The following is a 57671-nucleotide window of genomic DNA, read 5'->3' on the forward strand; positions in this document are numbered from 1 at the left end:
TAGCACAGAGTCGCGGCGCCATACTCTTTCCTTGAGAGAAAGCCAATGGCCAGCGCCAGCCAAAAGTTGTTTCGATATGTCTTGGGATGCGTCCGCTTGTTTGTCGCAACGTCAAGCAGTTCATTGATCAAGCCGCTTGCCTGCTCGATTTCGATGAACAATTGTTGATCCAGCGACCGTTCGATTTCCAGGCCGGCGTTTTCGATTGCCTTCCATGTCAGCCCTTCGGAAACCAGGTTGTCATGGAAATTAAATGGCTGGCGGGTTTCAGCCATGCCATGCCGGAAGAAATGATGCAGTTGGTTTGACGGAACGTCCGGATATTTTGCACTGTAGAAGGTCGAATCAAACCCGATAAGTTCGGCGAACGTAAATGTTCTATTATTGTTGGTGACGGATGACTCGCGCTCGTCAGCCAAAGACCAAGGGAAGCGTCCCTCGTGCATCCCTAGTTCAAGAAAATGGTCCAGCGCATTGACACCGGCCTCGGCGACGTCTGGATATTTATCAAGGTATTCCTTTTCGTCGAAAGAAAGGATCTTCGTGATTGAAGCCTTTTCGCTCTCGGAGTAGCTTGCGGCAGAGAAGAGATTTTTAAGCATGTTTGTACATTTCTTATGTTATTTTTTCAAATGCGCGTTGCGCCAAGCTAATACAGAGTCTGCTGTTTCCCAGCGGTAGCCAAGCAGGCCGGCAAGGAACGGGTCATCTTTGTGCTTTCCATTCAGCATGCGCGATATGTTGATTTGTTGCTGAATAATAGGAAGCGTGTACAAGTTATTGATGGCTCGCCGGACCGACTGTGAGCAATTTACGCCAGCACGATGGTAAGTGAGTGCGTTGAAAACAACTACATCGCCAGGATCTGCAATAATCTGAATTTCGTTCTTTCGGATGTATTCGTTCGACGGGAACGGCTCATGCAAATGCGAACCAGGCAAGAAGAAAGTGCCGCCAGTCGTGGCGTTGAACGGGTCAACACAAATTAATGTCTGCAGCGCAATTGGACGGGAGCTGGTGAAGTGCTGATACTGCAATTCCCGATGCCATGCCGTTTGATAAAGGATGTCGTTCGGAGGGCTCATGATCCCTACCTGGGATGATAAGCTGATGTTGGTTCCCAATACCTTCTTGATAATAGGGAGTACTTTTGAATTAAGGGCGATATGATCAAGGAAGAAATCATCATATGCCAGCATAGAACGGACGATGTATTTATCTTTGATCGCTGCAAGGTTTTCCTCGCCAAACTCTTTCAATTGGAAATCGTAAAGATAGTCCAGCCCTTCCCGAGTTTGGTTCAACTGTTCGCTATTTAAAGCGCCACGAACGACAGTAAACCCGTCACGTTGCAATTCTTCGATATGAGGGTCCATCCAGTCTTTATTGACAGTCCGCTCATAAACACCATGAACTTTGATGTCATCCGGTATATTAGTTTGACTCATATCAGTGCTTCCTTAGTGACGAGTGTAGGGAGGTGAAGGTTACTGAAGTTAAAGGGTAGCTAGCAGTTTCTTTTGGGCATTTACGCAATCGGACAGCATGCATCTTGAAATCGCTTTGGTTTCTCTTGGTCTTGGCCCGGATGACAAATGTTCGACAATAGCGTCGCTAAAGCCGAGGTGGTCAAAAAAATCGATTTCCTGGACATCCAGTTCGTCCGAAAATTCTTGCACTGGAGGTGTGGCTGAAGCAATAACGGGCATTCCCGCGATAGCGGCTTCGAGAAATGACCATGAAAGTACGAAAGGTACTGTCCAATACGTATGCACGCGGCTGATGCTTAACACGTCCAGATAGGTGCCATACGAGGTATTTCCGAGGAAATGTACGCGCCGCATATCCAATTGGCTGCCAACTTCTGCGATCATATGCTCTTGCCAGCTTTTTCCGCTCGGTGCGCATGCGCCATAACTGATATTGCTGCCGCCGATAATGACGGCATGGGCATTGGGGCGCTGGCGAAGGACGTGCGGCAGCGAACGCATGAATACCTGGAAGCCGCGGACTGGCTCGAGATTGCGTGCAACATAACTCAATACTTCATCGCCAGGCCGGAAACGTATCACTCCCGTGCCAGCTTTTTGAACTTGCAGGTTGGCTTCGGAATTGAATTTCAACCGGTCCTGATCAATTCCGTCATGGATAACAGTGATCTTGGACTGTGCCCAGGACGGATAAGTGCTTTTCTGCCAGCGTGTGGGTGAAATGGCGACGTCTGCAATTTCCAGGCTTAACAGATTTGTCGTATTTTTCAACCGCAGCTTACAACGCTGTGCAAATGTCAGCTTAGGCTGCGCTGGATCAAAGTGAACGTCCTGACCGTATTCCGCATAGTAATATTCGCAATAAATTACCAGCTTCGAGTTCGGGAAAACTTCTTTTAGGAATAAGGCCTCTCCCCAGCCGGGATGGGCAATAATAATGTCAGGCGTAAAGCCGTCATGTTTGAGTTGTAGTGCTGCGGCAGCACACGCTTCAGCACGCAATATATGGCTTTCTTGCTCTTGCAACAAGAAATGCGTTTCCTGTGCCGGTGCCCGCAGTAGCGTGTAGGGGCGCAAGATCACGCCCGCAGGCGCAGGATTGATACAGCTTGTCAGCGCAACGACCTTGTTGCGCGGATCGGATGCAAGATCAGCTGCCAGATGGAGAAATTGTCCGGGAAAATTTTGATGGATGAACAGGATGTTCATTGCATCACTCCGGACAAATGTTGAAACACCTCTTCGCTGGTTTCCGGCATCAAGGCGACAGCCCAGAGGTCCCAGTTGGAGCCGGTATGCACCCGCACTTCCGGAAAGCCGGATTCACATAGGGCTTGGCCCAGGGAGTCGGCGGTGAAGCCTGTCCGGTGGCCCATGAAGTCATTGCCGTGCTGCAGTGATAATTGGTGACCATACACAATGTCGATGGCCGTGATGGGGCCGGCCGCCGAGTGGTAAAGCGGCTTGTCCAGTTGACCTGTCACAATATGCCTGGCGACTGCGCGCAAGTCCGGGACGCTGATGAGTGCAAATCCATTGGGCTTCAGCACGCGCCGGAATTCGGCAAGCGCCAGCGGCACCTCGAATGAGTTCAAATGTTCCAGATTGTGTGATGACCAGATTGCATCCATCGTCGCATCTCCGATCAAGCTGAGATCAGTGATACTGCCAATAATGTCTGGTTCAACGGCAGAATCAATATCAAACCGGATTTCGTTCCATGCCGGCGTACGGAAGCAGGCAGGCAGGCGTTCGGGCCTTTTTTGCCCGCAGCCGACATGCAGCAGGTCCAGTAATGGGCCCTTGGTAGACTTCGCTGGTTGCACTATTTCACCTAATGAAGCTTAAAGTACGCTGTCCTGAACCTGTACCGGGAAACCAGCCTGGCGAGGCGCGCGATCACGCGGCGGCAGTGCCAGGCCACCAAATGCGTGGCTGTATGCATCCAGGTTCAGGCTCGGATGGTAGGCGGGATCATGCTGAAGCAAATAGCCCCAGCTGGTGCGTAACTGGTCGATTTCACGCTGGGCGCGCAAACTCTTTTGGGGGCTGTCATCCGTTCCCCTGCTGGCTGACTCTGCATGCAACATGGTGGCGTAAGGCGTCCAGATAATGGACTTGCCCGCGGTACGCAGTTTCAGGCAGAGGTCAACATCATTAAATGCCACGGGGAACGCGACGCCATTCATGCCGCCAACGGCCAGGTAATCGCTTTTGCGCAGGAACAGGCACGCAGCGGTAACACCGCTTACTTGCTGCAACAACTGGTTGCGGCCATGGTCGCCCCAGTCGCGCTCGGCAAGGCGGTTGCCGAAGTGTCCTGCCACGTTGCCGACACCCATCAGTACGCCTCCATGCTGCACCATGCCGTTTGGCCACAACAGCTTGGCACCGACGGCGCCGACACCCGGTTGCAGCAGGTGGCTGACGATTTCCTCGAGCCAGCCGTCGTGCATCGCTTCGATGTCATTGTTGATCAGGCCGACGATCTCCCCGGTGGCCGCGTCCACTGCGGCATTGTTCAGCGTTGCAAAGTTGAACGGACCTGGCGCAGGCAGGATCCGCACCCCTTGTTTGCTGATCTTGCGGAAATACGCCTTGGTTTTCGGCAGGGCGGAGTCATTATCGATGACGATAATTTCCAGGTTTTCCCACTTGGTATGTTGCTGGATGGTGCTGATACAGCGTTCCAGCAACTCCACATGGTCCCGCGTAGGAATGATCAGGCTGACGCTGCGCTGCCTGTCCCGCTTGCCCAGTGCCCGCACTATCCGGCGGGGAATAAAGCCGGCGTCACCCGGGCCAGCCAGTGGTTGCAACGCGGCTTTCGTGTCAACCTGGCCCAGCACGGTAGTGGCCGCTTCGTAACGCTGCTGCTGTTCTTGCGCGGACAGCGGCGTATCGCTCTGCAGCAGCACGCGCGGAACATGCACAACAGTTTGCTGTGCGGCTTCCCATTGTGCTGCGAGCAGGGACCAGACCAGCAGTGCCGCGTTGGCACGGGTCTCAACCGGTAGCGCAGCCACTGCCGGGGCGCGCGCAAATACCAGGTCCAGCGGATAGTCGCTGGCCAGTGCGTATTCCGGGTTCCACGCAGGTTTGAACCACGGGCGGCCAGCACGCTCACTGTCGGTGTACACCAGTTGCGTTGCCGCATCGGCAAAACCGTGCAGGGCGGCCGTCACCGCATGTGGCGCCAGCGTGTCGCCGTTGCGCACACAGGCGATGATATCGCAGCGTGCAATCAGCGCTGCCTGTAGCATCGCGTGCAGCGCCCGCTGCTGATCAGGCACACCTGGTTCCAATGCGAATACGTGCGTCAGTGGATGTGATTGCTGTTGCAAGCTGGCCAGTGTACGTGCGGCAGCGGCTTGGTCGCCTTGCTGGCCGCCATGGACCAGGATTCCGACTTTCAGGGCTGCCAGGGCGTCAGGCAGCGGCGGTACGCTGCCCGGAGTTTCAAACTGCGCATGCCATTCGCGGTAATGGTGCATCGCCAGGCTGCGCGGCAGCACACGTTCGTAGCCGTCAATTGCCGAGCCCAGCACACCTGTATCGTCTGGCAATAGCGCTTTGACACCCTGCGCGTAGCAGCACACGGTCAATGGGCTGCCATTCAACTGATTGCCCCGGTCGTCGACTACGCGCACCGTGTGGCTGAGGCCATCGCCAAGCTTGATCGGCAGGTTCAGGATAAAGCCGTGGTCATTGACTTCGTATGCGCGCGTAGCAGGATGGGTGATGTCGGCAAGGGTTTCAGCAAGTAATTGTTCGCCTTCATACGCACGTACCGTTACTTTGCGGCGCTCATCACGGTTATCGATGGCCCAGCCGTGCAGACGCAACGCACCGTCGCTGAACACGGCACTGCGCGCGGCAACAGGTGGTTTAGTGGAGGAGGCCAGTTCAACATGGCCAGGAAGGAGCGCATCAGTGTTGGCGATGCGCATCGTGACCACGCCTTGATGCCCCGGTTTGATAATGCCAAGGTCGGCGATGAAGCCGTGGCAAACATCGGTGACAGTCCCGGCTGGTAAAACACTCGCAAAGGTATCCGCCAGGTCGCCACGTGCAATATCGGCTGTAACCGTGCCGATGGCATCGCCATCGCGCAATACTTCCAGGACTACCCGTTGCTCAGGTTGTTTGATATCGAGCACCCAGCCATAAACCAGGCCGCGGTGCATACCTTCGAGTGCGCCGGTCCAGCGCTTGTCGGAACCTGGTGCCGCCTTCACTGCCTTCGCGCGGGTTTTGCGCGGGGCAGGGAGTGTTTCCATTTTCATACTGCTACGGTCTCTTTCAGGTTGGGCTTGTTGGTGCGAGTGGTCGGCGCTTCATGTTGCGCCAACCAATTGTTCAACCATACATCGGGCATGAACTCATCGTCCAGTTCCACGCGCGGTACTTGTAAGGGGGTTATCAAATCGTGTTGAACCAACAACGCTGCGCACCCTGCCAGGCCGCTGATGGCGGCGTCAGTGAGGAGCGCGGTTTCGTCCCATAGTCCGGATGGCAGGACATCGGTCACGCCGGTATGCCACAGTGCTTCAGTGGCTTCGCCAATAATCAACAGGCGCACGTTGATGTCGGGGCGGCTGGCGATGAGCCGCGCCAGTGCGAGCACTTTGCTGGCATGTGGATGATGCTGGCGATGCTGCCACACACCGATGCGGACGCACGATGAGCGCAGCGCAGCCGGTACGGGCCGGGCAATTTCCTGTGCGCCTTCCTGCAATTTCACGGCAGCCGCCAGCCAGTCGCATTGTTGTTGTTCCAGTGCTGAACGGAGCGCGGTGCGGGCAGGCTCCAGCGGATCCTCCATCAGGTAGCTGGCATATAACGTATGGTAAGTTGGATAACGGGCAGCCAGCACCGCACGGTTTTCACGTACGCGCAGTGTCTTTTCGAAGCGGAATGACACGGTGCCCGTGTGGGCGACAAACACGCCTGTGGCCAGCAGGTGGCGGTAACCGGCGGTGGCGGCGCGCAGGCACCAGTCGACTTCTTCACCATAGCCGCGTACCAGGTGCACGCCGTCCAGCAAGCCTACCTGGTCCAGCACGGTGCGGCGAATCATCATGGCAAAGCCGCAGCACGTCGGCAATTCCATATCTTCGATTGCGCCGCTGTTGCGCAGCGCAGCCGCTGTCCGGTCCAGGCGCGCCAGCTGGTCCGGCAGCGGGCCGCGGGCAGCCATGGCAATGGTGGGGAAGCTGCTGATTTCGCCGTTGTTGGACCATGGCGTGGCAGTAGCGATGTCGGGCGCGCTGTACAGCGTTGCACGCAGGCGGTCCAGCCAGTCGCCATGTACCAGCGTGTCGGCATTGAGCAGCATGACGTCGTGTTCTGGCTGCAGGCGCATCGCGCGGTTACAGGTTTCAATAAACCCGAGGTTGCGTGAATTACGCAGCAGGACGATATGCCCAGCCGCTGCCTGGGCGTCGAGCCAGCGGGACAGCGCAGGTTCCGGACTGGCGTCATCCACCACGACGATACGGGCGGCGGCGCGGTTGTGCTGCATGCTGGCCATCACGCTGGCAATACAGGCGCGGGTGCGGGTTTCATCGCCGTATACGGGGATGATGACGTCGATCGCGCGCTCCGCGGTCACGGCGTTTGCCTGATGTCTTGGCGAAGCAGGTTGTTGTGCACGGTCGGTGAGCTGGGCGTCGAAGACCAGCGGCGAACCTTGCAGCAGTTGCGCTGTTGCACCAGTATCGAATGCCAGTGACCACACACCCGGATGCGGGTAATTGATGCGGAAGCGCTGGCCGTTCGCCGGCACGTCCAGTTGATATTGCCTGGTTTCGTCGGACAGCAGTACGCGCATCGTGGCCGGGCCGCCGGCGGGAGCGAACAGCATTCCCTCGATGGCATCGTCTGCTTTCCAGCATGCCCCAACGGTGGTGACACCAGCTTCACGCAGTATCGATAATAGTGGCGTATGCGAGGCGGTGCGGCACCGCGCCGGCAGGAAAGCTGGACCCAGCATGCGCACACTGTCTACTGCGCCTGTGGCAAGCCAGCAGCGCAGCATGGCGTCCTGCAGCATGGGCAGGTCGGGCGCACTCTTCCACGCCTGGTACCAGGCCTTGGCGCTCAATTCGGGACGGGAAGTTTCAAGAACTTTGGCACGCAGCATTGCCGGAACGTGCTGCTCGGGATAGAGGCGGCACAGGTATTCCACGGCAATCAGCGCATCGGCATGGTGGCCGGCTTTGAATGCCTCGACTGCGCGTGATAATAGTGCATCGGCGCGCAGTCGAGGGGAGCAAGACAAGAAAAAGGGGGGGATCCCCCCTTGTAGGTGCATCATAAAAGAGTTGCTTAGATGATGCCCGAGACGATCGTGACGTTGCCGACCAGGGTTGCTTCCAGTGCCGTTGCGCCAGGAGAGTGCGTACCTTGCATGTTCAGCGTGTGAATCTCGGCGAACGAACGGATGATGTCCGCACGGCTGATGCCGTGGTCGTGCATCGCTCCCAGCCAGTAAGTCATGCCACCGGAGTCGCCGTTACGGCCGAAGGTGTTCTGATACAGGCTGTTGATGAAGGCGGTGTCATCCAGCAGGGCACGTGGACCGAACTCGGCCGATTTCACCAGAGCGTTGGCGATCTGGCTCAGGGTTGCGCCATCTTTCGCCAGGTCGTAGTAGTAATCCAGGCCGGCTGCGTCAGCGGTGCGGCCGAGGGCTACTTCGAACAAGGTTGCGATCGATGCTTCGGTTGCGGTCTTCGCGAAGACCAGGGCGTCGCCGCCAGCAACTTCCACGTACTGGATCTTCTCGATCTTCGTGGTCACGCCGGTGATCTTGTCGGTTACTACGACATCGCTCGTGCCGGCTGCAACGGTGTAGTTCGATGCGGTGCCAGCCAGTTTAACCACGGAGTAATCGCTGTTGCCGCCGGTGATGGTGCTGTTACCCAAACCTGCGACCACGGTGTCAACACCGTGGCCGGTGACGACAGTGCTGTTGCCGGTGCCAAGGCTCAGCTTGGTGTTCTTGGCGTCAGCGATCGTGAACTTCGATTCGCCCGCACCTGCCACAACAACGCGCTGGGCGCCGATCACTGGCGCATCGGCGCCGGCAGCGGTAGCCGTAACGGCAGGACCGCCAGTAGTGGCGCCATCATTCAGGGTGACGTCGACTTTAGCCGTACCCTGGATGATTACCACCGGCACGTTCTTGGTTGCCGTAGGGCCAATGACAACCGCATCGCCAGAGGTCGCTGTTTCAGTCACGGTCAGCACTGTGATTTCGGTGCCAGCAGCTGGTGCCGGCGCGGAAGAGCCCTCGCTCAGGGTGGTTTGCTGGATGACGACGGTGGTGTCAGGAACACCACCGGTGACAGGCGAGGTCAGCGCAATAATTTCATTGACAGTGGTCTGATCCTGGAACGCCGGATTATTGCTGCTCTGCAAAGAGCCTACCACCGTAGTGGTTGATGTTTCGTACATTTACTTCTCCTTTCAAATTGGAACTACGTTGGTCGGCCGGCCACACTCCGATAGGCGGAGATTGGAACCGACCGCGTAAGTCCTACACACACAGGTGTTGCTGCTAAGGCTATTTGTTGCGTTTGGCTTTGAATACTTTGGTGCGTGGTGACTGGTCCCAAGGATTTGGTGGCTGTTGCTGGTTCAGTTGAGCAATATCTACGCTAAGCTTTATTGCCGTCAAGTGTTCAAGTCCACTGGGGCCGCTGGCAGGTAGGCCGGATGTGATCGGTACGCTAAAACCGCCGGAGAAGTGGGCGACGCCATTCAACTCAAACTTGTGCGCATTGGCACCCACCAGCGTGAACGTCACTTCCGTCACGCGGCGCGATTCGCCTTTACTGCCGCAAAACTGGCCAGTCGTCACAGTTTCGGTGGCGCCCAGGCCTTCCAGCGTCACACTGTAAGCCAGGTCAACTTCCTTTGGATGGGTTGGCCACATGGCCTGGAAGCCTTCCAGCCGCAACCCGCTGCCCGGATCGCCGAGGAATTGCCCTTCTGATGCCACTGCATCGCCTATGCGTTCAATGTGGCCAATCAGCGACAAGCCTTCGTTGCTGATACGGATAGGTTGATCTGCCGGAAGGGAGACAGGGGCCACAGGCGCCGCGGCCTGTGCAGGTGTAAACGAAGGGGCAGACGGGACTGGTGCTACCCGCTGTTCCGGTTCATCCAGGCCGATCTTGTCGATACGTAGCGTCGGCGCCGTTACGCCAGCCTGCGCCATGAAGGCGCTAACCAGCAATTCCGCCGGTGCATCCTGCACATGCATCACGATACAGTCGCTGCCGTCACGCAGCGTGGCGCCCATGGTGCCCTTGGTCCAGATCGCTTCAATACGGCCATTGTTTTCAGGATTGCCCGGGGCGCGGGAAACAGTCATCGGCGGCTGCCCGCCTTTGGGGTGCCGCAAAATGTAGATACCTGGTTGTAACAGTACGACTGAATTCGTTATTTCCATGAGCCTGTGTTTGCAGTGTTCGAATATGGACGGACGGTAAGTATTCTAAATATGCTAATTGATAAGTGGCAAATGTTCCTGTGATGAATATCACAACTTGTGATTTATTCACGTAAAAACCACGGCGAGGAACCCGTATGGCGCACAGCAGCGCTAAATGACATCGCCTCAGAGCATTTTTCGTTGCGACAGCGCAGAAAGCGCCTTGGATTTACGGGTTACACGTATGTTGCACTGTAGCATGTTTCACCATGTTTATGCAATTGCTAGATAGAATAAAGTAATGTCTTTTATGTAATTCTTGGTGCGTCCGAGGATAAATGTTAAAAGTGTGAATATTCACACTTTATATTTATGGGATGTCGTATCTGTTGTTCTAGGGAAATTCGAATTAACCGGGAATTCCACCGTTATTCCGCCGATGGGTATGTCGTTGTGCGCGCGATAATCGAGCCCATCGATAGCGAAGGTGCGGGACATGGCAGAAGAGAGCGAAAGCGAAAAGACAGAACCGGCGTCACAGAAGCGCCTCGAGCAGGCGCGTGAAGAAGGCGATGTTCCCAGGTCGCGCGAAGTCGCGACCTTTACTGTCTTGATGACTGCCGGCGCCGGCCTGTGGATCACGGGTGCCGGGCTGGTGCGGGACTTGAGTTCCGCCATGGTGTCCGGCCTGGCCCTGAGCCCGGAGCAAATCTACAATCCCGACGTGCTGCTGACCCGCGTCGGCATCGATATCGGCCGCGTGATGCTGGCTTGCATGCCGCTGGGCCTGGCTGTCATGTTCGTGGCGCTGGCGTCGCCCATGCTGGTGGGCGGCTGGCTGTTTTCCGGCAAGGCGATTACCCCGAATTTCATGAAGCTCAACCCGATCAACGGGCTGACCAACATGATTTCCACCAATGCCCTGGTGGAACTGGTGAAAGCCATCGCCAAGACCATCGTGGTGGGCTTTGTCGCGTACCTGGTCGTCATGCGCCAGCGCGAGGCGGTGATCCAGCTGGTGACGGAACCGCTGGGCGCCGGCATGGCGCATTTGCTGGAAATGCTGGCCATGAGTTTCCTGTTCATCGTCGGTGCGCTGGGTTTCATTGCCGCCATCGACGCTCCTTACCAGCTGTGGCATTACGCCAACAAGCTGAAAATGACGCGCCAGGAATTGATCCAGGAATCGAAGGAATCGGACGGTAATCCGCAAATCAAGGGCAAGATCCGCCAGATGCAGCGCGAGATGGCCAAGCGCCGCATGATGGCCGACGTGCCGACCGCCGACGTGGTGGTGACCAACCCGACCCACTATGCGGTCGCGCTGAAATACGCGGACGGTTCGCGCGGCGCGCCGAAAGTCGTGGCCAAGGGTACCGATGAGGTGGCGGCCAAGATCCGCGAGTTGGCGAAAGAGCACAAAGTGACGATCCTGGAAGCGCCGCCGCTGGCGCGGGCGTTGTTTAAACACAGCGATATCGGTGACGAGATCCCTGAGCGCCTGTATGCTGCCGTGGCTGAAGTGCTGGCCTACGTCTACCAGCTGCGCATGTTCAAGCCGGGCCTGCGCTATCCGGACCGCCCGACCAAGCTGGACGTGCCGGACGACATGGACCCGCACCACCCCGCGTCACAGAAGAAGACATAAGAAGATATAACGGAGTCGAGTAATGAAGAGCCTGAACGCCTATTTGCCACCCTGGTTGTCCAGCCGCGTCAGCGGCCTGAGCATGCCGGCCGGACAAAGCAAGAGCCTGGCGGCGCCGATCCTGATCATCATGCTGCTGGTGATGATGATCCTGCCGCTGCCGGCGTTCATCCTCGACCTGTTCTTCAGCTTTAACATTGCGCTGTCCATCATCGTGCTGCTGACCAGCCTGTATACGGTCAAGCCGCTCGACTTCATGGCATTCCCCGCCGTGCTGCTGGTGTCGACCATGCTGCGTTTGTCACTGAACGTGGCGTCGACCCGCGTGGTGCTGACCGAGGGCCATACCGGCGGCGCGGCGGCCGGCAAGGTGATCGAGGCGTTCGGCCACTTCCTGATTGGCGGTAATTACACGGTCGGTATCGTCGTGTTCATCATCCTGACCATCATTAACTTCACGGTGGTGACCAAGGGTGCGGGCCGTATCGCCGAGGTGGGCGCGCGTTTCGCCCTGGACGCGATGCCGGGCAAGCAGATGGCGATCGACGCCGACCTGAACGCCGGCCTGATCGGCGAAGCGGAAGCGCGCAAGCGCCGCAGCGAAGTGTCGATGGAAGCGGAATTCTATGGCGCGATGGACGGTGCGTCGAAGTACGTGCGCGGCGACGCCGTGGCCGGCATCATGGTGACCGTCATTAACATCATCGGCGGCTTGCTGGTCGGCGTCATCCAGCACGACCTGGCGTTTGGCGAAGCGGCCAAGCTGTACACGCTGCTGGCCATCGGTGACGGCCTGGTGGCGCAGATTCCATCGCTGGTGATTTCCATCGCGGCCGGTATCGTCGTGTCGCGCGTGGCCAGCGAGCAGGACGTGGGCACCCAGGTGGTGGGCCAGCTGTTTGCCAAGCCGCAGGTACTGTACATCACCGGCGCCATCATAGGCGGCATGGGCGTGATCCCCGGCATGCCGAACCTGGTGTTCCTGTTGCTGGCGTCGGCGCTGATCGGTGGCGGCTACCTGCTGGCCAAGCGCGCGAAGGAAGGTGCGCCACCATTGCCCGGTTCGCCGGAAGCGGCCGCTGCGGCCGACGCGGCGCAGGGCGGGGCAGGCGCCGCCGCGCCGGCGCCGGAATCGGAAGAAGCGACGTGGCAGGACGTGCTGCCGGTCGATACGCTGGGCCTGGAAGTGGGCTACCGCCTGATTCCGCTGGTGGACAAGGCGCAGGGCGGCGAACTGCTGAAGCGCATCAAGGGTATCCGCAAGAAATTTGCGCAGGAAGTGGGCTTCCTGGCGCCGCCGGTGCACATCCGCGACAACCTGGAACTGAAACCTTCCGCTTACCGTATTGCTTTGAAGGGGGTGGAAGTGGGGGCGGGCGAGGCGTTCAACGGCCAGTATCTGGCGATCAATCCCGGCATGGCCAGCGGTACCTTGCCTGGCCTGGTGACGCAGGACCCCGCGTTTGGCTTGCCGGCGATCTGGATCGACGCGGGCTTGCGCGACCAGGCGCAAACCATGGGCTATACGGTGGTCGACGCGGGTACCGTGGTGGCGACGCACCTGAATCACCTGATCACCACGCACGCGTCCGAATTGCTGGGCCGTGCGGAAGTGCAGTCGCTGCTGGATCACCTGGCGAAAGAGTCGCCCAAGCTGGTGGAAGACCTGGTGCCGAAGATGATGTCGCTGTCGGCGCTGCAGAAAGTGCTGCAAAACCTGCTGGCCGAAGGCGTGCATATCCGCGACATGCGCTCGATTATCGAAACCCTGGCCGAGCACACCGCCGTGACGCAGGATCCCAACGAGTTGACGGCGCTGGTGCGGATTTCGCTGGGCCGCGCCATCGTGCAGCAACTGTTCCCGACCGGCGGCGAATTGTCCGTCATCACGCTGGACAACCGCCTGGAGCGCCTGCTGATGCAAGCGATGGCGCAGGGCGGGGCGGATGGCGCCGGCATCGAGCCGGGCTTGGCGGATACGATTGCCCAATCGGCGGCGCAGGCTGCCGCGCAGCAGGAAGCGCTCGGGCTGACGCCGGTGTTGCTGGTGCCGGGGCCGCTGCGCGTGCTGCTGGCGCGCTTCCTGCGGCGCGCATTGCCGCAACTGAAAGTGCTGTCGCACGCGGAAATCCCCGAGTCGAAGACGATCCGCGTGACGGCGCTGGTGGGGACTCAGTAAGTTTGGAACTGCGCGGCATATATCGCGCAGTTTCCATCTTGTTTTGCAGCATGTTTATGGTAGTATCTTGATAACTCACCGCCGAGTTAACAGACAACTTGCGAGGCGGAATATAAATCTCGCTAAAGCGTCGCAAGCCGGTTTTGGTTGTTGCGACAATTTTTATTCAACCATTATCAGGAGCTTGCGATGTCCAACGATTATCTGTTTACCTCTGAATCCGTTTCGGAAGGCCACCCGGACAAGGTTGCCGACCAAATTTCCGATGCCATCCTGGACGCCATCCTGGCGCAGGACCCCAAAGCCCGCGTCGCCGCTGAAACCCTGTGCAATACCGGCCTGGTCGTGCTGGCGGGTGAAATCACCACCCACGCCAACGTCGATTACATCAACGTGGCGCGTGAAACCATCAAGCGCATCGGCTACGACAACACCGACTACGGTATCGATTACCGTGGCTGCGCCGTGCTGGTTGCCTATGACAAGCAATCGCCGGACATCGCCCAGGGCGTCGATGAAGGCAAGGGTATCGACCTGGACCAGGGCGCCGGCGACCAGGGCCTGATGTTCGGCTACGCTTGCGATGAAACCCCGGAACTGATGCCGGCCGCGATCTACTACTCGCACCGCCTGGTCGAGCGCCAGTCGCAGTTGCGCAAGGATGGCCGCCTGCCATGGCTGCGTCCGGATGCCAAGTCGCAAGTCACGCTGCGCTACGTGGATGGCAAGCCGGTGGCGGTTGACACCGTCGTGCTGTCGACTCAGCATGCACCAGATATTCGCCATGGCCAGATCGAAGAAGCCGTCATCGAAGAAATCATCAAGCCGGTGCTGCCATCGGCATGGCTGAACGGCACCAAATTCCTGGTCAACCCGACCGGCCGTTTCGTTATCGGCGGACCGCAGGGCGACTGTGGCCTGACCGGCCGCAAGATCATCGTCGACACCTACGGCGGCGCTGCGCCGCACGGCGGCGGCGCGTTCTCCGGCAAGGATCCGTCGAAAGTCGACCGTTCCGCAGCCTACGCGGCCCGCTACGTGGCGAAAAACATCGTGGCCGCCGGCCTGGCGCGCCAGTGCCAGGTGCAAGTGTCGTACGCGATTGGCGTGGCCCGTCCGATCAACATCACCGTGTACACCGAAGGCACGGGCGTGATCGCTGACGAGAAAATCGCCGCGCTGGTGCAGGAGCACTTCGACCTGCGCCCGAAAGGCATCGTGCAAATGCTGGACCTGCTGCGCCCGATCTATCAGAAGACTGCTGCTTATGGCCACTTCGGCCGCGAAGAGCCGGAATTCACGTGGGAACGTACGGACAAGGCTGCTATTCTGCGTGCTGCAGCCGGCTTGGGCTGAATGGTCACCTCGATTTAGTCCATGCACAATGGCGTCCAGTTGGACGCCATTATTTTTATTGGCAAGCTAGTCGTGCAAATAAGGGCATTTTCCCGCCTTGTTCCATCGATTGTTTCCCTGTTGCATCCCCAATAATGCAACTGTCGGAGTGAGCCCAGCGCATCGAGAACGCCGGGCCTGCCGAAAAACAGGGGAAAAGCCATGAACGTCAAAAAATTTACCGCACCAACGTCCCGTGAAGCGCTGCGCAAGGTGCGCGAAGCGCTGGGGCCGGATGCCGTGATCCTGTCGAACCGTCCAACCGATGGCGAAGTGGAAATCCTCGCCCTGGCCAATGACGATGCCGCTTCGCTGGCATCCCCCGCGGTGGATTCGCCGATGGGGCAGCCGGCCCCTTACCTGGATTTGCCGGAGGCGCCGATGGATGCCTTCGACGCCTTCGACAGCTACCAGGCGCGCGCCGCCGCCGCACCATTGGCCCCTGCCATGCCGGTGCGCCCAGCCGCCATGCGCCCGTCCGCGCCGGAAGCGATGCCGCGTCCGGCCGCCCGTCCGGTGGCGCCGGTGCAGCAGGCGCCGCGCCAGATGCCGGCGCAGCCGCAATACAGCGCGCCCGCCAAACCGGTCGCCCCGGCGCTGGACATGGAGCGCATCACGGCCATGGTGGCGGAAGCCGTCGCCGGCGCCAAAGCCAATGCGGCAGCGGAAATGAGCGTCATGATGAATGAACTGCGCGCCATGCGCGGCATGATGGAAACGCAACTGGCGGAAATCTCCTGGGGCTCGACCCAGCAGCGCGAACCGCAAAAAGCCGCTGTCCTGCGTGAAATGCTGGCGGCCGGCTTTTCCGCCAGCCTGGCGCGCTACCTGGTTGAAAAACTGCCGGCCGGCCGCGATGCCGCCGACAGCATGCGCTGGATTAAAACCGTCCTGACGCGCAACCTGTCCGCCATCACCAATGAAGACCAGTTGATCGAGCAGGGCGGCGTGTTCGCGCTGGTCGGCCCGACCGGCGTTGGCAAGACCACCAGCACCGCCAAGCTGGCGGCCCGTTGCGTGATGCGCCACGGCCCGGAAAAGCTGGCGCTGATCACCACCGATGCCTATCGTATCGGCGCGCACGAACAGTTGCGTATCTACGGCAAGATCCTCGGCGTGATGGTGCACTCCGTCAAGGATGAAGCGGACCTGCGTATCGCCCTGAAGGAATTGCGCAACAAGCACACCATCCTGATCGATACGGTCGGCATGAGCCAGCGCGACCACATGGTGGCGGAACAGATCGGCATGTTGCAAGGCTCCGACGTGCCCGTGAAACGCCTGCTGTGCCTGAACGCGACGTCGACCCAGGAAACCCTGAACGAAGTGGTGCGCGCCTACCAAGGCACTGGCCTGGCCGGTTGCATCATGACCAAGCTGGACGAAGCGGCGTCGATCGGCAATGTGCTCGACGTGGTGATCCGCCAGAAACTCAACATGTTTTATGTGTCGAATGGCCAGCGCGTGCCGGAAGACTTGCACCTGGCCGACCCGGCCCAGCTGGTCGAGCGCGCTTTCCGCCTGAAGCAGGGCGCCGCGGCCCAGTACCACGACAGCGATTTGCCGCTGCTGATGTCCGGCGCGCAGGATTTCCGCGAGGTGCACCTTGGCTAATGTGTGTGTTAACCGACTGAAATTGAAGTGCGAGGTGGCCCATGACCAGCTTTAATTTTGACCAGGCGGAGGGCCTGCGCCGCATGCTGGCGGGGCCGCGGCCCCGCATCGTGACGTTCCTGTCGGCCACGCCGCAGGATGACAAGGGTTCCATGCTGGTGAACCTGGGCGCGTCGCTGGCCCGCGCCGGCAATGACGTGTTGCTGGTCGATGCGTGCGCGTCGGCGCATGGCGTGGGTTCCCGCCTGGGCGTCGACAATGGCGCCAGCCTGCTGGATGTGGCCCGCCAGCAATGCGGCTTGAACCAGGTGATTTACCAGGTGCCGCAAGGCTTCGGTGTGGTATCGATGACACGCGGCGTGCGCAGCACGGGGCCGGATGAAACGCGCCGGTTGGCCAAGGCGTTCGACGTGCTGGCCAAACAGACCGGTATGGTGATTGTCGACGGAGAGTTCGACGGTACGGCCTTTCCCGTGCCTGTGATGGCCAGTTCCGAGATCGTGGTGCAGGTTTCCAACAGCGCGACGTCGATCACCAATGCCTACGCGATGATCAAGCGCCTGAACATGGAATTGGGCCGCCGGCCCTTCGGTATTCTGGTCACCGGCGCATCAGAGGCCGAAGCACGGGTGGTTTACGATAATATGGCGCAAGCGGCCAGTCGTTACCTGGCCGTAAATTTGGTTTCGATGGGATCAGTGCCTGCCGACGAGTATTTGCAGCGCGCCGCACGCCTGGGGCGCGCGGTGGTCGACGCATTTCCGCTGGCGGGCGCATCGGTTGCGTTCCGTGAGCTTGCCGGGCGCCTGGCGCTGGCTGGCTCGCATTCAGGCATGGCGGGGCGAATTAGCGCGTAGCGTCGCCCCGCAGCTGTAACCAGTGCTCGTTGCATGCAGAAAGAGAACAACTAAAAAGAGTTATGTACACGGTCAAAGGGAAAGCGGACAAAAATACGCTGCTGACGGAGCACATGCCGTTAGTCAAGCGTCTCGCCCATCATATGAAGGCGAAACTGCCGCCCAGCGTGGAAGTGGACGATCTCGTGCAGGCCGGTATGATCGGCTTGCTGGACGCGATCAACCGCTATGAAGAAACCCACGGCGCCCAGTTTGAGACCTATGCAGTGATGCGCATTCGCGGCGCCATGCTCGACGAGCTGCGCAACAGCGACTGGCTGCCGCGCTCGATGCGGCAGGACATGCGCAAGATTGAAAATGCCATGGCGGTGCTGCAACAGCGCCTGGGCCGTCCGCCGAGCGAATCGGAAGTGGCGAAGTCGCTGAAACTGTCGCTGGCGGATTACCAGGAAATGCTGTCCGAAGGCGGCGGCCACCAACTGGTGTATTACGAAGATTTCCACGACGACGACGGCAACGACAGCTTCCTCGACCGCTACCATTCGGACGAAGACGCCGATCCGTTGCGGGCGCTGCTCGACACCGACTTCCGCCAGGCCGTCATCGACGCCATCGACGCGCTGCCGCCGCGCGAAAAAATGCTGATGGGCCTGTATTACGAGGAAGAGTTGAATCTGAAGGAAATCGGCGCCGTCATGGGCGTTTCTGAATCACGCGTATCGCAATTGCATACGCAAGCGGTGGCACGCCTGCGTGCATCGCTCCGGGAGCAGGCATGGACTGGGCCAGCATAGCGGGCATTATTCTCGGGGTGGCCGGTGTCTTGATCGGCCAGGGCATGGAAGGGGGCAAGCTCAGTTCATTGTTGCAGCCGGCTGCCTTTGCCATTGTCGTGGTCGGCACATTGGGCGCCGTCCTGCTGCAAACCCGCCCCAAAACCTTTTCCCGTGGCATGCAGATGCTGCGCTGGGTTATCGCGCCGCCGGCCGACAGCCGCGCATCGCTGGCGCGCGATATCGCGGCCTGGAACAATTCCGCCAAGCGCGACGGCCATTTGTCGCTGGAGCGCTACATGCTGGCCTCCAAGGACAAGTTCAATGCGAAAGGCTTGCGCCTGATCGTCGACGGCATCAATCCCGACAAATTGCGCCAGTTGCTGGACACCGAAATCACGGCGTTTGAAACGGCGGAACGCCAGGCGGTGCGTATCTGGGAATCCGCCGCCGGCTATTCGCCGACCATCGGCATCCTGGGCGCCGTGCTGGGCCTGATCCAGGTGATGGAAAACCTGGCTGATCCGTCCCGCCTGGGCCCCGGCATCGCGATTGCGTTTGTCTCCACGATTTATGGCGTCGGATTGGCCAACCTGTTCTTTTATCCGATCGCCAACAAGCTGAAAAATATCGTCACGCAGCAAGTGCACCAGCAGGAAATCGCCGCCGCCGTGTTTTACGACATCGCCACCGGCGACCACAGCCGCGTGATCGACGAACGCATCGCCACCTTGCTGCGCGAGCACTGAGATGCAGCGCCGCGCCCGCCGCAAATTCGACGACGAACCGGAAAACCACGAACGGTGGCTGATTTCGTATTCGGATTTCATCACGTTGCTGTTCGCGTTCTTCGTTGTCATGTACGCAATTTCATCCGTCAACATCGGTAAATACAAAGTGTTTTCCGATGCGTTGGGCGATGCGTTCGGCGGCCAGGGTTCCGCCACGCCCATCAATACCGAAGTGCTGAACTTGCCGATTCCCAATCCCGCGCTGAAACGCCGCACGGAATTGCTGCGCAAGGAAAAAGAGCAGATGACCAAGCTGGCGCAGGATTTGTTGTCGACCATGGCGCCGCTGGTCAAGGAAGGCAAGGTGCGGGTGACGCAAAACAGCCGCGGCGTCAGTGTGGAAATCAATGCATCCGTGCTGTTCGAACCGGGGCAAGCCAGGCTGACGGCAGAGTCGCGCGAAGCGTTGACGGAAGTGGCGGGCATCCTGAAAAACGACCCTCACGCGGTGCAGGTGGAAGGGCATACCGATAACGTACCCATCAGTAACGCGAATTTCCCGTCCAACTGGGAATTATCGGCGGCCCGTGCGGGCGCCGTGGTGCGGCTGTTTATTGATGCAGGCGTGCCGCCGCCCCGCATGTCGGCGGTGGGCCATGCGGACAATATTCCGCTGGCGCCGAACAGCGAAGCGGAAGGGCGGGCGCGCAATCGGCGTGTGGCGGTGACCATACTTTCGGGGATGCCGGATCCCTCGACCGAAGTGCCGACGGGGCCAGTGCCGCCAGCGCAAACGCCGACACCGTAAAGAGCGCACTTCTTTGCGCCATATTTGCGGTTTAATCTGTTATCACAACAATGACTTCATTCCTTGAGGGACGTATTTTCTCTCGGCATCCGCGCCTTTTCATGTCATTCGCTGCCGGAGCAATTGGATCTCCAGCCTATCCCTGTTCGTTTGTTTTCCTGTTTCTACGTTGGCATAATTGCCATTTATTTCTGGAGTAGATATGACTCGCCCTGAACCGATGGCGGCACCAAGTTGTGAACATAGTTTTTTTCAAAAAATCATGCAATGGCCGGCCCTTGTTGCAGCGCATTTTGGAAAAAAAACCGTGCCTGTGGTGAAGGAAACCCAAATTCAACCGCCCGCCGGTTTGGAGTGTGTCTTCGTCAGTGGTGTCATGCGCAGCGGAACGACATTGCTGCAGCGGGTTGTAGCGCATTCGCTGGATTCACAATACATTCGCGAAGAGTCCACATTACGGATACCGATCGAATCCTTTCAGGTGCTGGAGCAATACCAGGCATTTGAACCGATTGGCCGAGCTGCCTATGTCGAGCAGTACCAAACCTTCCTTTCAGGCTTGCTCCATGCGATAAGGCGCGAAATCAACGGTGGGACACTGGTGCTGAAGGACCCGCTCGCGCTCAAATCAATACCGACATTCATCGAACTGATGCCCAGGACAAAATTCATCATTTCTATCCGTAATCCAATGTCGACGGCCGCCTCGATTTACAGGGTCAGGAACCGCCAGCGACAACAGGGAAAGCAATCTTTTATTACGCCGATGGATTTTGGTGACATTGTTGAATACATTGCCAGGCTATGTGAGGTCATCATTGCTGTGCATGAAAAAGACAATGTTTGTCTCGTGAAATATGAGGAACTGATTGGGCACAACCCTGCTGTGCTCAAACAATTAAGCAGTTTTATCGGCGCAAGAGTCAAACTGAATCCTCCGGATGACTCCTTTGCATATGATGCCGATCATGCATTCTGGACACCGGAATCGGGACAGGATATAAAAAATACCAGCCTCGATAAGTATCGAAGCGAATTGTCAGTGGAGGAGAAGGCTCTGGTAGCAGCCAAACTGGCGCGTTTCAACACGATGTTTGGATACACTGCTGAATAAGCTGCCGCGAAGTAGTCTGCGCTCAGGACGCCGGCACAGGGGCGCCCGCATCAGCCCGCCACAAACCCCCGTCGCGTCGCCGTGCTGGTGGTCTGCCCCGTCGGCCCATACATGTTTGGCGCAGGGCTTTGCGGGCGCAGCGCTTGCAGCGCGCCTTGCGTGTGATTGAGGTGTTTGTTGATCAGCGCACCGTTAATACGGTTCAATTCCTTGGCTTCGCGCGTCAGATCCAGCACTTGCTGCCAGAATTGCTGTGCGCCGGCATCGCCGCTGGCGGCCAGCCACGCTTCCATGCCGGCTTCTTCCGGTTTGAATCCTGCCGCACCCAGCGCGCTGTGGCGCTGGCTGGCCAGTATGGCCATGTCGTTGACCAAAGCGGATTTGGTCGGGGTGAGGGCGGTTAAGGCATCGATATCCGCTGAAATCAGGCATTGCTGTTCCTGTTTCAGTACTTCCAGCAGGGAAGTAATGACGCGCTGCTCTTCGCGCAGGCTGTCCATCGGCGATACCGTTTGCATTGTGTTACCTATCTTTTACGAGAGTGCAGCAAATCTTTCACTGTTTCCAGCAAGCCATCCGCCACTTTTTCAGAATTGACCTGGAACTTGCCACTGGCAATGGCTTCCTTGATCCGGTCGACCTTTTGCGTATCAAACACGCCGCTGCTGCCGCCGGCGCCGCTCGCCGCCATGGCCTGGCCCTGCGAGGACAGGCGGACACTGTCAGTGGCGACCGGGGTGGTCGCGGCTTTTTCCGCACTGCGCGCATTATTCGCCGACGCCGGGGACGACGACGGTAAACCTGGCGTGCCCTTAAGTGTGTCGTTAATTTTCACAGCATCATCCTCATCTGGTTGGAGTGTGACACTCCGGGGTATGAGTCTCTAACGGCACAACTTGATGAAACTTTAGCTTACCTTTGAGCAATTTTTTCTCATAACCCTTTGGCGCTTTTAAAACGCCACTTCCACCAGCCCTCCTGCCCGGGCAATGCCCGTCACTTGCGATCCGTTGGCCGTCCGGACGGCCACCATTTGTCCTTCCGACGCCGTTGCCACCGCCCGCGCCTCGGACGACACGCGGAAACTGGCATTGCCCGACACCAGTTTCACCAGTTGCCCCGACTGCACCACCGGCTTGCTGCGCAAGGTATCCAACCGCAACGGCGTACCCGCCGCCAGGGAAACATTACTGCTGCGGCCAATCACTTGGCCAACGTCCGTGGCGACGCCGGCCGGCAACGTGGTCAGGTCGCCCCGCACCATCGCCAGTTGCGTCGCTTCGATGGGCTGACCCTGCGCCAGCGGTACCGCGCTGGCCACGTAGTCGGCTTGCACCGAGACGTTCGCTTGAATATACACCGTCCATGCGGACGGGGACGCACACCGTACGCCCACCGTGGTCTTGCCCCACGCGCGCGCGCCCGGCATGAAGAAAGCTTGCGGCTGCGGGCACGATGCCAGCGACATGCGCTGGTCGATCGGACCGACCGCCACGCTGACCTGGCCTGCCATGCCGGCGACCTGGCTTTGCAGGAATTGCTCGACAGTTAATTTCAACTGGTTCAAGTCCTGGCGCGCGGGTTGCTGCGCGAGCGCGGTTGCACTGGCCAGGGCGAGGGCGGCGAATAACGTAGGGCGGTTTGGCGTCAGCCAAGCCGCCATGCCAGCGCTATCGGGTCGCATGCAATGGCGGCTTGCGCGTCGCGCAAACCGCCCTACGGGAATAGAAGGCAGTTTCATAAGGCACCTCTTTGAATGCTGCCATGATAGGCCCCGGCTGCGAATCCCAAGCGTTGAATAAGGCCCCAAAAGCCGGGCTTATCGTTCGATCGTGTTTCACAGTGGCTGGTTAAGATGGCTCCCATCACTGATGGAGAATTCGCGATGTTAGGGAAACTGGACGATTACCTGCGCTTTAATGAGACGGCACTGAGCCTGCGCTCGCAACGCCAGACCGTGCTGGCGTCAAACATCGCGAATGCGGATACGCCGAACTACAAGGCGCGCGATTTTGATTTCAGCGCCGCGCTGAAAGGGGCGATGGACCGCAACGGCGGTGCACAGCAAGCGCTGAAGACCACGGCTGCCAAACATTACCCGAATCCGGCGCAGGCCGGCATGCTGCTGCCGGACGGCACCGCCCTGCAATACCGTGGCACCGTGCAGGGCGCCGTCGACGGGAATACCGTGGATATGGACGTGGAGCGCAATCAGTTTGCCGACAATGGACTGCGCTACGAAGCGGGCATCACGCTGATCAACTCGCAAATCAAGGGCTTGATGACGGCAATCCAGGGAGGCCAGTAATCATGTCGCTGTTTAATATCTTCAATGTTTCCGGTTCGGCCATGAGCGCCCAGGCGCAGCGGCTGAACGTGGTGGCGAGTAACCTGGCCAACGCGGACAGCGCCACCAGCGCCAGCGGCGAAGCGTACCGCGCCAAGCAGGTGGTATTCGAAGCGCAGCCGTCGCAAAGCAATGGCGCCGCCACCAGCGTCAAGGTGCAGCGCGTGATCGAAGATCCGTCGCCGCTCAAGCAAATCTACGATCCCAAGCATCCGCTGGCCGACGACAAGGGCTATGTCACGATGCCCAACGTCAGCGTGGTCGATGAAATGGTCAACATGCTGTCGGCATCGCGTTCGTACCAGACCAACGTGGAAACCATGAATGCAGCCAAGACCATGCTGCTGAAGACTTTAACGATCGGGCAATAATCATGAGCATCACTAACACTGCCGCTGCCGCCGGCCCATCCGAAGCCCTGCTGAACAGCGTCAATCCGAAGAAAGCCACGGCGACCGACAGCGTGACCGCCGAGCAGGACAAGTTCATGACCTTGCTGGTCACGCAGCTGAAAAACCAGGACCCGATGAACCCGCTGGACAATGCCGCCGTCACCAGCCAGTTCGCGCAACTGTCCACGGTGACGGGCGTGAACAAATTGAACGACACGCTGGAATCGCTGAAAGCCAGCTATAAATCGTCGGAAAGCCTGCAAGCGACCAGCCTGATCAACCACGGCGTCCTGTCCGCCGGCAAGACCATCAATGTCAGCGAAGGCAAGGGCATTTACGGGATCGACCTGGCCACGGCGGCGGACAGCGTCGACGTGCAAATCTTCAGTCCGGCCGGCAAGCTGGTCAAAACCGTCAGCCTGGGCGCGTCCGAAGCCGGCACCGCGCCGTTGGCATGGGATGGCAAGATGGATGATGGCGCCACGGCGCCCGATGGCAAGTACAGCTTCTCCGTCACCGCCAAGCGCGGCGGCGAAGCGTTGAAGGACGCGACCGCGCTGTCCTTCAATGTGATTCAAAGCGTCTCGACCGGCTCGGCCGGCGTCAAGCTGAACCTGCCCACGGGCGCGCAGCTGACGATGGACGACATCAAACAAATTCTGTAATTCTGTAACCCACACCACCAGGGGATATCATGTTCCAGCAAGGACTCAGCGGCCTGAACGCCGCAGCAAAAACGCTCGACGTTATCGGCAACAACATCGCCAACTCGGCCACGGTGGGGTTCAAGCAATCGCAGGCGCAGTTTGCCGACTTGTATGCGAATTCGCTGAACGGCGTGTCGGGCAATAATGCCGGTATCGGTGTGTCCGTGTCGCGCCTGGCGCAGCAATTCACGCAGGGTAATATCGAAACCACCAATAACCCGCTGGACATCTCCATCAACGGCGGCGGCTTCTTCCGCCTGACCACGCCGACGGGCGCCGTGCAATACAGCCGTAACGGCCAGTTCCTGCTGGATAAAAACGGCTTCATTACGAATGCGCAGGGCAACTTCCTGTCCGGTTACCAGTCGAACAAGGATGGCGTGATCCTGCAAGGCGCGCCGGACCCGATCAAGATCGATTCGTCGGACCTGGTGCCGGTCGCCACGACGAAAGCCAACTTCGAGCTGAACCTGGACTCGCGCAGCCTGGTGCCGGCCAAGGTGCCGTTCGATGCGCTGGACCCGCTGACGTACAACAAGCAGACCGTGCTGGACGTGTTCGACAGCCTGGGTAATCCGCACGTGCTGTCCACCTATTATGTGAAGACGGCCGCGAATACGTGGGACGTCTATGTCGGCAGTGACGGCCGCGAACGTTCGGCCGCGCTGGTGGCGGCCTCCGTCAATAATGACGGCAATGTGGATGCGGCACGCACCGCGTACCAGGCCGCGCTGCAGACCGGCGATGCCGCGGCGATTGCCCAGGCCAACCTGGACTTTGCGCAGGCCGCCGGCGACGCCATGCTGAACGCCATGAATGATTTGCCGAATACTGTGGGCGTAACGGCTACCCAGGCGCAGATCGATACGCTGACGGCTGCCTATAACGGCGCCACTAACGTCGGTGCGATTGTCGGTACCAACCCCGATGAAATCATGCGCAAGCTGGGCGACGCCGTCAGCGCGCCGGGCCGGAAAGTGTCGACCCTGATCTTCGACGAGCAGGGCGCGCTGAATACCACGGCGATGACCAACCTGGATCCAACCAACACGCTGCCGTTCAGCATTACCTTGCCGATCTTCCCGGACACAGGTTCGGTCGAACCATTGACGATCCAGACCAATTTCGTCGGTACCACGCAATACGGCATCAGCACCAGTGAAAAAGCCTCCACGCAAGATGGTTACTCGTCCGGCCACCTGGAACGCTTTGCCGCGGGTTCGGATGGCGTGATCCTTGGCCAGTACAGCAACGGTAAATCCCGTCCGCTGGGCCAGATCGTGCTGGCCAACTTCACCAGTGTCGATGGCCTGACGCCGCTTGGCAACAATGCTTGGGTGGAAAGCTCGGCATCCGGTCCGGCGCAGATCGGCGCGCCGAACACGGGCACCATGGGCTCGCTGCGTTCGTCGTCGGTGGAATCGTCGAACGTGGACTTGACGGCCGAACTGGTCAACATGATCACGGCGCAGCGCGTCTACCAGGCCAATGCGCAAACCATCAAGACGCAGGACCAGGTGTTGCAGACCCTCGTGAACCTGCGTTAATAGCTGAAAGGGCAAGCCATGGATAAGCTGATCTATACCGCCATGACCGGCGCGCGTCACTTGCTGGAACAGCAGGCGACCGTGTCGAACAACCTGGCCAACGTCAGCACCACGGGCTTCCGCGCCCAGCTCGATTCGTTCCGCGCCGTGCCGGTGCAGTCGGATGGCCTGGCGACCCGTACCTTCGTGGTCGACAACACGGTTGGCGCGGATTTCCGCGCCGGCCCCATCATGACCACCGGCCGCGCGCTCGACGTGGCGGTGCGGGGCGACGGCTGGATTGCCGTGCAGGGCGCCGACGGCTCCGAAGCATACACGCGCAACGGCAGTTTCAAGGTCAGTGAAAACGGCTTGCTGCAAACCACCAGCGGCCAGACCATCCAGGGCGAGGGCGGTCCCATCGCGATCCCGCCCGATTCGGACATCGCGATTGCCGGCGACGGCACCGTCAGCGTCATCAGCACCGGGCAAACGCAGCCCGGCCCGGCCAATATCCTGGGCCGTATCAAGCTGGTGAATCCGCCCGCGCGGGAATTGACGCGCGGCGCCGATGGCCTGTTCCGCCAGGGTTCCGGCCAGCCGGCGGATTTCGATCCCCGGGTCAGCCTGGTCAGCGGCGCGCTGGAAGGCAGCAACGTCAGCGCCGTCGATTCCATGGTCAACATGATCCAGCTGGGGCGCGCGTTTGAAATGCAGATGAGCCTGATGAAGAATGCCGAGAATAACGCGGCGAAAGCCACCCAGATCCTCGCTTTGACTTGACGTTGTTCCCTCCATAATGGTGGTGTGGTAAAGCCTATGAGAGGGGAACATCATGATACGTTCGCTGTGGATCGCCAAAACCGGCATGGAAGCGCAGCAGACGCAAATGGACACGGTTGCCAACAACCTGGCCAACGTCAGCACCAACGGCTTCAAAAAATCCCGCGCCGTGTTCGAAGACTTGCTGTACCAAAACGTACGGCAACCGGGCGCGCAATCGTCGCAACAAACCAACCTGCCGTCCGGCATGCAGATCGGCACCGGCGTGCGTCCTGTCGCGATCGAACGTATCTTCACCCAGGGCAATCCGCAAGCCACGGGCAACGATAAAGACTTGATGGTCAACGGTAACGGCTTCTTCAACGTGCTGTTGCCGGACGGGACCACCGCTTATACGCGCGACGGTTCGTTCCAGCGCGATGCCAACGGCCAGATGGTGACGTCCAGCGGCTTCGTGCTGCAGCCGGCCATCACCATCCCCATCAATGCGCAAAGCATCACGGTCGGCCGCGACGGCACCGTGTCCGTGACGCTGCCGGGCCAGACCGCCGCGCAGCAGATCGGCAGCATCCAGCTGTCCACCTTCATCAATCCGACCGGCCTCGAATCGAAAGGTGAAAACCTGTACGTCGAGACGGGCGCGTCGGGCGCCGCGCAAGCCAATACGCCCGGCACCAATGGCACCGGCGTGATCCTGCAAGGCTACGTGGAAACGTCGAACGTCAACGTGGTCGAGGAAATGGTCAACATGATCCAGACCCAGCGCGCGTACGAGATCAACAGCAAGGCCATTACCACGTCCGACCAGATGCTGGCCAAGCTGGCGCAACTGTAAGGGGTAAGCCATGACCCGCATGCTCTTTCCTGTTGCCGCCATGCTGGCGCTGGCCGCCTGCGGCACCACGCCCACGTCCATCGTGCAGCAGCCGACCACGGCCCGGCCATTGACGATGGCGCAAATGCAGGCGCCCACCAATGGCGCCATCTTCCAGCAGCAATCGTACCGTCCGCATTTCGAAGACCGCCGCGCGCGCCACGTGGGCGACGTCCTCAATCTCGTCATCACGGAAAAGACCGCCGCCGTGAAAGCGGGCGCCACGTCCGGCAGCAAGTCCGGCAGCATGGCCTTTGCCGTGCCGGGGCCGCTGGTCGGCAACCTGGGCGCCAACGTGTCCACCAGCGGTTCCAGCAAGTTCGCCGATGCGGACAACCAGAGCGCCAGCAACACCTTTACCGGCAACATGGGCGTGACGGTGGTGGAAGTGCTGCCGAACGGGAACCTGATCGTGGCCGGTGAAAAGCAGATCGCCATGAACAAGGGGACCGAATTCATCCGCTTCTCCGGCATGGTGAACCCGGATTCCATCACGACCGGCAACAGCGTGCTGTCGACCGCCGTGGCCGACGCCCGCGTCGAATACCGCACCAACAGCAAGATCGACCGCGCGGAAATGAATTCCATGGTGTCGCGCTTCTTCCTCAGCCTGTTGCCATTCTGATCATGAAGAACATTATTCAAACCCTGTTCCTGGCCGTGCTGCTGGCATGCGCTCCCGCCAGTCATGCGGAACGCATCAAGGACCTGGCCAATATCGCCGGCGTGCGCAGCAACCAGTTGATGGGCTATGGCCTCGTGATCGGCCTGGACGGCACGGGCGACCAGACCACGCAAACGCCGTTCACCGTACAGACCATTGCATCGATGCTGCAACAGATGGGCATCACGTTGCCGTCGGCATCGAGCCTGCAATTGAAAAACGTGGCGGCCGTGATGGTGACGGCGTCGCTGCCACCGTTCGCCCAGCCGGGCCAGTTGCTGGACGTGACGGTATCGTCGATGGGCAACGCGAAAAGCCTGCGTGGCGGGACCTTGCTGATGACGCCGCTGAAAGGCGCCGATGGCCAGGTGTACGGCATGGCGCAGGGCAATATCCTGGTGGGTGGTGTCGGTGCGCAGTCGGGCGGCAGTTCCGTGGTGGTGAACCACCTGTCGGTGGGCCGCATTTCCGGCGGCGCCACGGTGGAACGCGCGGTCGCATCGAACGTGGGCGAAAACAACATGATTCGCCTGGAGTTGAAGGAAACGGATTTCGCCACCGCCAGCCGCGTGGTGGAAGCCATCAACGACAAGTATGGCGCCGGCATTGCCTACGCGCTGGATGGCCGTGTGATCCGCGTGCAGGCGCCGTCGTCGTCGGACTTGCGCGTGTCGTTTATCGGCGCGCTGGAAGCGATGGACGTGAACCCGGCCAAACAGGCGGCCAAGGTCATCATGAATGCCCGTACCGGCTCGGTGGTGATGAACCAGGCGGTGACCTTGGAAACCTGCGCGATTTCGCACGGCAACCTGTCCGTCTCCGTCAGCACGGACCCGCAAGTGAGCCAGCCCAATGCCTTGTCGGCCGGCCAGACCGTGGTGACGCAAAACAGCCAGATCGATATCAAAAAAGACAGCGGCAAGGTCATGATGGTCAACGGCGGCGCTTCGCTGGCCGATGTCGTCAAGGCACTGAACGCAATCGGCGCCACGCCGCAGGATTTGCTGGCCATCCTGCAAGCGATGAAGAGCGCGGGCGCATTGCGCGCCGAACTGGAAATCATCTGAGGCCGCCATGATCCGTCAAAGTCCCGTATCCACCGACCTGTCCGCCACGCTGGCGTCCGATGTCAAGGGCATGGGCGCGCTGCGCCAGCAAGCCAAGGAGGGCTCGCCGGAAGCCCTGAAAGGCGCAGCGAAGCAGTTTGAATCCATGTTCCTCAACATGGTGATGAAAAGCATGCGCGACGCCACGCCGCAAGACGGCATGATGGACAGCCAGCAAACCAAGACGTTCACGGCCATGCTGGATCAGCAAACCAGCCAGAACCTGGCCAACAAAGGCATGGGCCTGGCCGATGTGCTGGTGCGCCAGTTGTCGCAATCGCAAAACGCGCAGGCGCTGAAGCTGGGCGATGAAAGCGCGCTGACAGGACTGGACGGCACGTCCGCGCTGGCCGCGCAGCGCTTGCAAAAAGCATTGGAGGCGGTGGGCGGCCCTGCGGCGAAAACAGCGCTCACACCGGAACAGGAAGCCGCCCGCGCCAACCAGGCGCCCCACGTGCGCGCCTTCCAGGACAAGTTGGGCAGCCATGCCGATGAAGCATCGAAAACCACCGGCATCCCGGCCAAGTTCATGCTGGGCCAGGCCGCGCTGGAAAGCGGCTGGGGCCGCCGTGAAATCAGGGGCCGCGACGGCACCAACAGCCACAACCTGTTCGGCATCAAGGCCGGTTCCGAATGGAAAGGCAAGACCGTGCAGGCGGTCACGACGGAATACGTCAACGGCGTCGCGCAACGCAAAGTCGAACGTTTCCGCGCCTATGACACCTATGCGGACAGTTTCAAGGATTATGCGAAATTGCTGAGCAATAACCCGCGCTATGAAAAAGTGCTGGCCAGCGCCGGCGACGCCACCAAGTTTGCACAAGGCTTGCAGCGCGCCGGCTATGCGACCGACCCGAATTACGCTGCCAAGTTGACAAGTATTATCAAACGGTCACTGGTTTGACCTGTCGTCGCGCGCACCGTAACGACAGGCAATTTCAAGTTTTGGCGCAGCCTGCCGTAGACTACACAGATCAAGCAAAAAAGCACACTTCATCATGAGTATCCTCAGCGTAGGTAAAACGGGTTTAATGGCGGCGCAGATCGGTCTGTCCACGACCGGGCACAACATCGCCAATGCCAACGTGGAAGGTTACAGCCGGCAGACGGTGTTGCAGGGAAATGCGCAGCCGGAAGCGACCGGCGGCTTCTTCCTCGGCACGGGTACCACCGTGACGGCCATCGTGCGCCAGTATGATGATTTCCTCAACAAAACCCTAATGAATGCCCAGTCGACCCAGGCTGAGCAAAACGGTTATTTTCAGCAAATCAGCCAGATCGACAACTTGCTGGCCGATTCCACGTCCGGCCTGACGCCGGCGCTGCAGGATTTCTTCAAGGGCGTGCAGGATGCCGCGTCCAATCCCGCCACCGATGCGTCGCGCAGCGCGCTGCTGTCGACCGCCAATACGCTGGCGGGCCGCTTCCACAGCATGAGCGAGCGCCTGACGGAAATCGGCGAGGGCGTCAACGCGGAAGTGTCGACCACTGTTAGCCAGATCAATTCGTATGGCTCCAAGATTGCCCAGTTGAATAACGATATTGCCGGCATGTCCGCCGATGCGTCGCGCATGCCGAATGACTTGCTGGACCAGCGCGATCAGCTGATCCGCGAATTGAACAAGCTGGTCAAGGTCAATGTGGAAAAGGGCGCCAGCAATACGTTGACCGTGTCGATCGGCACCGGCCAGCCGCTGGTGATCGGCAACCGCAGTTACCAGCTGGCTACGCAGACGTCGCTGTCGGACGTGAACAAGCTGTCGATCGGCTATGTCGCCGGCGACAAAATTTCCACCTTGCCGGACACGGCCCTGACGGGCGGCGGCACCTTGGGCGCCTTGCTGAAATTCCGTAGCGAATCGTTGGACCAGGCCCAGGCGCAACTGGGACAGGTGGCCGCCGGCATCGCGGCTGCCTTCAATGCCCAGCACAAGCTGGGGCAGGACCGGAATGGCGACATTGGCGGTAATTTCTTTAAAGATATTGAAGTCGGTGTCGGCGTCGACAAGCGTAACTCGCCGCTGAGTACGGCAAAAGTCACGGGTATCGTCAAGGATGCCAGTGCGCTGACCACCAGCACCTATGACTTGAATTACGACGGCACCAACCTGTTCCTGAAGCGCCAGTCCGATGGCCAGTCGACCATTATTTCGCCATTCCCGCAAACGGAACCGCAAATGATCGACGGTGTCGAATACACGATCACCGGCATCCCGCAGACTGGCGACCACTTTGAAATCAAGCCGACGATGAATGCGGCATCCGACATCGGCGTGGCGCTGACGGACGTCGGTAAGATTGCGCTGGCCGCCCCGGTCACCACCAATGCGCCACTGACCAATACCGGCAATGGCAAGATCAGCGCCGGTTCCGTCGATGCGGCCTTCCTCGATCCCGCCAATACGCTGAATGGCACGGTGACCTTGACGTACGACCAGGCCGCCGGCGGCTTCACGGGTTTCCCGGCGGCGCAGGATGTGGTGGTAAAGGGCGTCAATGGCGCGTCGACCACTTATCCTGCCGGCACCACACCGATTCCCTATACCGATGGCGATACCTTCACCTTTGGCGGCATCAGTGTGGCGATCTCTGGAACGCCGGGCAACAACGATACGTTTGCCGTGACGGCCCCGAACGCGGGCGGTACCAAGGACAACCGCAATGGCGCGCTGCTGGCCGCCTTGCAAACCAAGACAGTGTTGAATAACGGGAAGACCACGTTCCAGAGCGGCTATGCCGCCATGGTCAACGCGGTCGGCAACAAGGCGCGCGAAGTGCAGATCGGCGGGCTGGCGGCGGATTCCGCCGCGGAGCAAGCCACCAATGCGTACCAGAGCGTGGTGGGCGTGAACCTGGATGAGGAAGCGGCGGAATTGCTGCGCTACCAGCAGGCTTACCAGGCGGCCGGCAAGGTGATGCAGATCGCCAGCCAGCTGTTCGACGTGCTGGTATCGCTGGGCCGCTAAGGAGTATTAGTCATGATCATGCGCATCAGCACCAAGACGATTTTCGACCACGGCAAGAGCCAGTTGTCGTCGCTGCAAACGAATATGTCGAAGATCCAGCAACAGCTGGCCACCGGCCGCAAGAACCTGGCGCCGTCGGACGACCCGATCGCCACGGCGCGCGCGCTGGAAATCACGCAATCGCAGTCGGTCAATACGCAACTGGTGACTAACCGCCAGAATGCCCGTTCCTCGCTGTCGCAGGAGGAAGTCGCGCTGGCGTCCACCACCTCGCTGCTGCAGGACATCAAGACGCTGGCGGTCAACGGCGGCAATGGCTCGATGACGAACCAGGACCGGGAAATGATCGCGGTGGAACTGGAAGCCCGCATGTCGGACCTGCTGGGCGTGGCCAACACGGCCGACGGCGCCGGCGGCTATTTGTTCTCCGGCTACAAGGACAGTGTGCCGTTCGCCAAGACGTCGACCGGTGCGATCTACCAGGGCGACCAGGGCGAACGTTCGCTGCAGGTGGGTTCGACCCGGACCCTGGCCATCAGCGATTCCGGCTCGTCGATCTTTGAAAACAATATTACTGGCAACGGGACCTTTAAAACCGGCGCCGATCCGGCCAACGCGACGCGCGGCGGCAGCGGTATTATTTCGCCCGGTTCCGTGACCAATGCCAATGCCATCACGGACCACCAGTACGAAATCAATTTCAGCGTGACGCCGGGTTCGCCCGGCATCCCGGCCGTGACCACGTACACGGTGACGGATCTGACCCTGGGCCAGCCGGTGCCGCCCAACCCGGTTCCGCCGGACCCGATTCCGTACAAGAGCGGTGAAACCATCGCGTTTGACGGGCTGCAATTCGAAATCCACGGCAATCCGGCGGACCTGGACAAGTTCACCGTCAACCCCAGCGATAAGAAATCCGTGTTCGAGACCGTGCAGGACGTGATCAATGCGCTGCGCTCCGACGCCACGGGCGAAGTGGGGCAGGCCAAGCTGAATAACCTGCTCAACTCCGCCAACGCCAACCTGGACAACGCGATCGACAACGTGCTGTCGGTGCGGGCCTCCGTGGGGGCGCGGCTGAAGGAAATGGATTACCTGGACAGCGCGGGTGAAGATTTGAATATCCAGTATGCGTCCACGTTGTCGGACTTGCAGGACATCGACACCATCACCGCCATCTCGAATTTCACGCAGCAGCAAATCAGCCTGGAGGCGGCGCAGAAGTCGTATAAGACACTGACCAGCCTGTCGCTGTTTAACTTCATCGGCTGATTACTGCCCGCCTGAAACGCAAACGCCCGGTGCACTGACAAAGTGCGCCGGGCGTTTTGCGTTGCTACCCACGGAAGGCTGATCCAGGAGGCGGGATGATTGCGTAGGGCGGTAAGCTGAAGGCTTGCCGCCATTGCGTGCGGACCAGTGCTGCATCGGTCAATGGCGGCGCATGCATGGCGGCTTCCGCCCAAGCGGAAACCGCCCTACGCAACCCGTTACCGTTATTTCGTCGCCAGGATCCCCGGCGGCGGTTCGCGCCGCTTTTGGTCATCCGTCAGGCCAGCTGCCGCGCTGTGGTCGGCGCCCGCGCTGCGGTCCGCATAGCTGCGCAATTCGCGCGCCAATTGGTCGACCCCGGCCGCCAAGGTGGCGAAGCTGGTCGGCGCCGTGTCGTTCCACGCCAGTCCACCCGCCACGCCGCCATTCTCAGCGTTAAAGCCGGACATGGCCTGCGTCAGCGCACCCACCTGTTCGCGCAGCGATCCCGCATCATCGTTGCGGCTGGTCGCATACCAGACGTCGGCCACGCCTTGCTGCAAGCCTTCCGTGGTGACAAAGCTGCCGCGCATGCCGATCCAGTTGCCCGCATCTTTTTCGCTGACGGCGGCGCCGCCCGCGTTGATGCTGGCCACGCCGGCATCGTGCAGCGAGCGCAATTCACCCGCCTGGCTGACACCATCGGCATTGCCATCGACCCACACGCGCAAGTCGCCATAGGCGGCATCCTTGCTGTCGATGACGCCATCGGCATTGCTGTCCAATTCCGCCAGTGCGGCAAAGCCGTCGCTGGCGCGTTTGCCGTCCGCCAGCACGGTGGACGTGCCGAACAGTTCGCCGCCATCGTTGATGACGCCGTCATGGTTGCGGTCCAGCGCCAGCAAGCCGTCGCCATGGCCGGCCCAGCCGGTCTGCACCGGTTGGCCGTTGGCAAACAGGTCGAAGCGTACGCCGGCGTCGAACGACAAGGTTTCGATACCGTCGCCGTCCAGGTCCAGCTGCAGCGGGCTGCCCAGCGGCGAGGCATCTTTCTGTTCCGTCGTCAGTACCGCCAGCTGCGCCGCGGTAAAGGATTTGACTTGCGTCGCCGAGAAGCCGGCGAATTCCGCCACCGTCATATTGGTCAGCTGGTCGGTGGTCAGCGCGGCAATCTGCGTGGCTTTCAGCGCACGGATTTGCATTGTGTTCATCAAGCCGATGCGGTCGGTCGAGATCGACGCAATCTGCGTCGACGTCAGCAGCGCGATCTGTGTCGACTTCAACGCCTGGAAGTCGTCCTGTTCCATCGCATTCAATTGCGTGCTGGACAAGGTGTTCAGTGCCCGCGCCGTCAGCGCATTCAGTTGCGCACTGGTCAGCATGGCGATTTGCGCCGTGCTGAACGCGGCCAGCACTTGCGTGCTGAGCGCGGCGGCCTGGTGCGTCTTCAACGAATCGATCTGGTCCGCATTCAGCGCCGTCGCCTGCAAGGTGCTGAGGGCGCCGATCTGCACAGCCGTCAGGCCGGCCAGCGTGGTGAACGCGCTCAGTTGGGCCGTCGACAGCGCCGCGATCTGGTACGTGCTCATGCCGGACACGGTACGCGTGGTCAGCGCGCCCAGCTGGTCGTTGCTCATGGCCGCGATATGCTGCGACTTGAACGCCGCCACTTGCGTGGATGTCAGCGCCGCCACGTCATCCAGTTCGATGGCGACGACTTGCGCGGTCGACAGGTTGCCCAGCGCGGACACCGACAGCGCCCGCACTTGCAAGGTGGACAGGGCGGCGATCTGGCTGCTGGTCAGCGCCGCCACCTGGCGCGACGACAGGCCGCCGATCTGCCACGAGCGCAGCGTGTCCATGTGCGTCTGGTCCAGCGACGTCAGCTGCAACGTGGTCAGCGCATTGAGCTGCGTGGTCGTCAGGCCGCTGAGCGAATCCAGCGCGGCCAGCTGGGCCGTGCCCAGTGCGCCGATTTGCGCGGTTTTCAACATCGCCAACTGCTGCGACGTCAACGCCGCCACCTGCGCATTGGTCAGGCTGCCGATCAGGTCGGTGCGCAGCGCCACCACTTGCGCGCTCGTCATGGCGGCCAGGTCTTCCGCATCGAGCGCCGCCATTTGCAGCGTGCTCAAGCCATTGAGCGCGCTTGCCGTCAGCGAGCGCACCTGGCCGGAACTGAGCGCGACGATTTGCGTCGACGTGAGCCACGACAGCTGGCGGCTCGACAGCGCGGCAAATTGCGCGGTGCGGATGGTGGCCAGCTGGGCGTCGCCGATGGTGCTTAATTGTTCGCTGGCCAGCGCCCCGAGTTGCGTCAAGCCGAAGCCTTGCAGGCTGGACAGCGCGGCAATCTGGCTGCTGGACAGGGCGCGCATTTGCGCCGTGGTCAGTACGGCCAGTTGCGCGGAATTCAGCAAGCCCATCTGGTCGGTCGACAGCGACTGGATCTGGTCCGTCGACAGCGTGGTGAACTGGCCGGTGGTCAGTGCTTGCAAGCCATCGGCAGTCAGCGCGCGCAATTGCGTGGTCGACAAGCCATCCAGCGCTTTCGACGACAGCGACTTCACTTGCAGCGTATTGAGCTGGCTGATTTGCGCCGTGGTCAGCCACGACACTTGCAGGCTGTTCAGCGCGGCCACTTGCGACGAGCGCAGGGTGCCCAGGTGCGCTTCGTCCAGCGACGTCAGCTGCGCGCTGGACAAGCCGGACAATTGCCGGGTCGTGAAGCCTTGCAGGCTCGACAGTGCAGCAAGATGCGCCGTGCCCAGCGCCGACATTTGCAGGCTGGTCAGTGCACCCAGCTGGGACGACGTCAGGCCACCCAGTTCATCGGTGGTCAGCGCGGCGATCTGGTCCGTGCGCAGCGCCATGACCTGGCTGGTCACCAGCGCCGCCAGGTCTTCCACATCGAGCCTGGAAACCTGGAACGTGGTCAGCGCCGCGACGGCGTCCGCATCGATGGCGCGCCATTGCGATGTCGACAGGGCCGACAACTGGGCCGTCGTCATGGCGGCCACCTGGCGTGACGTCATGGCGGCCAATTGCGCGCTGCGCAGCTGTTCCAGCTTGGTGCTGTCCAAGGTGGCAATGCGTTCGGTCGGCAGCGCCGCCACTTGCGCCGGCGTCAGGAACAGCAGCGAGTCCAGCAAGTTGAACTGCGACGACGACAGCGCCGCCATTTGCGCCGTGCTGAGCGCTGCCAGTTGGCCGGAATCCAGCGCGACCAGCTGTGCCTGGCTCAGTACCGCCAGTTGCGCCGTGGTCAGCGCGCGGATTTGCGACGTGCGCAGCACGCCCAGGTCGTCCGCTTCCATCGCGGAAATTTGCGCCGTGCTCAACGCGGAAATCGCGCGGGTCGACAGCGAACGGGCTTGCAATGTGGTCAGGCTGGCAATCTGTGCCGTGTTCAGGACGCTGATTTGCAGGGTATTCAATTGCGCCACGCCGGACGAATGCAGCGCCGCCATTTTGTCTGCCGACAAGGCGGACAACTGGGCCGTATTCAGCGCGGCCACCTGGTTGGAGCGCAACGCCGTCAGGTCGGCGTCTTCCATCGCGCCGAACTGGGCGCTGGTCAGGGCGGCAATGGCCTTGGTCGACAGCGACTGGAATTGCTTGGTGTCCAGCGCCGCCACTTGTGTCGTGTTCAGTGATTGCCACTGGCTGGTGGTCAGTGCGGCCAACTGGACCGACGTCAGCGTCGCCAGCCGGTCGCCGCTCATCGATGCCAGCTGCGTCGACGTCAGCGCCGCCACTTGCGTGCTGGCCAGTCCGGCCAGCGTGCTGAGCGAACTCAGTTGCGCGGTATTGAGGGCGCCGATCTGCACCGACGTCATGGCGCGCACGGCGGCGGTCGACAGGTTGGCCACCTGGTCCAGGGTCAGTGCGCCCAGTTGCACGCTGTCCAGTGCGCGGATTTGCAGCGACGTCAGCGCGGCCAGGTCTTCCAGTTCGATCTTGGCGATTTGGGTGGCGCTCAGGCCGGTCAGGGCGCGCGTATTGAGCGCGGCAAACTGCCTGCTGGTGAAGCCGGCAACCTGGGCCGTGGTCAGTGCGCCGGACTGCTCCGAATTGATCGCCGCGACTTGCTGCGTGTTCAGCAATTGCAAGTCTTCCACCGTCATCGCGGCAATGCGCGCGGTGGACATGGCCGCGATCATTTGCGTCGTGTAGTCCGAGATGCGGCCCAGCGACGCCATTTGCGTATCCGAGAACGCGGCCAGCTGCGCCGGCGTCAGCGCGGCAATGCTGGAGCTGGTCATCACGCGCAATTGCGCCGTGGTCATGGACGTGATTTGCAGCGTGTCGAAGGTGGTGATCTGGCGCGAGCTCAGCGCCGGGATATCCGCTTCTTCGATGGCGGCCACTTGCTCGGCCGTCATGGCTTCAATGGCTTTCACGCCCAACGCGCGGATCTGGGCGCTGGTCAGGGTGGCGACTTGCGCCGCAGTCAGGCCCGCCATTTGCATGCTGCCCATGCCGGCGATCTGGCGCGTTGCCAGCGAAACCAGGTCGGCATCCGCCAGCGTGGCGATCTGGTCGCTGTTCAGGGCGGCAATTTGCGACGACGTCAGCATCGTCAGGCCGCTCAGCGCGGCAATCTGGTCGGCTGTCAGCACCGTCAGCGCGGCCGTGTTCATCGACGCGATTTCGCGGCTGGTCAGTTCGCCCAATTGCGACTGCGTCAGCGACTGGGCGAACGTGCTGGACATGGCGGCCATCTGGCCCGTGGTCAGCGCCGCGATGTCTTCGTTTTCAATCGCGGCGATCTGGTCGGCCGTCAGCGCATTGAGCAGGTTTTTCGACAGCGACGCCACCTGACCGGTGGTCAGCGCGGCAATCTGGTCAGCCGTGAAGTAGCCGATCTGCTCGGTGGTGAAGGCGCCCAGCTGGTTGGTGCGCAGCGCGGCGATTTGCGGCAGCGTGATCGACTGGATTTGCGCCGACGTCATGCCGGCGATCTGCGTGGTGCTGATCGCGCCCAGCGACGACAGCGCGGCGATCTGGTCCGACGTCATGGCATTGAGCTGGCGCGAGTTCAGCGCGCCGATTTGCTGCGTGGTGAAGCTGCCCAACTGCGTCACCGTCAGCGCCATGATCTGGTCGGTGGTCAGCGACGCGATCTGGCGCGTCAGCATGATGGCAATGTCGTCGGCCTCGATGGCGGCCACTTGCGTGGCGCTCAGCGCGGCCAGCGTGGAGGTCGACAGGCTGCGGATTTGCGCCGTGTTGAAGGTGGCGATGTGTTCGGTGGTCAGCGCGCTTACTTGCAGGCTGGTCAGGCCGGCAATCTGGTTGCTCTTCAGCGTGGTGATCTTGTCCAGCGCCAGCACGCCGATCTGGTCGGTCGTCAGCGCGGCCAGCTGGCGGCTCGACAGCGGCGCCAGCGACGACAGCGCATCGAGTTTCGCTTGCGTCAGCGACGCGATTTGCAGGGTTGTCAGGCCGGCCAGTTCCTGCGTCGTCAGATTGGCGAACTGTTCCGTCGTCAGCGATTCGATCTGCTCGGTGTTCAGTGCGGCCAGTTGCGACGTGCGCAGCGCCGCCACGTCCGTCAGTTCGATGAATGGCAACTGGTCGGTGGTCAGCGCGGCGATTTGTTTGGTCGTCAGCGCGGCGAATTGCTGCGTGGTCAGCGCCACGATCTGGTTGCTGGTCAAGACCTGCAATTGCAGGCTGGTCAGCGCGGCAACCTGGTTGGTGCGCAAGGTCGCCAGGGTCGCGTCGGCCAGCGAGGCGATCTGGTCGGTGGTCAGCGCGGCAATGGCGGCCGTGGTGAACGATGAAATCGACTGCAGTGCCGCCAATTGATCCGTCGTCAGCGCGGATTTCTGTTCCGCCGTCATGCCCGCCAGCTGCGACGTGGTCAGGTTGGCGATTTGCAGCGTGGTCAGCGCGGCGATCTGGTTGGTCAGCAGCTTGTTCAACTGGTTCGAGCGCATGCCGACCAGGTCATCCACTTCGATCGCGCGCAACTGGTCGGAATTCAACGCTTGCAGGGCGACCGTGTTCATCGCGCGCATTTGCGCATCGGTCAGCGCAATGATCTGGTCGGTGGTCAGCGCCGCCGCCTGGTGCGATTGCAGCGCGGCGATTTGCGACGATTTCAAGCCTTGCAAATCGTTGGTTTCCAGGCCGGCAATGACGTCCGTACCCAGGACTGCCAGCTGGCGCGTGGTCAGCGCCGTCAGGCTCGACAGCGCGTTCAATTGTTCCGTGTTCAGCGCGCCAACCTGGTCGGTGGTCAGGCCCGCAATCAGCGACGTGCCCAGCGCGGGCAACTGGTCGGTGGTCAGTGCGGCAATCTTGTCGGTGGTCAGCGACGCCAACTGGCGCGACGACATGGCGGCCAGGTCGTTCGATTCAATCGCGGCCACCATGGCCGACGACAGGCCCGACAGTGCGGCAGTCGACAGCGCGCGCATTTGCGTGCCGGACAGCGCAATCAACTGGTCGGATGTGAAGGCCGACAGCTGGTCGCCGGTCATCGCGGCGATCTGGCTGGTTTTCAGCGTGGCCAGGCTGGCGGTGGTGAAAGCGGCAATCTGGTCGCTGGTCATGGCGCCCAGCTGGCGCGACGTCAGCGCCGCCAGCGATGGCAGCGCGGCCAGTTGCGCGGTCGACAGCGCACCGATCTGCAACGTGGTCAGCGCCGCTTCGGCGGCGGTCGACAGCGCGGCCACCTGGTCGGTGGTCAGCGCGCCGATTTGCTCGGCGGACAGTTTGACCAGCTGGGACGACAGCAGGGCGGCGATGTCCTGCGTTTCGATCTGCTGGATCTGATCGGTGGTCAGCGCCAGCAGGGCGGCGGAATTGAAGCCCTGGATTTGCTTGGTGGACAGCGCTGCCAGCTGGTCGCTGTTCAGCACCACCATTTGTTCGTCTTTCAGCGCATTGATCTGGCTGCTGGTCAAGGTGGCCAGGTTGCGGGTCGACAGGCCGACGATCTGGTCCGTCGTCAAGGCCGCGATCTGGCGGCTGGTCATGGCTGCCAGCGTGGTCAGCGCTTCCAGTTGTTCCGTCGTCAGTGCCGCCACCTGGCTGGTGGCGAAGGCGGAAATCGCCGTGCTGTTCAGCGCGCTGAACTGGTCGGTGGTCAGCGCGGCAATCTGGTCCGAACCGAGTTTCGCGACCTGGTTGGTGCGCAGGGCGGCAATGTCGTTGGTTTCGATCTGGCCGATTTGCGTGGTGCTCAGGCGCGACAGGAAGCCGGTCGGCATGGCTGCGAACTGGCTGGCGGTAAACGCGATGATCTGGTCGCTGGTCAGGCTGCCAACCTGGTCTTCCGTCAGTGCATTCAACTGGCTGCTGCTGAAGCCGGCGATATCCTGGGTTTCCAGTGCGGCGATCTGGTCGCTGGTCAAGCCCCGCAATTGCGCGGACGTCAGCAGCGCCACCGTCGACAGCGCCGTCAACTGGTCCGTGCTCAGTACGGATACCTGGTCGCTGGTCAGCGCCCGCAAGTCCGCGGTTTCAAACGCGGCCATCTGGTCGGTGGTCAGCGCGGCCAACTGTTCGTCGGTCAGGGCCATCACCTGGCGCGACGTCAGCGCGGCGATGTCGCGCGTTTCCAGCGCCTGGATCTGGGCCGTGGTGAGGCTGGCGATGACGGTCGAGCGCAGCGCCGCCACTTGCGCCGTCGTCAGCGCAATAATCTGGTCGGTATTGATGGCGGCCAGCTGGTCGCCGGACAGGCCGGACAACTGGGCCGTCGTCAGGCCGGGAATATCGTCTGTTTCAATCGCGGCGATTTGTTCCGTCGTCAACAGCGCCAGCGAGGCGGCCGACAGGCTATTGATTTGCTTGCTGGTCAGCGCGACGATCTGGTCGGTGGTCAGCGCCGGTACCTGCAGCGACGTCAGGGCGCCCAGCTGGCTGCTGCTGAGCGAGGTCAGCGCAGTGGTCGACAGCGTGCTGATTTGCAGGGTGTCGAGCGAAGCCAGCGTGGTGCGGCTGATGGCGGCGATTTGTACACTGGTCAGCACGCCCAGCTGGTCGCTGGTCAGCCCCATGATTTGCAGCGACGTAATGGCGCCTACCTGCGTTGCCGTCAGTGCGGTCAGGGCGTCGGTGCTGAGCGCACCCAGTTGCTGCGATTGCAGCGCCGTCAGCTGGTTGCTGCGCAGGGCCGCCACGTCCTGCGATTCCATTGCCGCCAGTTGCGCGGTGCCGAGCGCGCGCAGCTGGGACGTTTTCAATGCCATCACCTGCAGCGACGAGAGCACCGGGATCTGGTCGGTGGTCAGGGCTGCCACATCGTCCGTTTCCATGGCCGACACTTGCAGCGTGGTAAACGCCGGCAATTGGTCGGTCGTCAGCACCGCCACTTGTTCCGTGGTCAGATCGGCGATTTCCTCGGTCGTGAAGGAAATCAGCTGATCCGTCGTGAACGCGACGATCTGATCAGTTGAGAAAGTTGGGACGATGGAACTCATGAGTTTTTTCTCCTGGGCGGCTCAACCATGATACACCAGGACTTTCTCCATGGAAATCAATTGATTGCACGTACTGCTTAATTACTGGGCGACTGCCGGGGGCGTTTGATTAAGCGCCGGGGCTGCCGGCGGGGCGGTACGTGACGCCGGCTGTGGCTCTCGCGCAACCCAGATGCGCGGGAATTCCCTGACTTTCTCCACGCCTTGCAGGAACAGATTTTCCAGCGGCGTGCCCAAATACGGCAGCGTTGTCGCTACCACAATAAAACCAATCCCCAACGTAATCGGGAAACCAATACCGAACAAATTCAATTGCGGCGCGGCGCGCGTCAGCACGCCCAGCGCCACGTTGGTGATCAGCAGGGCGGCCACGATGGGCAGCGACAATTGCAAGCCTGCGCTGAAAATACGGGCGCCCCAGTCGGCGACGCGCTTGAAGCCGCCGCCATTGATGGGGATGCCGGAGACCGGCAAGGTCTGGAAGCTTTCCGCCAGCGCCGACAGCAAGACCAAGTGTGCGTTAATAGAAATGAATGCCATTGTAGCAACTAACGCAAGGAATTGGCTGATAGCCGATGATCTTCCCTGGGTATTCGGGTCAAAAAACGACGCGAAGCCCAGGCCCATGGTCAGGCTGCTGATTTCGCCGGCCATTTCAATGGAAGAAAACACGATACGCATCGTGAATCCCATGGCCACGCCGATCAGCATTTCCTGCACCAGGATCAGCAAACCGGCATACGACATGGGGTCGGTGGCCGGCAGCTTGGGGACAGTCGGCGCAATCACCAGGGCCAGCAGCACGCCCAGCGAGACTTTGACCGTAGTTGGAACACTGCGGTTGCCCAGCACGGGTGCGGCGGTGATCAGCCCCAGGATGCGCGCGAGCGGCCACAGCAGCGAAGCAATCCATATGTTGATATCGGCGCTGGACAGCGTGATCATGAGGCTGTCAGGAAACTTTTTTTGTCATGGACGAGCTCAGCCTACCAGGCCGGGGATACCCGTAAACACCTGGCGCATATAGTCCAGCATGACGGACAGCATCCATGGGCCCGCCACCACCAGCGCGACAAAGATGCCGACCAGTTTCGGGATGAATGACAGGGTGGCTTCATTGATTTGCGTGGCGGCCTGGAAAATCGAAATCACCAGGCCGATAACGAGCGCCACCAGCAGCAGCGGCGCCGCCACCATCAGGGTGACTTCCATGGCCTGGCGGCCCATCGTCAAGACGCTTTCCGGTGTCATATCCGCACCATCAGTAGAAACTCTGCGCCAGCGAGCCGAGCAGCAATTGCCAGCCATCGACCAGCACGAACAGCATCAGCTTGAACGGCAGTGAAATCACGGCGGGCGACATCATCATCATACCCATCGACATCAGCACGGACGCCACCACCATGTCGATGATGAGGAAGGGGATGAAGATGGCAAAACCGATCTGGAACGCGGTTTTCAGTTCGCTGGTAACGAAGGCCGGCACCAGCACCTTCAGCGGCACGTCTTCCGGCCCCTGCAGCGCGGGCGTGCGCGACAATTTGACGAACAGCGCCAGGTCGGCCTGGCGCGTCTGTTTCAGCATGAACGATTTCAGCGGGGCGCCGCCCCGTTCCAGCGCTTCCTGCATGGTGATCTTGTTTTCCTGCAGCGGCAGGTAAGCGTCCACGTAAATCTTGTCCAGCACGGGACTCATGACGAATAACGTGAGAAACAGCGCCAGCCCCACCATGACCTGGTTGGGCGGCGCCGATTGCGTGCCCATCGCCTGGCGCAGCAGCGACAGCACAATGATAATGCGCGTAAAACCCGTCATCATCAGCAACACGGCCGGGATGAAGGTCAGCGCCGTCATCACGATCAGCGTTTGCAGCGACAGCGAATAATTCGTGGCGCCGCCGCCGGCCGGCGTGCTGGTAAAGGCAGGGATCGATGGTTCCGCGGCCGCCAGCAATGGCAGGGCCGTCAGGGCGGCGGCCAGCAGGCGCTTCGCGGTGGTTGCCGTGAGGCCGTGCTTATTTGCCATTGCGTTTTTCGATCGTCTGTTTGAACCATTCCGCGAAATTCGCGCTGGGCAGCGCCTGCCCGGAACCGGCGCCGGGTGCGGGCGGCGCCAGTTCGGCTTCCTGGCGCGGCATGGTGGCCAGCGCATTCATGCGGCCGGGCGAAGCGCCCACGACGATCCATTGCTCGCCCACTTCCACCACGAGGATGCGCTCGCGCGTACCCACGCTCAGCGCGCCGACCAGTTTGACGTTGGCGCTGCCCGTCACGCTTTTCGGGCCATAGCGTTTCAACAGCCATGCCAGTCCCACCAGCACGGCCAGCACGACGATCAGCGACAGCGTGGTCTGCAGCAGGCTGCCGCCGGGCGAGGGCGGCGCTTGCATGGGCAGCGGCGTGGCGGGGCGGGCGCCGGCCAGGGCGGCTTGCTGTTCCGGCGTGGCGGCAGGGGTAACTGGCGGCGTGGCCTGCACGGCGGCCGGAGCCGCTTCGGCGCCGGCGGAGGCGGCAGGTTCCGCGGTTGCCGCGCTGGCGCCGGAAATCGCACCGGATGCGGTTTGGGCCGCCATGGCAGGCATCGAGGAAAAGGCCAGCACGCATGCCAGCATGGCCATCGCCCTTGCGGGCTTGTCGAACACTTGCGTCATTTATTCAATTTTCGGATGCGTTCGGATGGCGTAATGATATCGGTCAAACGGATACCGAATTTATCGTTCACCACCACCACCTCGCCCTGGGCGATCAGGCAGCCGTTGACCAGCACGTCCATCGGTTCGCCCGCCAGTCCGTCCAGTTCGACCACGGAACCCTGCGCCAGTTGCAGCAGGTTTTTAATGGCGATCTTGGTGCGGCCCAGTTCCACCGTCAGTTGCACGGGGATATCGAGGATGAAGTCGATATCGTTGTGGGTTTCGGTTTTCGACGGCTGCTTGGAAAAATCCTTGAACACGGCGGCTTGCGCAGCCTGCTGGCTGGCCAGCGCTTCCGCTTCCGCCTTGGCCTGTTCGGCGATCGCCGCGCCCCAATCGTCGTCGAGGCTTTGATCGTCTTGGTTATCCGACATGATCTTTCACTCCTTATTTTGCATTCATGCTGTCGGAATTCGCCAGCAACTTCTCTACTTTCAGCGCGTATTGTCCGTTCAGGACGCCATAAGTGCAATCGAGCACCGGGACGCCGTCGACGGTGGCTTCGATGGTTTCCGGGATGGTCAGCGGAATGATGTCGCCCACCCGCATGTTGAGGATTTCATCGAACGACACCTTGGCCGTGCCCAGGCGCGCCACCAGTTCCACTTCCGCGATCTGGATCTGTTGCGTCATCAGGCGGATCCAGCGCTTGTCGACTTCCAGCGCCTCGCCCTGCAGCGACGACGTCAGCGCATCGCGGATCGGCTCGATCATCGAATACGGCATGCAGAAGTGGATCTGGCCCGACACGGAACCCAGTTCCACCGTGAACGTCGACGCCACCACCACTTCGTTCGGCGTGGCGATGTTGGCGAACTGCGTATTCATTTCAGAACGGATGTATTCGAACTCGACGGGATACACCGGTTCCCACGACTTGGTGTACGCCTCGAACACGATATCGAGGATGCGCAGGATGATGCGCTGTTCCGTCTGCGTAAAATCGCGGCCTTCCACGCGGGTGTGGAAGCGGCCGTCGCCACCGAACAGGTTGTCGACCAGAAGGAAGACCAGGCCCGGGTCGAACACCATCAACGCGGTGCCGCGCAGCGGTTTCATGTGGACCAGGTTCAGGTTGGTGGGCACCACCAGGTTACGGATGAATTCGCTGTACTTCGATACCCGCACCGAGCCGACCGATACCTCCGCGCTGCGGCGCAGGAAGTTGAACAGGCCGACGCGCAACAAACGCGCAAAACGTTCATTGATGATTTCAAGCGTCGGCATCCGGCCACGGACGATACGCTCTTGCGTGGCAAGGTTATATGTCCGGACACCGGTGACTTCTTCGGGTGTGGCGATGTCGTCCTGATCGCCGTTGACACCCTTCAGAAGGGCGTCAACTTCTTCCTGGGAAAGAAAATTATCCGCCATGGCTAGTATTGATACTGAGAAAAGCTATTAATTATTGAATGATGAATGACGTGAACAGCACTTCCGTGACTTCCTGTTCCGATCCCCTGCGTTCGAACGGTTCCTTGATTTGTTCAAGGATTTCCTCGCTCAACTGCTGCTTGCCTTCCGGCGTATTGATTTCCGATGCCTTCTTGCTTGACAGTAACAGTAGCACGCGGCTGCGTACCTTGGCCATGTTGTTCTTGATGACATCGACGTCTTCCAGCCCGGCCACTTGCAGGGTAAAGGCCACTTGCAGGTATTGCTCGCCGTTTTCCGGTTGCAGATTGACGGTGAACGGTTCGATCGTCACGTAAATCGGCGGGCCGGCCTTGGCTTCTTTTTTCTTGCTGTGCTTGGCGGGCGCTTCATCGTGGTCGCCGCCGCCTTTCAGCATGACCCAGGCGCCGCCGCCACCGGCGGCCAGCACGGCCACCAGGCCGCCGATGATGATCAACTTCTTCTTGGAGTTGACCGGTGCAGCAGCCTCGACTTTCGGCTCCGCCTTTGCTTTGGGATTTGCTTTCAAAATAACCCTTGCCCGCTGAAATCAATCAATACATCAATGTCGGTATTATGGCACGCGTGGACATCAGGCGAAGGTATCGACTGCGCCCAATACCCGCCGGCGCGGCGCCGGTGTGGCGTCGTTGCCGCCATTTGCTCCGCCCTGGCCATCGCCGTTGCCACCCTGGCCACGGCCGCCGCGTCCGCCATTGCCTTGCTGGGCGGCGCGCGCTTGTTCAAAGGCCTGCTGCTGGCCGGACGTATCGGCCGACACGGTGGCGCTGCCCAGCTGGATACCGGCTTCGCTCATCATTTCACGCAAGCGCGGCATGGCCGCTTCCAGCGCCTGGCGGACTTCCGGCTGGGCGGCCGTGAAGCTGGCGCTGGCCTGGTCGTTCGACACGTTCAACACCACTTGCATCGGGCCCAGGTCTGGCGGATTCAACGTCAGCGACGCGCTCTGTTCGCCGCCGGCCACCATCCACACGACTTTCTGGCCCAGTTGCTGGTCCCATGCCGTGGTGCCGACGCGGGCCGGCAACTGGTTGGCGGCGACGGCTTCCGCAGCTTTGGCGGAGGCCAACTGCGCCTGCGCCACGGGAGCGGGGGCGCTGGCGGCGGTATTGGCTTCCACCGCGCGGATGGCCGGGGCGCGGCTGTCCTGGGCGCGCTCGGCGCCGGCAGGCTGGCGCACATCGGCCTGGACTTTGACGCCGGCGGCAGCGGTCGTGTCGGCGGCCGTATCGGGCGCCTTGCGGGCGGCCAGCGTGGCGGCGAAGTCTTGCGCGGTGTCCGTTTTGCCATCCTGCGGCAGGGCTTGCTGAGTGGCGCCCGTGGCGGCAGTGGCCGTGGTGTCGGATGGGGTGGCGTCCTGCACCGCGACGCCGGACTGCGGCAGCAGCGCATCGTCCGCCGTGGCGGATACGGGCGCTTGCGCCGGCGTGGCGGTCTTCGTGGTGGCGGTGGCCGCGGCTTCGCCGTCGGCCGGGCCGGTCATGGCCAGTGCGGCATTCAATGCCGCGTCGAACGTGGCGGCGCCGGCGGCGGCATCCGTGGCCGGCGCGGCGGCAGCGTTTTCCGCTGCGAGCGCCGCCGCATCAACTGCGGCGGCGGCCAGGTCGGCCGGCAAGTCCGCGCCGGCGGTTTGTGCGGTGACGGTGGCGGCCAATGACGCGTCGGCTGCTGCGGCGGTAGCGCTCGTTGCCGGAGCGGCTTGCTGCGGCTGGTTGTAACCGGCCAGCATGGCCAGCATGGCGGCCATGGCGTCGGCTGGTGCGGCGGCTTCGGCCATGGCGGCCGCTGCGGCGTTGTCCGCTGCCTGCGCCGCCTGGGCTGCGTCCGCCGCCGTGCTGTCGCTGGCCGGCGCCTGTGCTGCCGCCTGGCCGGCGTCGCCGGCGTTGCTGTCCTGGGCCGTGGCGTCAGCGGTGTGCGCGTCCGCGCTGTCGGCCGGCTGCGGTGCCTGGTTAGGTTGGGCTTGAGGCGCTTGCTGCGCCTGCTGGGCGTGTTGCGGCTGCGGTGCTTGTTGTGGCGCTGCCGGCGCCTTGGCGGGCGGCTGCGCTTGCGCGGGGCGCGGCGCGGCCGGGCTTTGCGCCTGGGGCGCACGCGCCGCTTGCGGACGCGCGCCCATTTGCGCGGGTTGCGCCATCTGGTTGCTGTAAGCCTGGCGCTGTTCGATCTGGCGCGTCAGCGATTGCGAGAACAAGCCATCCGCACCCGCGGTGGAAGTGCGGCTGGACGGCGCCGCAGTCCCCGTGGCGGTGGACGTGATGTTCGGGATGAGCGGAGTCTGCATGGTTGCGCCGTCAATTAACGTTTATGAAAGGCCTGGCGGGCCGCGTGTTCATCCATGGCTTTCTGGTCGCGCTTGTTTTCAGCCTGCAAGGCGGCGGCCATGGCGCGGTCGTTCAATGTCGAATACGACATGCGCTTGCGTTCCGCTTCCTGCCAGATGCCTTTTTCCTTTTCGCCGCGCGCCTGCGTATGCTTCAACACTTCTTCCTGGCCCCGGATCGCATCGTCCAGTTTGCCCATGAAGGCCTGGAAGTTGCGGTAAGCCATCGGTGTGATGCCCGCTTGCTGGGTGGCGGCAAAGCGCTTGCTGTATTCGTCGCGATAACCGATCAGCATGTTCAACTTGTCTTCCGCGTCCTGGACGGCTTTCAATGCCTGGCCCAGGCGCTTGGCCGCGTCATCGGTTTCGCGGCGCGCCAGTTCAATCAGGGTTTGGAGTTGGGATTGGGAAGCCATGATGATTCATTATAGGCGTGGCCTCATCGGGGCAATCAGTCGAACAGAACGGATAATTGCCCTAAACTCTCGCTCATGCTGACGCGTTCCGTGATTTGCTGTTGTAGAAACTTCTCTATCTTGTCATGCAACTTGATGGCCTGGTCCAGCACCGGGTCGCTGCCGGGACTGTAGGCGCCCACTGCGATCAGGTCGCGGCTGCGTTCATAACGGGAATACAACTGTTTCAGGTGGCGCGCCCGGTTCTGGTGGTCGCTTGAGGTAATCGAGTGCATCGCGCGGCTGATCGATTGTTCGATATCGATGGCGGGGTAGTGGCCCGCCTCGGCCAGGCGGCGGTTCAGCACGATGTGGCCGTCCAGGATCGCGCGCGCCGAATCGGCAATCGGATCTTGCTGGTCGTCACCCTCGGTCAGCACCGTGTAAAACGCGGTAATCGAGCCGCCGCCCATTTCGCCATTGCCGGCGCGCTCCACCAAAATGGGTAACTTGGCAAAGACGGACGGGGGATAACCCTTGGTGGCGGGCGGTTCGCCGATGGCCAGCGCGATTTCCCGCTGCGCCATCGCATAGCGGGTCAGCGAATCCATGATCAGCAGCACGTTTTTGCCCTGGTCGCGGAAATATTCGGCAATCGCGGTGGAGTAGGCGGCGCCCTGCATGCGCATCAACGGCGGGGTGTCGGCCGGCGCCGCCACCACGACGGAGCGCGCCAGGCCTTCCGCGCCGAGGATGTGCTCGATGAATTCCTTGACTTCACGGCCCCGTTCGCCAATCAGCCCGACCACGATGATGTCCGCTTCCGTATAGCGCGCCATCATGCCCAGCAACACGGATTTACCCACGCCGGAACCGGCGAACAAGCCCATGCGCTGGCCCCGGCCGACCGTCAGCATGGCGTTAATCGAGCGCACGCCCACGTCCAGGGTTTCCACGATGGGGGCGCGGTTCAGCGGGTTGGCCGGGCGCACGTTGATCGGTGCGCTGTCCGTCGTATGGACCGGGCCCATGCCGTCCAGCGGACGGCCCGCGCCATCGAGCACGCGGCCCAGCAATTCATAACCGACCGGCAAATGGCGGGCGCGGTCGCTGGGGCGGCGGCGCGGGTGCGCGACGCTGCCGGGTTTCGGGATCGATTGTTCGATGGGGAACACGCGGGTGCCGGGAACGATGCCTTCGACATCGCTTTGCGGCATCAGGAACAGTTTTTCGCCTTCAAACCCCACGACTTCCGCTTCGACCTTGCCGCCGGACGGCAGCGGCACGGTGCAGGCGGCGCCCACCGCCAGGCGCAAGCCCACGGCTTCCATCACCAGTCCGGCCACGCGCGTCACGCGGCCCGACACTTGCATGGGTTCGACGAAATCCACCAGGGTGGAGCAATCGTTGAGGTAGCTGCTCCAGCGTTTGGTATGAGCGGAAGGGTCGCGTGGCATCTTGATCAGTCAAGCCAGTCAATATTCTTGCCCAGCGCGTGGGTCAAACGCGCCCACCGGGCCGACGTCTGCGCATCGATCTGGTTGCTGGCCGTATCGACCTTGCAGCCGCCACGTTCCACGGACGGGTCGTCAATGACGCGCCAGCCGCCTTTTTCCAGTTCTTCGCCGATCCCTTCACGCACGACTTCCGCATCGTCGGGATTGAGCATCAGCAGCGCAGGTTGTTGTAATGACGGCAAGTATTCAATGGCGTCGCGCACGATCGGCAAGATCAGCGACGGTTTCACCTGCAACGCCTGCTTCAGCATGGCCTTGGACAGTTGCAGCGCCAGTTCCAGCACATCGGCGGCAATCAGCGTGTCGGCGCCTTGCAGCGCGGCGCTGAAATTGTCGGCCAGGTCGCGCAGCGGCAATAATTTCTGATCGGTTTCTTCCTTGCCCAGCGCAATCGCATCCGCGTGGCCTTCGGCGTGGCCCGCCGCATAGCCGGCGCCATAGCCCTCGATGCGCGCTTCCTCCCGGATCGCGGCCAGTTCTTCCTCGCTGGGGTAGTGCACTTGCGGCGCTTCCGGCTCCGCATATTCCGGTTCGTATTCTTGCTGCTGCGGCGGAGGAGGGGGCGCTGCCGCAGCTTCTTCGGCGGCAATGCGCGCCAGCGTGCTGGGCCGGAAGTCGCCAAACGACTTCATTTCCCAGCGCTGGTAGGCGGTTTGCTGTTCTTTCGGTATGTGAGCCATTTACAACTTCATTGACTGCATCAGATAAACGAATCCTCGCCCTTGCCGCCGAGGACGATCTGCCCTTCGTCGGCCAGGCGGCGGACGATTTGCAGGATTTGCTTTTGCTGCGTTTCCACTTCGGACAGGCGCACCGGGCCTTTCGATTCCAGGTCTTCGCGCATCATTTCCGACGCGCGGGCCGACATGTTCTTGAAGATCTTGTCGCGCAATTCCTGGGATGCGCCTTTCAGCGCCACGATCAGCATTTCCGACTGGACTTCGCGCAACAGCAACTGGATGCCGCGGTCGTCGATATCGATCAGGTTGTCGAACACGAACATCTCGTCCATGATCTTTTGCGCCATGTCGTTGTCGTAGTTCTTGATGTTGTCCATCACGTTCTGCTCTTGCTCGCCCGACATGAAGTTCAGGATTTCCGCCGCGGCGCGGACACCGCCCAACGTGGATTTCTTGATGTTTTCATTACCGGACAAGAGCTTGGTCAGCACGTCGTTCAATTCACGCAGCGCGGCCGGCTGTACGCCATCCAGCGTGGCAATCCGCAGCACCACGTCATTGCGCAGGCGGTCGGTGAAGTGGCCGAGGATTTCACACGCCTGGTCGCGCTCCAGGTGGACCAGGATGGTGGCGATGATCTGCGGGTGTTCGTTGCGGATCAGTTCCGCCACGGAATTGGAATCCATCCACTTCAGCGATTCGATACCGGACGCGTCCTTGCCGCCCAGGATGCGGGACAGCAGCACGGATGCCTTGTCGTCGCCCAGCGCCTTGGTCAACACCTGGCGGATGTATTCGTCGGAATCCAGGCCGACGGTGGAAGCGGCGGCGCAGCGGTCGCGGAAGTCGTCCAGGGTGGAAATGACTTGCTCGTGCGGCACGTTTTTCATCGTGGCCATGCCTGCGCCGAGCTTCAGCACTTCGCGCGGGCCCAGAAATTTCATCACTTCGGCCGCTTCCGATTCACCCATCGCCAGCATCAGGATGGCGGCTTTTTGCAGTCCAGTATTCTCAGTCATTTGCGCCTATCCATTCCTTGATCACGTTGGCAACAATACGGGGGTCTTCCATGGCGAGTTTCTTGGCCATCGCCAGGTTGTCGCGGTAAGTCCGGGCCGTGCTTTCTTCCATTTTAGCCAGTTCCAGCTCCATGAGCTCTTCTTCTGTCGGGCCTTCCGGTTCCTCGACGACTTCCTCGACCGGTTCTGGCTCGGGCTCGTTGATTTCGTCGATCTTCTTGAAGACCGGACGCATCATTGGACGCACGATACGCAGCAGGATGTACAGCAGGATCAGCGCGGTGATCAGGAACTTCGCCAGTTCCTTTGCCAGCGGCAAGTTGGCCGGGTCGCGCCACCAGTCCAGCACGACTGGCGGTTCGAACGGCTTGTCGACCCCGTCAAACGGCGCATTCGCCACGGACAGCGAGTCGCCCCGTTCCTGGTTGAAGCCCATGGCTTCGCGCACCAGGTTGCGGATGTTTTCCATTTCCGCCGCCGTGTACGGCTTGATCGTGACCTTACCGGTCTTGGTATCGACAAAGCGGCGGTAATTGATGACGACACCCACCGTCATGCGCTTCAGGCCGGCCATGGCCTTTTGTTCATAGCGCACGGTCTTGTCGACTTCATAATTGGTGGTCGATTCCTTGTGGTTCGGTCCAGTGGCAGCCGTGGTCTGCGTCCCGGCCGGCGTGCCGGGGGCGGGGGCGGTGCCGGGCGGCGTGGTGGTCAGCGGGGCGGTGGCGGCGCCGGGCGGCTGGTTCGACAGGGCGCCGGGCACGCCGTTGGGATTGGCGGTGCCGCTGCCATTGGTTTCGCTGCTTTGCTGGCTGCGGATGGCGGAGGCGGCCGGCGGCGAATTCGGCTTGTACGATTCGGCCGCCTGTTCCACGGCAGCGAAGTCGACGTCCGCCACCGCTTCGGCGCGCACGTTGCCTTCGCCGACGATCGGCAGGATGATGGATTCGACTTGCTTGATGACTTGCTTCTGGACTTCCTGCACGTATTTCAGCTGGCTGGCGTCCAGGTTCTTGTTCAACCCTGCTTCATTGCCCTTGTTCTGGTTCGACAGCAGATTGCCGGCGCCGTCGACGATGGTGACGTTCGACGGCAGCAATTCCGGCACGGACGACGCGACCAGGTGCACGATGGAGGACGCCTGGGCCGGGTCCAGCTGGCGGTTGGGGTGCAAGGTCAGGATCACCGATGCGGTGGGTTTTTGCTGTTCGCGCACGAACACGGACGGTTTCGGCATCGCCAGGTGCACGCGCGCCGCCTGCACGGTGGACAGCGATTCAATCGAGCGGGCCAGTTCGCCTTCGAGCGCGCGCTGGTAATTCACCTGTTCGTGGAATTGCGACACGCCCAGTTTCTGGTTTTCCATCAGCTCGAAGCCGACATTGCCGCCTTTCGGCAAGCCTTGCGCCGCCAGTTTCAGGCGCACGTCGTGCACCTGTTCGGTCGGCACCAGGATGGCCTGGCCGTTTTCGGAAAACTTGTGCTTGACCTGCATCTGGTCCAGCGCCGCCGTGATGGCGCCGCCGTCGCGGTCCGTGTAATTGGAGAACAGCACGCCATAGGCGGGGGGCTGGTTCCACAGCCACAGGGCGACGATCAGGGCCAGCAGCGCGGCCGCACCGGCGCCGCGCACCACCCATTTGCCCATTTGCGTTTGCAGGAACGGCGGCTTCCCCTCCGGCGGGACTGCCGGATCCGCTGCTTCTTCGATATCGAGTTGTTCGGCTGCTGCTGCCATGGCGGTTCAAAGTGAGATGGGTGGATGCTGTTGCACATTATGGTGCACGGAGGCAGCAAGCGATCCCGGAAATAAAGGCAGGTTTACCGCGCTGCTCCGCGCAGGCCACTGGCGCAGCGACTGATATTCTGCCAGCACTGACGGAACCGCCACCTATTTTAACGTGATGGTGTTCCGTGAAAGCAACAATTTGGAGTCACTATGAAAACCAGCGGTCTCGGTATCGACAGCAGCCGTATCCAGGCAATGATGGAGCAATTGAAAGCGCATGCGGCCCGCCCGCAGGCGACGCCGCCTGCCATCAAGACGGAAGCGCCGGCTGCGAAAGTCGAATTTTCCGACGCGTTGAAGAAATCACTGGATGCGGTGGCGGTGAGCCAGAACCAGGCCTCGGACCTGGGCAAGCGTTTTCAGATGGGCGACGATTCGGTCAGCCTGTCCGACGTCATGATTTCCATGCAAAAAGCCAGTCTCAACTTCCAGGCCACCGTCCAGGTGCGCAACAAGCTGGTGTCGGCTTATCACGACATCATGAACATGCAAGTGTAACGGTCAGCCCAGGCCGGCAATGCGGGCGTTGCGTTCGCGCTCCAGCTTGGTGATATAGCGCTGCACGGAATTCAATGCGCCGCGCTGCATGTCGAGGAATTGGCAACCCAGGCGGCGGTTCGATTTGTTGTTCAGCAAGGTCAAGTCAATCATGTTGCGAATTTGCAAACTCGTGATGACGGTCCCCACCTCCGGCAACTCGATGCGGCAATCCTCATACGTCTTGCCCATGGTGTCGCCCAGCAGCAATTTGTTATCGAGGATGGCGATGCCGCCGCAACTGATGTCGGCCAGCGGGAAACTGCTGGTGCCGCCGCCCAGTTCGGCCGGCAGCGGGATCACGGCGCGTACCGGGTTCGTCACCGGCGTATTCATGCGGTAATACTCGCGGCGTTGCAAACGGATCAGCGACTGGGGCAGGGCGATCTTGAATGCGGGGTTGCCCTGGTAACGGCATTGTTCGACCCGCTCGCTGGCAAACAGGATGCGGATCTTGTCCAAGGTGGTTTCATACGACAGCGTGCGCGCGCCGAGGATGCGCTGGTTCTGGTCCGGGTTGATCGAGCAATCAAGGATGACGGCGTTATTGTCCGCATCCACCTCGAGGATGGATGTGACGCACACGTCGGCTTCGCCATGGACCAGCATGCGGATCAGCTGGTTTTTTTCGCCGATGCTGCGCAGCAGGGCGATGATTTCCTTGCGCGATTCGACTTCAAAGTCGTGCCAGTTTTCCAGTTCCGCTTCTATTCGGTTCATCTATTTTTATCTTCTTCGGTTAAGGGAGAGCTGGTGTCAGGCGGCGGTGGGAGGGGCAAGCCGGACTTTTGCGCTGTTTCAATATGATAAAGCCAGGCCAACAGTTCCGCAATTATGCGGTACAGGACTGGCGGGATTTGCCGGTCCAGGTCGACGTCCATCAGCAACGACACCAGCTCTTTGGACTCATGAATATGCACGCCGTGCTCGTTGGCGACGGCAATGATCTGTTCGGCAACCAGGCCGCGGCCTTTGGCCACGACTTTCGGAGCCGGTTCCCCGCTGCGGTACGCCAGCGCCACCGCGCTTTGCAGGGGCCGGAAATCAGGCTGCTTCGCCATCGCTTGCCCCGGTGATGGTGTGGTCCGTGCCGATCGACAGCGATGCCAGCGGTGAACCGGCAGCGTCGAGCGCCCGCTGCAATTCGCCGGCCCATGCGCGCATCGTGTCGGCGCTGCCGTCGCTGCCGGCCTGCAGCTGGATATGCACCTGGTCGCCCACCAGGGTGACGGCGGCCGCCACCTTGCCCAGCATCGGCAGGCTGAAACGCACGCCGCTGCGCCAGACCGTGCTGGCATCCCGCTCCTCCTGCTCGCGGCGCGCATCGCGGGCATCCCGTTCCTCGCGCTGCACGTCCCACTGCATGGGCTGGCCGGGCCACGCTTCGCCATTCCACTGCACGCGCTGCTGTTCGTGCGCATGCAATTGCTGGTTGATCATTTGCGCCGCCGTTAAATCCGGCGCCATCTGCGCGGCGCGCGCCAGCGTTTCCGCACTCTGGCGGCCTGACTGGGTCTCGGGGCGCTGCATTTGCGGTTCGCGCTGCAAATCCGCCAGCGGACGCTTGCCTTCGGCCCATTCCGCCACGTGCGATTCGTAAAACAGGCCGCTGGCGCCCAGCGCATCCTGCAAGCTTTTCGCCAGTTGCTTCGGCTCCGGCGCGCCTTCCTGCACCAGCGGCGTTTTGCCGGCAATGGTGGCCGGCGTGTCGGGCGTGTGGTACGCGTTGGCCAGCGCGCTGGCGATGCTGCGCGCACCCTGGCTCAGGCTGGGCGCGGGGGTATCGCGTCCCAGGTCAGGCAACTGGTCGGACGGCGTCAGCGGCGCCTTGCTCAGCAACATGGCGCCCAGCGATTGCGGGCGGGCTTGCTGGGCGGGGGCGGCATTGCCGGGCTGGGCGGCCTGTGCGCCGGCCTGTCCCGCTTGTGTGAATTGGGCGGCCGCTTGCGCAGCCTTGCCGGCGGCGGCCTGCGCCTGTGCATTGGCGGCCATGGCAGCGGCATTGGCGGCGGCGCTGGTTGCATTGCCGGCAGCAGCGGGATTGGCGCCCGCGTTGGCGGCCTGGCCGGCTGTCGGCGCATGCGGCGCGGCCGCTTCGGCCTCGGCCGGCGCATCGGCAGCGGCCGGCAACGGCATGCCGGCGGCGCCCGTGTTCGGCTGGCGGCCGGCCGCCATCGGGGTGTTTTGCGATGGCAATTGGGCTGCTTCGCCCGCGTCGCCCTGCGCCAGTCCCGCCTCGGAATACAGGGGCACCGCGGTTTGCGCCGTGTTATTGCCAATCTGGAAAGTGGGGCGGGGCGTGACCGACAACAGCGTCATCGGCAATTCGGCGCCGACCTGCGTGCCGGGCGGCAGCATCATGCGGACCGAAGCGCCTGCCACGCGCACCAGCGAACTGCCATCCTGGTAATTGGACAGCACCTGGCCCTGCATCGATTGCCCCACCATCGAGCCCAGCGTGCGGGCCAGCATGGCTTGCCGCGCATCGCTGACGGGGATGGCGGCGGCTGGCGGGGTGACTGCGCCGGCCGGCTTGACGCCGGCGGCGTCCAGGCGCGGCGGCAACATGGGGGCTCCTTAGTTAATCAAACGCCGCCGTAGGCGTTGACGAGGCGGCGCTCGGTGCCGGTACTGTTGATCAGGGCCGACAGCTGAGCCATCCACGGCATCGTGATATCGCGGATCTTGCGGTCCGCCGTCAGCATTTTACGGATCAGTTCAACCTTGCGCTCGCGCTGTTCGCCCACCAGCGGTTGCTGTCCTTCTTCCGACTGCAGCGTGCGCACATGGGCCGCGCAGCGCTGTTCGAGTTCCACCAGTTGCTCCCATTCGCTGCGCGTGGCGGCGTCGAGCATCTGTTCCGTCAAGTCAGCCATTTCCGCGTACACCGTCAAAACTTGTTGGTTGGTCATCATGGATTCAGGCACTCGCATATTTGTTGGCCAGGGACGAAGGAGGCATCGATGGCTGCGGGCTTTTCACCGCCTGGGTATCGCCGATCTGGTTCCACGCATCACGCAATTCCGTCAGCAGGCGCTGGACTTCCTCGAGGATGGCAGGATCGTTTTTCAGGTTCGCGGTCAGCAGGCGGCCGCTCATGTATTCGTACAGCGCATCGAGGCCTTCGGCGATGTCGCCGCCGACTTTCTTGTCCAGCGATGCGCGCAAGCCGCTGTCGATGATCATGATGGCCTTGGAGATG

Annotated in this window: 51 protein-coding genes (2 of these 51 cut by a window edge); 21 read left to right on the forward strand and 30 right to left on the reverse strand. The window is 61.3% G+C overall.

Annotated elements, in window-relative coordinates; genetic code table 11:
* The 8 genes from GJ700_RS06665 to GJ700_RS06700 form a co-directional block, all read right to left on the reverse strand.
* On the reverse strand, nucleotides 1-602 hold the 5' portion of the coding sequence (locus tag GJ700_RS06665) for a glycosyltransferase family 61 protein (protein WP_154371862.1). Its footprint begins 1321 nt before the window's first position; the window shows 602 of its 1923 coding nt (coding positions 1-602); it begins with the start codon at nucleotides 600-602; its stop codon lies beyond the left edge, outside the window.
* Nucleotides 603-620: 18 nt separating this feature from the next.
* Nucleotides 621-1448 (reverse strand): phytanoyl-CoA dioxygenase family protein, encoded by an 828-nt coding sequence (locus tag GJ700_RS06670; RefSeq protein WP_154371863.1) that lies wholly within the window; start codon nucleotides 1446-1448, stop codon nucleotides 621-623.
* A 48-nt stretch (nucleotides 1449-1496) separates the two neighbouring features.
* Complete coding sequence (locus GJ700_RS06675; protein WP_154371864.1) at nucleotides 1497-2699, reverse strand: glycosyltransferase; 1203 nt, start codon at nucleotides 2697-2699, stop codon at nucleotides 1497-1499.
* Nucleotides 2696-3316, reverse strand: a complete 621-nt coding sequence (locus tag GJ700_RS06680; RefSeq protein ID WP_371867852.1) for a class I SAM-dependent methyltransferase — start codon at nucleotides 3314-3316, stop codon at nucleotides 2696-2698. Before GJ700_RS06680 ends, GJ700_RS06675 begins: the two co-directional genes overlap by 4 nt.
* An 18-nt stretch (nucleotides 3317-3334) precedes the next feature.
* Complete coding sequence (locus GJ700_RS06685; RefSeq protein ID WP_195763802.1) at nucleotides 3335-5770, reverse strand: glycosyltransferase; 2436 nt, start codon at nucleotides 5768-5770, stop codon at nucleotides 3335-3337.
* 2 nt (nucleotides 5771-5772) lie between these two features.
* Nucleotides 5773-7809, reverse strand: coding sequence for a glycosyltransferase family 2 protein (locus GJ700_RS06690; protein WP_154371866.1), 2037 nt, complete (start codon nucleotides 7807-7809; stop codon nucleotides 5773-5775).
* 11 nt (nucleotides 7810-7820) lie between these two features.
* Complete coding sequence (locus tag GJ700_RS06695; protein ID WP_154371867.1) at nucleotides 7821-8951, reverse strand: DUF4214 domain-containing protein; 1131 nt, start codon at nucleotides 8949-8951, stop codon at nucleotides 7821-7823.
* Nucleotides 8952-9060: 109 nt separating this feature from the next.
* On the reverse strand, nucleotides 9061-9873 hold the full coding sequence (locus tag GJ700_RS06700) for a hypothetical protein (protein ID WP_154371868.1): 813 nt from the start codon (nucleotides 9871-9873) through the stop codon (nucleotides 9061-9063).
* A 556-nt stretch (nucleotides 9874-10429) separates the two neighbouring features.
* On the opposite strand from GJ700_RS06700, the gene flhB reads away from it, so the two are divergent.
* The 9 genes from flhB to GJ700_RS06745 all read left to right on the forward strand — a co-directional run bounded on the left by flhB (nucleotide 10430) and on the right by GJ700_RS06745 (nucleotide 21052).
* Nucleotides 10430-11581, forward strand: coding sequence for a flagellar biosynthesis protein FlhB (gene flhB, locus GJ700_RS06705; RefSeq protein WP_154371869.1), 1152 nt, complete (start codon nucleotides 10430-10432; stop codon nucleotides 11579-11581).
* A 22-nt stretch (nucleotides 11582-11603) separates the two neighbouring features.
* Nucleotides 11604-13760, forward strand: a complete 2157-nt coding sequence (gene flhA / locus GJ700_RS06710; RefSeq protein WP_154371870.1) for a flagellar biosynthesis protein FlhA — start codon at nucleotides 11604-11606, stop codon at nucleotides 13758-13760.
* A 189-nt stretch (nucleotides 13761-13949) separates the two neighbouring features.
* Nucleotides 13950-15116, forward strand: coding sequence for a methionine adenosyltransferase (gene metK, locus GJ700_RS06715; RefSeq protein ID WP_154371871.1), 1167 nt, complete (start codon nucleotides 13950-13952; stop codon nucleotides 15114-15116).
* Nucleotides 15117-15317: 201 nt separating this feature from the next.
* Nucleotides 15318-16769, forward strand: coding sequence for a flagellar biosynthesis GTPase FlhF (gene flhF / locus GJ700_RS06720; protein ID WP_154371872.1), 1452 nt, complete (start codon nucleotides 15318-15320; stop codon nucleotides 16767-16769).
* 41 nt (nucleotides 16770-16810) lie between these two features.
* Nucleotides 16811-17626: a MinD/ParA family ATP-binding protein gene (locus tag GJ700_RS06725; RefSeq protein WP_154371873.1), complete on the forward strand. Its 816-nt coding sequence runs from the start codon at nucleotides 16811-16813 to the stop codon at nucleotides 17624-17626.
* A 62-nt stretch (nucleotides 17627-17688) separates the two neighbouring features.
* Nucleotides 17689-18420 carry an RNA polymerase sigma factor FliA gene (locus GJ700_RS06730; RefSeq protein ID WP_154371874.1) on the forward strand — a complete coding sequence of 244 codons (732 nt, stop codon included), beginning with the start codon at nucleotides 17689-17691 and terminating at the stop codon, nucleotides 18418-18420.
* A complete protein-coding gene (locus GJ700_RS06735) occupies nucleotides 18402-19148 on the forward strand; it encodes a flagellar motor protein (protein WP_154371875.1) in 747 nt (248 codons plus the stop codon). The genes GJ700_RS06730 and GJ700_RS06735 overlap by 19 nt, the downstream gene beginning before the upstream one ends.
* 1 nt (nucleotide 19149) lies before the next feature.
* Nucleotides 19150-19938 carry a flagellar motor protein MotD gene (motD, locus tag GJ700_RS06740; RefSeq protein ID WP_154371876.1) on the forward strand — a complete coding sequence of 263 codons (789 nt, stop codon included), beginning with the start codon at nucleotides 19150-19152 and terminating at the stop codon, nucleotides 19936-19938.
* A 202-nt stretch (nucleotides 19939-20140) separates the two neighbouring features.
* Nucleotides 20141-21052 carry a sulfotransferase family protein gene (locus tag GJ700_RS06745; RefSeq protein WP_154371877.1) on the forward strand — a complete coding sequence of 304 codons (912 nt, stop codon included), beginning with the start codon at nucleotides 20141-20143 and terminating at the stop codon, nucleotides 21050-21052.
* Nucleotides 21053-21102: 50 nt separating this feature from the next.
* On the opposite strand, the gene GJ700_RS06750 is transcribed toward GJ700_RS06745, so the two are convergent.
* The 3 genes from GJ700_RS06750 to flgA form a co-directional block, all read right to left on the reverse strand.
* Nucleotides 21103-21570: a flagella synthesis protein FlgN gene (locus tag GJ700_RS06750; protein WP_154371878.1), complete on the reverse strand. Its 468-nt coding sequence runs from the start codon at nucleotides 21568-21570 to the stop codon at nucleotides 21103-21105.
* 8 nt (nucleotides 21571-21578) lie between these two features.
* Complete coding sequence (gene flgM, locus GJ700_RS06755) at nucleotides 21579-21887, reverse strand: flagellar biosynthesis anti-sigma factor FlgM (RefSeq protein WP_371867853.1); 309 nt, start codon at nucleotides 21885-21887, stop codon at nucleotides 21579-21581.
* 117 nt (nucleotides 21888-22004) lie between these two features.
* On the reverse strand, nucleotides 22005-22736 hold the full coding sequence (gene flgA / locus GJ700_RS06760; protein ID WP_229506839.1) for a flagellar basal body P-ring formation chaperone FlgA: 732 nt from the start codon (nucleotides 22734-22736) through the stop codon (nucleotides 22005-22007).
* A gap of 201 nt (nucleotides 22737-22937) precedes the next feature.
* Between flgA and flgB the strand changes: the two genes are divergently transcribed.
* The 11 genes from flgB to flgL all read left to right on the forward strand — a co-directional run bounded on the left by flgB (nucleotide 22938) and on the right by flgL (nucleotide 33689).
* The gene (gene flgB, locus GJ700_RS06765; RefSeq protein WP_154371879.1) at nucleotides 22938-23360 is read left to right on the forward strand and encodes a flagellar basal body rod protein FlgB; all 423 of its coding nucleotides are present in this window, start codon (nucleotides 22938-22940) and stop codon (nucleotides 23358-23360) included.
* A 2-nt stretch (nucleotides 23361-23362) separates the two neighbouring features.
* The gene (gene flgC / locus GJ700_RS06770; RefSeq protein ID WP_154371880.1) at nucleotides 23363-23770 is read left to right on the forward strand and encodes a flagellar basal body rod protein FlgC; all 408 of its coding nucleotides are present in this window, start codon (nucleotides 23363-23365) and stop codon (nucleotides 23768-23770) included.
* Nucleotides 23771-23772: 2 nt separating this feature from the next.
* Nucleotides 23773-24456, forward strand: a complete 684-nt coding sequence (locus tag GJ700_RS06775) for a flagellar hook assembly protein FlgD (RefSeq protein WP_154371881.1) — start codon at nucleotides 23773-23775, stop codon at nucleotides 24454-24456.
* A gap of 29 nt (nucleotides 24457-24485) precedes the next feature.
* Nucleotides 24486-26045 carry a flagellar hook protein FlgE gene (locus GJ700_RS06780; RefSeq protein WP_154371882.1) on the forward strand — a complete coding sequence of 520 codons (1560 nt, stop codon included), beginning with the start codon at nucleotides 24486-24488 and terminating at the stop codon, nucleotides 26043-26045.
* 18 nt (nucleotides 26046-26063) lie between these two features.
* Nucleotides 26064-26807 (forward strand): flagellar basal-body rod protein FlgF, encoded by a 744-nt coding sequence (gene flgF, locus GJ700_RS06785; protein WP_154371883.1) that lies wholly within the window; start codon nucleotides 26064-26066, stop codon nucleotides 26805-26807.
* Nucleotides 26808-26859: 52 nt separating this feature from the next.
* Nucleotides 26860-27642, forward strand: a complete 783-nt coding sequence (gene flgG / locus GJ700_RS06790; RefSeq protein WP_154371884.1) for a flagellar basal-body rod protein FlgG — start codon at nucleotides 26860-26862, stop codon at nucleotides 27640-27642.
* Nucleotides 27643-27652: 10 nt separating this feature from the next.
* Complete coding sequence (locus tag GJ700_RS06795; RefSeq protein WP_371867854.1) at nucleotides 27653-28306, forward strand: flagellar basal body L-ring protein FlgH; 654 nt, start codon at nucleotides 27653-27655, stop codon at nucleotides 28304-28306.
* A gap of 2 nt (nucleotides 28307-28308) precedes the next feature.
* A complete protein-coding gene (locus GJ700_RS06800; RefSeq protein WP_154371885.1) occupies nucleotides 28309-29412 on the forward strand; it encodes a flagellar basal body P-ring protein FlgI in 1104 nt (367 codons plus the stop codon).
* Nucleotides 29413-29419: 7 nt separating this feature from the next.
* The gene (gene flgJ, locus GJ700_RS06805) at nucleotides 29420-30355 is read left to right on the forward strand and encodes a flagellar assembly peptidoglycan hydrolase FlgJ (protein WP_154371886.1); all 936 of its coding nucleotides are present in this window, start codon (nucleotides 29420-29422) and stop codon (nucleotides 30353-30355) included.
* Between the two features lie 94 nt (nucleotides 30356-30449).
* Entirely contained in the window at nucleotides 30450-32417 is a 1968-nt protein-coding gene (gene flgK, locus GJ700_RS06810; RefSeq protein WP_154371887.1) for a flagellar hook-associated protein FlgK, read from the forward strand.
* A gap of 12 nt (nucleotides 32418-32429) precedes the next feature.
* Entirely contained in the window at nucleotides 32430-33689 is a 1260-nt protein-coding gene (flgL, locus tag GJ700_RS06815; RefSeq protein WP_154371888.1) for a flagellar hook-associated protein FlgL, read from the forward strand.
* Between the two features lie 224 nt (nucleotides 33690-33913).
* On the opposite strand, the gene GJ700_RS06820 is transcribed toward flgL, so the two are convergent.
* The 14 genes from GJ700_RS06820 to fliF form a co-directional block, all read right to left on the reverse strand.
* A complete protein-coding gene (locus tag GJ700_RS06820) occupies nucleotides 33914-42106 on the reverse strand; it encodes an SPM autocatalytic domain-containing protein (RefSeq protein WP_154371889.1) in 8193 nt (2730 codons plus the stop codon).
* Between the two features lie 81 nt (nucleotides 42107-42187).
* On the reverse strand, nucleotides 42188-43051 hold the full coding sequence (fliR, locus tag GJ700_RS06825; protein ID WP_154371890.1) for a flagellar biosynthetic protein FliR: 864 nt from the start codon (nucleotides 43049-43051) through the stop codon (nucleotides 42188-42190).
* A gap of 36 nt (nucleotides 43052-43087) precedes the next feature.
* Nucleotides 43088-43357 carry a flagellar biosynthesis protein FliQ gene (gene fliQ / locus GJ700_RS06830; protein WP_154371891.1) on the reverse strand — a complete coding sequence of 90 codons (270 nt, stop codon included), beginning with the start codon at nucleotides 43355-43357 and terminating at the stop codon, nucleotides 43088-43090.
* Between the two features lie 10 nt (nucleotides 43358-43367).
* The gene (gene fliP, locus GJ700_RS06835; RefSeq protein ID WP_154371892.1) at nucleotides 43368-44132 is read right to left on the reverse strand and encodes a flagellar type III secretion system pore protein FliP; all 765 of its coding nucleotides are present in this window, start codon (nucleotides 44130-44132) and stop codon (nucleotides 43368-43370) included.
* Nucleotides 44122-44757 carry a flagellar biosynthetic protein FliO gene (gene fliO / locus GJ700_RS06840; RefSeq protein ID WP_229506840.1) on the reverse strand — a complete coding sequence of 212 codons (636 nt, stop codon included), beginning with the start codon at nucleotides 44755-44757 and terminating at the stop codon, nucleotides 44122-44124. Before fliO ends, fliP begins: the two co-directional genes overlap by 11 nt.
* Nucleotides 44754-45173 carry a flagellar motor switch protein FliN gene (fliN, locus tag GJ700_RS06845; RefSeq protein ID WP_154371893.1) on the reverse strand — a complete coding sequence of 140 codons (420 nt, stop codon included), beginning with the start codon at nucleotides 45171-45173 and terminating at the stop codon, nucleotides 44754-44756. Before fliN ends, fliO begins: the two co-directional genes overlap by 4 nt.
* A 13-nt stretch (nucleotides 45174-45186) precedes the next feature.
* Nucleotides 45187-46173, reverse strand: coding sequence for a flagellar motor switch protein FliM (gene fliM / locus GJ700_RS06850; protein ID WP_154371894.1), 987 nt, complete (start codon nucleotides 46171-46173; stop codon nucleotides 45187-45189).
* 31 nt (nucleotides 46174-46204) lie between these two features.
* A complete protein-coding gene (gene fliL / locus GJ700_RS06855; protein WP_154371895.1) occupies nucleotides 46205-46723 on the reverse strand; it encodes a flagellar basal body-associated protein FliL in 519 nt (172 codons plus the stop codon).
* 63 nt (nucleotides 46724-46786) lie between these two features.
* Entirely contained in the window at nucleotides 46787-48493 is a 1707-nt protein-coding gene (locus GJ700_RS06860) for a flagellar hook-length control protein FliK (RefSeq protein ID WP_154371897.1), read from the reverse strand.
* 14 nt (nucleotides 48494-48507) lie between these two features.
* Complete coding sequence (fliJ, locus tag GJ700_RS06865) at nucleotides 48508-48948, reverse strand: flagellar export protein FliJ (protein ID WP_154371899.1); 441 nt, start codon at nucleotides 48946-48948, stop codon at nucleotides 48508-48510.
* A gap of 35 nt (nucleotides 48949-48983) precedes the next feature.
* The gene (gene fliI / locus GJ700_RS06870) at nucleotides 48984-50384 is read right to left on the reverse strand and encodes a flagellar protein export ATPase FliI (protein WP_154371901.1); all 1401 of its coding nucleotides are present in this window, start codon (nucleotides 50382-50384) and stop codon (nucleotides 48984-48986) included.
* Nucleotides 50385-50389: 5 nt separating this feature from the next.
* Nucleotides 50390-51124: a flagellar assembly protein FliH gene (locus GJ700_RS06875; RefSeq protein WP_154371903.1), complete on the reverse strand. Its 735-nt coding sequence runs from the start codon at nucleotides 51122-51124 to the stop codon at nucleotides 50390-50392.
* 20 nt (nucleotides 51125-51144) lie between these two features.
* Nucleotides 51145-52143 carry a flagellar motor switch protein FliG gene (gene fliG / locus GJ700_RS06880; protein WP_154371905.1) on the reverse strand — a complete coding sequence of 333 codons (999 nt, stop codon included), beginning with the start codon at nucleotides 52141-52143 and terminating at the stop codon, nucleotides 51145-51147.
* The gene (fliF, locus tag GJ700_RS06885) at nucleotides 52136-53881 is read right to left on the reverse strand and encodes a flagellar basal-body MS-ring/collar protein FliF (RefSeq protein WP_154371907.1); all 1746 of its coding nucleotides are present in this window, start codon (nucleotides 53879-53881) and stop codon (nucleotides 52136-52138) included. The genes fliG and fliF overlap by 8 nt, the downstream gene beginning before the upstream one ends.
* A 201-nt stretch (nucleotides 53882-54082) precedes the next feature.
* On the opposite strand from fliF, the gene fliE reads away from it, so the two are divergent.
* A complete protein-coding gene (fliE, locus tag GJ700_RS06890; RefSeq protein ID WP_154371909.1) occupies nucleotides 54083-54430 on the forward strand; it encodes a flagellar hook-basal body complex protein FliE in 348 nt (115 codons plus the stop codon).
* A 3-nt stretch (nucleotides 54431-54433) separates the two neighbouring features.
* On the opposite strand, the gene GJ700_RS06895 is transcribed toward fliE, so the two are convergent.
* The 5 genes in view from GJ700_RS06895 to fliS are tightly spaced (at most 17 nt apart) and all read right to left on the reverse strand, a layout consistent with a single transcriptional unit that may run on beyond the window.
* Nucleotides 54434-55189: a flagellar brake protein gene (locus GJ700_RS06895; RefSeq protein ID WP_154371911.1), complete on the reverse strand. Its 756-nt coding sequence runs from the start codon at nucleotides 55187-55189 to the stop codon at nucleotides 54434-54436.
* Nucleotides 55186-55530, reverse strand: a complete 345-nt coding sequence (locus GJ700_RS06900; protein WP_154371913.1) for an EscU/YscU/HrcU family type III secretion system export apparatus switch protein — start codon at nucleotides 55528-55530, stop codon at nucleotides 55186-55188. Before GJ700_RS06900 ends, GJ700_RS06895 begins: the two co-directional genes overlap by 4 nt.
* Nucleotides 55514-57037, reverse strand: a complete 1524-nt coding sequence (gene fliK, locus GJ700_RS06905; protein ID WP_154371915.1) for a flagellar hook-length control protein FliK — start codon at nucleotides 57035-57037, stop codon at nucleotides 55514-55516. The genes GJ700_RS06900 and fliK overlap by 17 nt, the downstream gene beginning before the upstream one ends.
* A gap of 17 nt (nucleotides 57038-57054) precedes the next feature.
* Nucleotides 57055-57384 carry a flagellar protein FliT gene (locus GJ700_RS06910; RefSeq protein ID WP_154371917.1) on the reverse strand — a complete coding sequence of 110 codons (330 nt, stop codon included), beginning with the start codon at nucleotides 57382-57384 and terminating at the stop codon, nucleotides 57055-57057.
* Between the two features lie 4 nt (nucleotides 57385-57388).
* Nucleotides 57389-57671, reverse strand: partial view of a flagellar export chaperone FliS gene (gene fliS, locus GJ700_RS06915; protein ID WP_154371919.1) — the 3' portion only. Its footprint extends 176 nt past the window's final position; the window shows 283 of its 459 coding nt (coding positions 177-459); its start codon lies beyond the right edge, outside the window — the gene reads right to left on this strand; it ends in the stop codon at nucleotides 57389-57391.

Origin of the sequence: Pseudoduganella rivuli (assembly GCF_009674485.1) — a bacterium.
GTDB classification, from domain to species: domain Bacteria; phylum Pseudomonadota; class Gammaproteobacteria; order Burkholderiales; family Burkholderiaceae_D; genus Rugamonas; species Rugamonas rivuli_B.

Excerpts from the sequence above, each read along its gene's own strand:
- GJ700_RS06670 (WP_154371863.1), bottom strand. The coding sequence starts at position 1,448 with ATGAGTCAAACTAATATACCGGATGACATCAAAGTTCATGGTGTTTAT.
- GJ700_RS06675 (WP_154371864.1), bottom strand. The coding sequence starts at position 2,699 with ATGAACATCCTGTTCATCCATCAAAATTTTCCCGGACAATTTCTCCAT.
- GJ700_RS06685 (WP_195763802.1), bottom strand. The coding sequence starts at position 5,770 with ATGGAAACACTCCCTGCCCCGCGCAAAACCCGCGCGAAGGCAGTGAAG.
- GJ700_RS06690 (WP_154371866.1), bottom strand. The coding sequence starts at position 7,809 with ATGATGCACCTACAAGGGGGGATCCCCCCCTTTTTCTTGTCTTGCTCC.
- GJ700_RS06695 (WP_154371867.1), bottom strand. The coding sequence starts at position 8,951 with ATGTACGAAACATCAACCACTACGGTGGTAGGCTCTTTGCAGAGCAGC.
- GJ700_RS06700 (WP_154371868.1), bottom strand. The coding sequence starts at position 9,873 with ATGACTGTTTCCCGCGCCCCGGGCAATCCTGAAAACAATGGCCGTATT.
- flhB (WP_154371869.1), top strand. The coding sequence starts at position 10,430 with ATGGCAGAAGAGAGCGAAAGCGAAAAGACAGAACCGGCGTCACAGAAG.
- flhA (WP_154371870.1), top strand. The coding sequence starts at position 11,604 with ATGAAGAGCCTGAACGCCTATTTGCCACCCTGGTTGTCCAGCCGCGTC.
- metK (WP_154371871.1), top strand. The coding sequence starts at position 13,950 with ATGTCCAACGATTATCTGTTTACCTCTGAATCCGTTTCGGAAGGCCAC.
- flhF (WP_154371872.1), top strand. The coding sequence starts at position 15,318 with ATGAACGTCAAAAAATTTACCGCACCAACGTCCCGTGAAGCGCTGCGC.
- GJ700_RS06725 (WP_154371873.1), top strand. The coding sequence starts at position 16,811 with ATGACCAGCTTTAATTTTGACCAGGCGGAGGGCCTGCGCCGCATGCTG.
- GJ700_RS06730 (WP_154371874.1), top strand. The coding sequence starts at position 17,689 with ATGTACACGGTCAAAGGGAAAGCGGACAAAAATACGCTGCTGACGGAG.
- GJ700_RS06735 (WP_154371875.1), top strand. The coding sequence starts at position 18,402 with ATGGACTGGGCCAGCATAGCGGGCATTATTCTCGGGGTGGCCGGTGTC.
- motD (WP_154371876.1), top strand. The coding sequence starts at position 19,150 with ATGCAGCGCCGCGCCCGCCGCAAATTCGACGACGAACCGGAAAACCAC.
- GJ700_RS06745 (WP_154371877.1), top strand. The coding sequence starts at position 20,141 with ATGACTCGCCCTGAACCGATGGCGGCACCAAGTTGTGAACATAGTTTT.
- GJ700_RS06750 (WP_154371878.1), bottom strand. The coding sequence starts at position 21,570 with ATGCAAACGGTATCGCCGATGGACAGCCTGCGCGAAGAGCAGCGCGTC.
- flgA (WP_229506839.1), bottom strand. The coding sequence starts at position 22,736 with ATGCGACCCGATAGCGCTGGCATGGCGGCTTGGCTGACGCCAAACCGC.
- flgB (WP_154371879.1), top strand. The coding sequence starts at position 22,938 with ATGTTAGGGAAACTGGACGATTACCTGCGCTTTAATGAGACGGCACTG.
- flgC (WP_154371880.1), top strand. The coding sequence starts at position 23,363 with ATGTCGCTGTTTAATATCTTCAATGTTTCCGGTTCGGCCATGAGCGCC.
- GJ700_RS06775 (WP_154371881.1), top strand. The coding sequence starts at position 23,773 with ATGAGCATCACTAACACTGCCGCTGCCGCCGGCCCATCCGAAGCCCTG.
- GJ700_RS06780 (WP_154371882.1), top strand. The coding sequence starts at position 24,486 with ATGTTCCAGCAAGGACTCAGCGGCCTGAACGCCGCAGCAAAAACGCTC.
- flgF (WP_154371883.1), top strand. The coding sequence starts at position 26,064 with ATGGATAAGCTGATCTATACCGCCATGACCGGCGCGCGTCACTTGCTG.
- flgG (WP_154371884.1), top strand. The coding sequence starts at position 26,860 with ATGATACGTTCGCTGTGGATCGCCAAAACCGGCATGGAAGCGCAGCAG.
- GJ700_RS06795 (WP_371867854.1), top strand. The coding sequence starts at position 27,653 with ATGACCCGCATGCTCTTTCCTGTTGCCGCCATGCTGGCGCTGGCCGCC.
- GJ700_RS06800 (WP_154371885.1), top strand. The coding sequence starts at position 28,309 with ATGAAGAACATTATTCAAACCCTGTTCCTGGCCGTGCTGCTGGCATGC.
- flgJ (WP_154371886.1), top strand. The coding sequence starts at position 29,420 with ATGATCCGTCAAAGTCCCGTATCCACCGACCTGTCCGCCACGCTGGCG.
- flgK (WP_154371887.1), top strand. The coding sequence starts at position 30,450 with ATGAGTATCCTCAGCGTAGGTAAAACGGGTTTAATGGCGGCGCAGATC.
- flgL (WP_154371888.1), top strand. The coding sequence starts at position 32,430 with ATGATCATGCGCATCAGCACCAAGACGATTTTCGACCACGGCAAGAGC.
- GJ700_RS06820 (WP_154371889.1), bottom strand. The coding sequence starts at position 42,106 with ATGAGTTCCATCGTCCCAACTTTCTCAACTGATCAGATCGTCGCGTTC.
- fliR (WP_154371890.1), bottom strand. The coding sequence starts at position 43,051 with ATGATCACGCTGTCCAGCGCCGATATCAACATATGGATTGCTTCGCTG.
- fliQ (WP_154371891.1), bottom strand. The coding sequence starts at position 43,357 with ATGACACCGGAAAGCGTCTTGACGATGGGCCGCCAGGCCATGGAAGTC.
- fliP (WP_154371892.1), bottom strand. The coding sequence starts at position 44,132 with ATGGCAAATAAGCACGGCCTCACGGCAACCACCGCGAAGCGCCTGCTG.
- fliO (WP_229506840.1), bottom strand. The coding sequence starts at position 44,757 with ATGACGCAAGTGTTCGACAAGCCCGCAAGGGCGATGGCCATGCTGGCA.
- fliN (WP_154371893.1), bottom strand. The coding sequence starts at position 45,173 with ATGTCGGATAACCAAGACGATCAAAGCCTCGACGACGATTGGGGCGCG.
- fliM (WP_154371894.1), bottom strand. The coding sequence starts at position 46,173 with ATGGCGGATAATTTTCTTTCCCAGGAAGAAGTTGACGCCCTTCTGAAG.
- GJ700_RS06860 (WP_154371897.1), bottom strand. The coding sequence starts at position 48,493 with ATGCAGACTCCGCTCATCCCGAACATCACGTCCACCGCCACGGGGACT.
- fliJ (WP_154371899.1), bottom strand. The coding sequence starts at position 48,948 with ATGGCTTCCCAATCCCAACTCCAAACCCTGATTGAACTGGCGCGCCGC.
- fliI (WP_154371901.1), bottom strand. The coding sequence starts at position 50,384 with ATGCCACGCGACCCTTCCGCTCATACCAAACGCTGGAGCAGCTACCTC.
- GJ700_RS06875 (WP_154371903.1), bottom strand. The coding sequence starts at position 51,124 with ATGGCTCACATACCGAAAGAACAGCAAACCGCCTACCAGCGCTGGGAA.
- fliG (WP_154371905.1), bottom strand. The coding sequence starts at position 52,143 with ATGACTGAGAATACTGGACTGCAAAAAGCCGCCATCCTGATGCTGGCG.
- fliF (WP_154371907.1), bottom strand. The coding sequence starts at position 53,881 with ATGGCAGCAGCAGCCGAACAACTCGATATCGAAGAAGCAGCGGATCCG.
- fliE (WP_154371909.1), top strand. The coding sequence starts at position 54,083 with ATGAAAACCAGCGGTCTCGGTATCGACAGCAGCCGTATCCAGGCAATG.
- GJ700_RS06895 (WP_154371911.1), bottom strand. The coding sequence starts at position 55,189 with ATGAACCGAATAGAAGCGGAACTGGAAAACTGGCACGACTTTGAAGTC.
- GJ700_RS06900 (WP_154371913.1), bottom strand. The coding sequence starts at position 55,530 with ATGGCGAAGCAGCCTGATTTCCGGCCCCTGCAAAGCGCGGTGGCGCTG.
- fliK (WP_154371915.1), bottom strand. The coding sequence starts at position 57,037 with ATGTTGCCGCCGCGCCTGGACGCCGCCGGCGTCAAGCCGGCCGGCGCA.
- GJ700_RS06910 (WP_154371917.1), bottom strand. The coding sequence starts at position 57,384 with ATGATGACCAACCAACAAGTTTTGACGGTGTACGCGGAAATGGCTGAC.